This is a genomic window from Tissierella sp. (assembly GCF_032104385.1).
GTDB lineage: Bacteria > Bacillota > Clostridia > Tissierellales > Tissierellaceae > Tissierella.
Window position 1 is genome coordinate 57,672 of the sequence record NZ_DAMCHJ010000005.1, and the last position, 57,671, is coordinate 115,342.

56 protein-coding genes and 1 pseudogene (2 of these 57 cut by a window edge) are annotated in these 57,671 nt (G+C 30.9%); 45 read left to right on the forward strand and 12 right to left on the reverse strand.

All coding sequences use genetic code 11. The annotated features are described in order from the left end of the window. From RT714_RS06940 to RT714_RS06990, 11 genes are all read left to right on the forward strand, one after another. A protein-coding gene (locus RT714_RS06940; RefSeq protein ID WP_313756853.1) for a sigma 54-interacting transcriptional regulator crosses the window boundary here: on the forward strand, nt 1–883 show its 3' end. It extends 920 nt beyond the left edge of the window; the window shows 883 of its 1,803 coding nt (coding positions 921–1,803); its start codon lies off the left edge, out of view; its stop codon occupies nt 881–883. Between the two features lie 417 nt (nt 884–1,300). After that, the gene (locus tag RT714_RS06945; RefSeq protein ID WP_313756854.1) at nt 1,301–2,473 is read left to right on the forward strand and encodes a pyridoxal phosphate-dependent aminotransferase; all 1,173 of its coding nucleotides are present in this window, start codon (nt 1,301–1,303) and stop codon (nt 2,471–2,473) included. A gap of 57 nt (nt 2,474–2,530) precedes the next feature. Beyond that, a complete protein-coding gene (dapA, locus tag RT714_RS06950; RefSeq protein WP_313756855.1) occupies nt 2,531–3,418 on the forward strand; it encodes a 4-hydroxy-tetrahydrodipicolinate synthase in 888 nt (295 codons plus the stop codon). Nucleotides 3,419–3,512: 94 nt separating this feature from the next. Beyond that, a complete protein-coding gene (locus tag RT714_RS06955) occupies nt 3,513–4,769 on the forward strand; it encodes a dicarboxylate/amino acid:cation symporter (RefSeq protein ID WP_313756856.1) in 1,257 nt (418 codons plus the stop codon). Nucleotides 4,770–5,054: 285 nt separating this feature from the next. Then, a complete protein-coding gene (locus tag RT714_RS06960) occupies nt 5,055–5,903 on the forward strand; it encodes an undecaprenyl-diphosphate phosphatase (protein WP_313756857.1) in 849 nt (282 codons plus the stop codon). Nucleotides 5,904–6,039: 136 nt separating this feature from the next. Continuing rightward, the gene (prdR, locus tag RT714_RS06965; RefSeq protein ID WP_313756858.1) at nt 6,040–7,821 is read left to right on the forward strand and encodes a sigma-54 dependent transcriptional regulator PrdR; all 1,782 of its coding nucleotides are present in this window, start codon (nt 6,040–6,042) and stop codon (nt 7,819–7,821) included. Nucleotides 7,822–8,282: 461 nt separating this feature from the next. Then, nucleotides 8,283–9,587: a proline reductase-associated electron transfer protein PrdC gene (gene prdC, locus RT714_RS06970; RefSeq protein ID WP_313756859.1), complete on the forward strand. Its 1,305-nt coding sequence runs from the start codon at nt 8,283–8,285 to the stop codon at nt 9,585–9,587. 22 nt (nt 9,588–9,609) lie between these two features. After that, a complete protein-coding gene (prdA, locus tag RT714_RS06975) occupies nt 9,610–11,673 on the forward strand; it encodes a D-proline reductase (dithiol) proprotein PrdA (RefSeq protein ID WP_313756860.1) in 2,064 nt (687 codons plus the stop codon). 15 nt (nt 11,674–11,688) lie between these two features. Further along, nucleotides 11,689–11,937, forward strand: a complete 249-nt coding sequence (locus RT714_RS06980) for a CBO2463/CBO2479 domain-containing protein (protein ID WP_312666807.1) — start codon at nt 11,689–11,691, stop codon at nt 11,935–11,937. A 2-nt stretch (nt 11,938–11,939) separates the two neighbouring features. Then, the gene (prdB, locus tag RT714_RS06985) at nt 11,940–12,665 is read left to right on the forward strand and encodes a D-proline reductase (dithiol) protein PrdB (protein WP_084725119.1); all 726 of its coding nucleotides are present in this window, start codon (nt 11,940–11,942) and stop codon (nt 12,663–12,665) included. A gap of 12 nt (nt 12,666–12,677) precedes the next feature. Further along, nucleotides 12,678–13,685 (forward strand): proline racemase, encoded by a 1,008-nt coding sequence (locus RT714_RS06990; protein WP_313756861.1) that lies wholly within the window; start codon nt 12,678–12,680, stop codon nt 13,683–13,685. Nucleotides 13,686–14,120: 435 nt separating this feature from the next. Here the strand turns inward: RT714_RS06990 and RT714_RS06995 are convergent, their stop codons facing one another. Continuing rightward, on the reverse strand, nt 14,121–14,789 hold the full coding sequence (locus tag RT714_RS06995; RefSeq protein ID WP_313756862.1) for a hypothetical protein: 669 nt from the start codon (nt 14,787–14,789) through the stop codon (nt 14,121–14,123). Between the two features lie 368 nt (nt 14,790–15,157). Between RT714_RS06995 and RT714_RS07000 the strand changes: the two genes are divergently transcribed. From RT714_RS07000 to RT714_RS07010, 3 genes are all read left to right on the forward strand, one after another. Further along, nucleotides 15,158–15,631: a hypothetical protein gene (locus tag RT714_RS07000; protein ID WP_313756863.1), complete on the forward strand. Its 474-nt coding sequence runs from the start codon at nt 15,158–15,160 to the stop codon at nt 15,629–15,631. A gap of 291 nt (nt 15,632–15,922) precedes the next feature. After that, nucleotides 15,923–16,810 (forward strand): radical SAM protein, encoded by an 888-nt coding sequence (locus RT714_RS07005; RefSeq protein ID WP_313756864.1) that lies wholly within the window; start codon nt 15,923–15,925, stop codon nt 16,808–16,810. A gap of 183 nt (nt 16,811–16,993) precedes the next feature. After that, the gene (locus RT714_RS07010; protein WP_313756865.1) at nt 16,994–17,737 is read left to right on the forward strand and encodes a biosynthetic peptidoglycan transglycosylase; all 744 of its coding nucleotides are present in this window, start codon (nt 16,994–16,996) and stop codon (nt 17,735–17,737) included. Nucleotides 17,738–17,875: 138 nt separating this feature from the next. Here the strand turns inward: RT714_RS07010 and RT714_RS07015 are convergent, their stop codons facing one another. Both RT714_RS07015 and RT714_RS07020 read right to left on the reverse strand, forming a co-directional pair. After that, nucleotides 17,876–18,799 (reverse strand): DUF4179 domain-containing protein, encoded by a 924-nt coding sequence (locus RT714_RS07015; RefSeq protein ID WP_313756866.1) that lies wholly within the window; start codon nt 18,797–18,799, stop codon nt 17,876–17,878. Then, nucleotides 18,789–19,346: a sigma-70 family RNA polymerase sigma factor gene (locus tag RT714_RS07020; protein ID WP_313756867.1), complete on the reverse strand. Its 558-nt coding sequence runs from the start codon at nt 19,344–19,346 to the stop codon at nt 18,789–18,791. Before RT714_RS07020 ends, RT714_RS07015 begins: the two co-directional genes overlap by 11 nt. A 290-nt stretch (nt 19,347–19,636) precedes the next feature. On the opposite strand from RT714_RS07020, the gene RT714_RS07025 reads away from it, so the two are divergent. Both RT714_RS07025 and RT714_RS07030 read left to right on the forward strand, forming a co-directional pair. After that, a complete protein-coding gene (locus RT714_RS07025) occupies nt 19,637–20,923 on the forward strand; it encodes a putative DNA modification/repair radical SAM protein (RefSeq protein WP_313756958.1) in 1,287 nt (428 codons plus the stop codon). Continuing rightward, complete coding sequence (locus RT714_RS07030) at nt 20,923–21,657, forward strand: TIGR03915 family putative DNA repair protein (RefSeq protein ID WP_313756868.1); 735 nt, start codon at nt 20,923–20,925, stop codon at nt 21,655–21,657. Before RT714_RS07025 ends, RT714_RS07030 begins: the two co-directional genes overlap by 1 nt. A gap of 74 nt (nt 21,658–21,731) precedes the next feature. Here RT714_RS07030 and RT714_RS07035 read toward each other — a convergent pair whose 3' ends face one another. After that, complete coding sequence (locus tag RT714_RS07035; RefSeq protein ID WP_313756869.1) at nt 21,732–23,198, reverse strand: M23/M56 family metallopeptidase; 1,467 nt, start codon at nt 23,196–23,198, stop codon at nt 21,732–21,734. Nucleotides 23,199–23,213: 15 nt separating this feature from the next. Beyond that, nucleotides 23,214–23,588 carry a BlaI/MecI/CopY family transcriptional regulator gene (locus RT714_RS07040; protein ID WP_313756870.1) on the reverse strand — a complete coding sequence of 125 codons (375 nt, stop codon included), beginning with the start codon at nt 23,586–23,588 and terminating at the stop codon, nt 23,214–23,216. A gap of 164 nt (nt 23,589–23,752) precedes the next feature. On the opposite strand from RT714_RS07040, the pseudogene RT714_RS07045 reads away from it, so the two are divergent. Next, a pseudogene (locus RT714_RS07045) lies at nt 23,753–23,910 on the forward strand (IS3 family transposase); the annotation flags it as partial. Nucleotides 23,911–23,982: 72 nt separating this feature from the next. Here the strand turns inward: RT714_RS07045 and RT714_RS07050 are convergent. Then, nucleotides 23,983–24,834 (reverse strand): DegV family protein, encoded by an 852-nt coding sequence (locus RT714_RS07050; protein WP_313756871.1) that lies wholly within the window; start codon nt 24,832–24,834, stop codon nt 23,983–23,985. Nucleotides 24,835–25,364: 530 nt separating this feature from the next. Between RT714_RS07050 and rsgA the strand changes: the two genes are divergently transcribed. From rsgA to RT714_RS07080, 6 genes are all read left to right on the forward strand, one after another. Next, entirely contained in the window at nt 25,365–26,411 is a 1,047-nt protein-coding gene (gene rsgA, locus RT714_RS07055) for a ribosome small subunit-dependent GTPase A (protein ID WP_313756872.1), read from the forward strand. Between the two features lie 182 nt (nt 26,412–26,593). Further along, the gene (locus RT714_RS07060) at nt 26,594–27,151 is read left to right on the forward strand and encodes a hypothetical protein (RefSeq protein ID WP_313756873.1); all 558 of its coding nucleotides are present in this window, start codon (nt 26,594–26,596) and stop codon (nt 27,149–27,151) included. Nucleotides 27,152–27,260: 109 nt separating this feature from the next. Next, nucleotides 27,261–28,334: a nitronate monooxygenase family protein gene (locus tag RT714_RS07065; protein ID WP_313756874.1), complete on the forward strand. Its 1,074-nt coding sequence runs from the start codon at nt 27,261–27,263 to the stop codon at nt 28,332–28,334. Nucleotides 28,335–28,452: 118 nt separating this feature from the next. Further along, nucleotides 28,453–29,130 carry a uracil-DNA glycosylase gene (locus tag RT714_RS07070; protein WP_313756875.1) on the forward strand — a complete coding sequence of 226 codons (678 nt, stop codon included), beginning with the start codon at nt 28,453–28,455 and terminating at the stop codon, nt 29,128–29,130. Between the two features lie 89 nt (nt 29,131–29,219). After that, a complete protein-coding gene (locus RT714_RS07075) occupies nt 29,220–29,834 on the forward strand; it encodes an acetate uptake transporter (RefSeq protein WP_313756876.1) in 615 nt (204 codons plus the stop codon). A 168-nt stretch (nt 29,835–30,002) separates the two neighbouring features. Further along, nucleotides 30,003–30,173, forward strand: coding sequence for a zinc-ribbon domain-containing protein (locus RT714_RS07080; protein WP_072973197.1), 171 nt, complete (start codon nt 30,003–30,005; stop codon nt 30,171–30,173). 35 nt (nt 30,174–30,208) lie between these two features. Here the strand turns inward: RT714_RS07080 and RT714_RS07085 are convergent, their stop codons facing one another. Then, entirely contained in the window at nt 30,209–30,508 is a 300-nt protein-coding gene (locus tag RT714_RS07085) for a DUF1294 domain-containing protein (RefSeq protein ID WP_313756877.1), read from the reverse strand. Nucleotide 30,509: 1 nt separating this feature from the next. Beyond that, complete coding sequence (locus tag RT714_RS07090; protein ID WP_313756878.1) at nt 30,510–31,376, reverse strand: DUF4438 domain-containing protein; 867 nt, start codon at nt 31,374–31,376, stop codon at nt 30,510–30,512. 334 nt (nt 31,377–31,710) lie between these two features. On the opposite strand from RT714_RS07090, the gene RT714_RS07095 reads away from it, so the two are divergent. The 7 genes from RT714_RS07095 to RT714_RS07125 are packed head-to-tail and all read left to right on the forward strand — an operon-like array spanning nt 31,711 to nt 39,373. Continuing rightward, the gene (locus RT714_RS07095) at nt 31,711–32,196 is read left to right on the forward strand and encodes an NAD(P)H-dependent oxidoreductase subunit E (RefSeq protein WP_313756879.1); all 486 of its coding nucleotides are present in this window, start codon (nt 31,711–31,713) and stop codon (nt 32,194–32,196) included. 15 nt (nt 32,197–32,211) lie between these two features. After that, complete coding sequence (locus RT714_RS07100; protein ID WP_313756880.1) at nt 32,212–34,101, forward strand: NADH-quinone oxidoreductase subunit NuoF; 1,890 nt, start codon at nt 32,212–32,214, stop codon at nt 34,099–34,101. Between the two features lie 15 nt (nt 34,102–34,116). Beyond that, the gene (locus RT714_RS07105; RefSeq protein ID WP_313756881.1) at nt 34,117–35,064 is read left to right on the forward strand and encodes a 2Fe-2S iron-sulfur cluster-binding protein; all 948 of its coding nucleotides are present in this window, start codon (nt 34,117–34,119) and stop codon (nt 35,062–35,064) included. A gap of 11 nt (nt 35,065–35,075) precedes the next feature. Beyond that, the gene (locus RT714_RS07110) at nt 35,076–35,531 is read left to right on the forward strand and encodes a ferritin family protein (protein WP_313756882.1); all 456 of its coding nucleotides are present in this window, start codon (nt 35,076–35,078) and stop codon (nt 35,529–35,531) included. A 39-nt stretch (nt 35,532–35,570) separates the two neighbouring features. Beyond that, nucleotides 35,571–38,252: a formate dehydrogenase subunit alpha gene (fdhF, locus tag RT714_RS07115; protein WP_313756883.1), complete on the forward strand. Its 2,682-nt coding sequence runs from the start codon at nt 35,571–35,573 to the stop codon at nt 38,250–38,252. 20 nt (nt 38,253–38,272) lie between these two features. After that, complete coding sequence (locus RT714_RS07120) at nt 38,273–38,764, forward strand: MogA/MoaB family molybdenum cofactor biosynthesis protein (protein WP_313756884.1); 492 nt, start codon at nt 38,273–38,275, stop codon at nt 38,762–38,764. A 9-nt stretch (nt 38,765–38,773) separates the two neighbouring features. Further along, a complete protein-coding gene (locus tag RT714_RS07125) occupies nt 38,774–39,373 on the forward strand; it encodes a molybdenum cofactor guanylyltransferase (RefSeq protein ID WP_313756885.1) in 600 nt (199 codons plus the stop codon). Between the two features lie 31 nt (nt 39,374–39,404). Here the strand turns inward: RT714_RS07125 and RT714_RS07130 are convergent, their stop codons facing one another. The 4 genes from RT714_RS07130 to RT714_RS07145 form a co-directional block, all read right to left on the reverse strand. Continuing rightward, nucleotides 39,405–40,454 carry an ATP-binding cassette domain-containing protein gene (locus RT714_RS07130; RefSeq protein WP_313756959.1) on the reverse strand — a complete coding sequence of 350 codons (1,050 nt, stop codon included), beginning with the start codon at nt 40,452–40,454 and terminating at the stop codon, nt 39,405–39,407. 2 nt (nt 40,455–40,456) lie between these two features. Beyond that, the gene (gene modB, locus RT714_RS07135) at nt 40,457–41,131 is read right to left on the reverse strand and encodes a molybdate ABC transporter permease subunit (RefSeq protein ID WP_313756886.1); all 675 of its coding nucleotides are present in this window, start codon (nt 41,129–41,131) and stop codon (nt 40,457–40,459) included. Nucleotides 41,132–41,148: 17 nt separating this feature from the next. Beyond that, nucleotides 41,149–41,991: a molybdate ABC transporter substrate-binding protein gene (gene modA, locus RT714_RS07140; protein WP_313756887.1), complete on the reverse strand. Its 843-nt coding sequence runs from the start codon at nt 41,989–41,991 to the stop codon at nt 41,149–41,151. A gap of 151 nt (nt 41,992–42,142) precedes the next feature. Beyond that, on the reverse strand, nt 42,143–42,496 hold the full coding sequence (locus RT714_RS07145; RefSeq protein ID WP_313756888.1) for a LysR family transcriptional regulator: 354 nt from the start codon (nt 42,494–42,496) through the stop codon (nt 42,143–42,145). A gap of 325 nt (nt 42,497–42,821) precedes the next feature. Between RT714_RS07145 and RT714_RS07150 the strand changes: the two genes are divergently transcribed. The 15 genes from RT714_RS07150 to moaA form a co-directional block, all read left to right on the forward strand. After that, nucleotides 42,822–43,595, forward strand: coding sequence for a hypothetical protein (locus RT714_RS07150; protein ID WP_313756889.1), 774 nt, complete (start codon nt 42,822–42,824; stop codon nt 43,593–43,595). A 60-nt stretch (nt 43,596–43,655) separates the two neighbouring features. Further along, on the forward strand, nt 43,656–45,896 hold the full coding sequence (locus RT714_RS07155) for a molybdopterin-dependent oxidoreductase (RefSeq protein ID WP_399326285.1): 2,241 nt from the start codon (nt 43,656–43,658) through the stop codon (nt 45,894–45,896). Between the two features lie 14 nt (nt 45,897–45,910). Further along, nucleotides 45,911–46,573: a molecular chaperone TorD family protein gene (locus RT714_RS07160; RefSeq protein WP_313756890.1), complete on the forward strand. Its 663-nt coding sequence runs from the start codon at nt 45,911–45,913 to the stop codon at nt 46,571–46,573. Nucleotides 46,574–46,593: 20 nt separating this feature from the next. Next, the gene (locus tag RT714_RS07165; RefSeq protein ID WP_313756891.1) at nt 46,594–47,187 is read left to right on the forward strand and encodes a 4Fe-4S dicluster domain-containing protein; all 594 of its coding nucleotides are present in this window, start codon (nt 46,594–46,596) and stop codon (nt 47,185–47,187) included. Nucleotides 47,188–47,219: 32 nt separating this feature from the next. Beyond that, complete coding sequence (locus RT714_RS07170; protein ID WP_072973246.1) at nt 47,220–47,402, forward strand: twin-arginine translocase TatA/TatE family subunit; 183 nt, start codon at nt 47,220–47,222, stop codon at nt 47,400–47,402. 147 nt (nt 47,403–47,549) lie between these two features. Continuing rightward, entirely contained in the window at nt 47,550–48,701 is a 1,152-nt protein-coding gene (locus RT714_RS07175; RefSeq protein ID WP_313756892.1) for a 4Fe-4S dicluster domain-containing protein, read from the forward strand. Beyond that, nucleotides 48,698–49,708, forward strand: coding sequence for an ABC transporter substrate-binding protein (locus RT714_RS07180; RefSeq protein WP_313756893.1), 1,011 nt, complete (start codon nt 48,698–48,700; stop codon nt 49,706–49,708). Before RT714_RS07175 ends, RT714_RS07180 begins: the two co-directional genes overlap by 4 nt. Nucleotides 49,709–49,714: 6 nt before the next feature. After that, the gene (locus RT714_RS07185) at nt 49,715–51,592 is read left to right on the forward strand and encodes an ATP-binding protein (protein WP_313756894.1); all 1,878 of its coding nucleotides are present in this window, start codon (nt 49,715–49,717) and stop codon (nt 51,590–51,592) included. Further along, a complete protein-coding gene (locus tag RT714_RS07190) occupies nt 51,579–52,907 on the forward strand; it encodes a sigma-54 dependent transcriptional regulator (protein ID WP_313756895.1) in 1,329 nt (442 codons plus the stop codon). The genes RT714_RS07185 and RT714_RS07190 overlap by 14 nt, the downstream gene beginning before the upstream one ends. Nucleotides 52,908–53,042: 135 nt before the next feature. Next, entirely contained in the window at nt 53,043–54,065 is a 1,023-nt protein-coding gene (locus RT714_RS07195) for a molybdopterin-binding protein (RefSeq protein ID WP_313756896.1), read from the forward strand. 10 nt (nt 54,066–54,075) lie between these two features. Then, nucleotides 54,076–55,308 (forward strand): gephyrin-like molybdotransferase Glp, encoded by a 1,233-nt coding sequence (gene glp / locus RT714_RS07200; protein ID WP_313756897.1) that lies wholly within the window; start codon nt 54,076–54,078, stop codon nt 55,306–55,308. Next, nucleotides 55,308–55,799: a molybdopterin-guanine dinucleotide biosynthesis protein B gene (mobB, locus tag RT714_RS07205; RefSeq protein ID WP_313756898.1), complete on the forward strand. Its 492-nt coding sequence runs from the start codon at nt 55,308–55,310 to the stop codon at nt 55,797–55,799. Before glp ends, mobB begins: the two co-directional genes overlap by 1 nt. A 26-nt stretch (nt 55,800–55,825) precedes the next feature. Next, nucleotides 55,826–56,014 carry a twin-arginine translocase TatA/TatE family subunit gene (locus RT714_RS07210; RefSeq protein ID WP_313756899.1) on the forward strand — a complete coding sequence of 63 codons (189 nt, stop codon included), beginning with the start codon at nt 55,826–55,828 and terminating at the stop codon, nt 56,012–56,014. A gap of 31 nt (nt 56,015–56,045) precedes the next feature. Continuing rightward, nucleotides 56,046–56,765: a twin-arginine translocase subunit TatC gene (tatC, locus tag RT714_RS07215; RefSeq protein WP_313756900.1), complete on the forward strand. Its 720-nt coding sequence runs from the start codon at nt 56,046–56,048 to the stop codon at nt 56,763–56,765. Then, a protein-coding gene (moaA, locus tag RT714_RS07220) for a GTP 3',8-cyclase MoaA (RefSeq protein ID WP_313756901.1) crosses the window boundary here: on the forward strand, nt 56,766–57,671 show its 5' portion. Its footprint extends 51 nt past the window's final position; the window shows 906 of its 957 coding nt (coding positions 1–906); it begins with the start codon at nt 56,766–56,768; the stop codon falls past the right edge of the window.

Below are 57,671 nucleotides of genomic sequence, written 5' to 3' on the forward strand. Positions count from 1 at the left end.
ATTGATTTTGGGTGAAAGTGGAACAGGCAAAGAGTTGTTTGCCAGATCTATTCACAATCATAATAAGCCGGCCAATAGTCCATTTATAGCTATTAATTGTGCAGCAATACCTGAGTCTCTTCTTGAGTCAGAGTTGTTTGGGTATGAAGAGGGAGCTTTTACAGGGGCTAAACAGACAGGAAAACCAGGAAAATTTGAATTGGCAAATGGTGGTACTATTTTTCTTGATGAAATAGGAGATATGCCTTTGCATTTACAAGCTAAAATCTTAAGGGTACTGCAAGATAGGACCATAGAGAGGATTGGAGGTATAAATCCTATTCCAATTAATGTAAGGGTTATAGCTGCCACTAACAAGAATTTAGTAAAAATGGTTGAAAATAAGGAATTTCGTGAGGATCTATATTATCGTCTAAATGTTTTTCATATAGAAATTCCGCCTTTAAGAGAAAGACCTAAAGACATTCCCTTATTAATAGATTATTTTCTTCAAATGTACTGTGATAAATTTGGAGTAAGAAAGAAAAAGATAGAATCCGATGCCATGGCTTTACTTATGAATTATGAATGGAAAGGAAATATAAGGGAGCTGCAGAATACTATTGAATATTTATGTTGTATATGTGAGGATGAAAAGATATATATAGATGATGTAAAGACTAAAATTCATTTTAATGATAATAATGATGATATAGTTATTCCTTTGGAAACAAATGAAGAAATAGAAGTTATTCCTATTAATGAACTTGAAAGGAAAGAAATTAAAAAAGCATTAGATAAATATGGTTATACTACAGCAGGAAAACTTCAGGCAGCTAAGGCACTAAATATAGGTAAATCAACATTATATAGGAAGATTAAAGAATATAATATGGATTTTTAAAATGAAAAGCCTTTTGAATTTCTCAATACGAGATAATTCAAAAGGCTTTTTTCTATTTATTTTGTAATAGAGAGAATAAATTCAATTCCCGAAATAGGAAATTTTCCAACTTTGGGAATTGAAAAAGCTTAGAAATTCTCAAAATTGGAATTTTGGAATATATATATCCCTAAAAGCAGCATTTATTAGGGGAATATTGGACAATTTTATTGGCATGAGTTTTGCACTAATATAGTGCTAAAGAAAATAATAGGTAATAAAACCTTGAGTAATCTTAAAATAAAAATAAATATAAGTAGATTTCAATTAACCTTTGAATTTCAACTTTTTTATTTAGCTTTTAAAGGAGGTGTATTTATTAAAATCTTTTGAAATTCAAAGAACTAAAAATTACTTAAAGACAAGGAGATTTTAACTATGAAACAAGCAAATAAAGTAGAGAATATTCCTTTCTCACCTATTAGAAAAATATTTGATCAAGTAAATGTTTTAAAATCACAAGGAAAAGAAGTAATTAGTTTAGGAATTGGAGAGCCAGACTTTGATACCCCTACACATATTGTAGAGGCTATGTATGAAGCTACAAAAAAAGGTGCAACTCACTATACTCCTAATAAAGGAATTGTTGAGTTAAGACAGGCTATTGCTGATAAGCTTCTTGAAGATAATCAATTGAATTATACTCCTGAAGAGATAATATGTACTGTAGGAGTCTCCGAAGCTGTATATGTAGCTTTAAGTGCTTTTTTAAATCCAGGAGATGAGATTTTAATTCCTGATCCATCTTGGCTAAATTATGGGCATGTTACAACTCTTAATGATGCAAAGGCAGTTTATTATCCTATTACATCTGATAATAATTTTCAAATCAATGTAGAGGATTTAGAAAAAAGGGTAAGTAGCAAAACAAAAATCATTATTATACTTGACCCAAGTAATCCAACTGGAAGTGTTCTAAGTAAAGAAACCATAAATGAGGTAGCAGAATTTGCTAAGAAACATGATTTATTAGTAATATCAGATGAAATATATGAAAAAATTATTTATGATGGTAAAAAACATTATAGTATTGCAGCCTTACCAGGTATGAGAGAAAGAACAATAGTGTTAAATGGTTTTGCAAAGGCTTATGCAATGACAGGTTGGAGGTTGGGATACATTGCTGCACCAGCAGAACTAATTGCGCCTATGGCAAAAATACATTCATATATGGTAACAAGTGCGAGTTCAATGGTACAGTGGGGAGGAGTTGCTGCACTTAAGGGTACTCAAAAACCTCTAAATGATATGGTTGAAGAATTTAAAACAAGGAGAGATTATGTACTTAATGAAATAAATGGTATAAAAGGGCTTTCTTGTATTAAGCCAGAAGGAGCTTTTTATCTGTTTGTAGATGTTAAAGATACTGGAATGGATGGAGAAAGCTTTGCAAAATATCTCTTAGAAACAGCTGGAGTTGCAGTTGTTCCAGGAACAGCTTTTGGAAGTAGGGCAACTCATGAAGTCAGAATTTCATATGCGACATCTTTAGATAACTTGAAAAAGGCAATGGCAAATATCAAGGATGCTTGTAATAAACTACCTATTTAATATAGATAAATTTGTTTTAGAAATATAAATTAAAATAATTTGAATGGAGTGGATAAAATGTTTAAAGGAATATATACACCTATAGTTACACCATTTGATGTTGATGAAAAGATTAATTATGATTATATGAAACATAATCTAGAAAAATGGGGACAAACAGATTTAGATGGTATAGTAGTATTAGGCTCAAATGGTGAGTTTGTTTATCTTAGTAAAGAGGAGAAGCTAGAATTAGTAAGTTTTGTTAAGAAGAATTTCAATCCAGAAAAGAAAATTATTGTAGGTACAGCTTGTGAGTCAACAAGGGAAACTATAGAACTTTCAAAAGAGATGGCTGACAGAGGAGCTGATGCAGTACTGCTATTGCCTCCAAATTACTTTAAAGGTAGAATGAAGGAGGATATATTATATAAATATTATACTGATGTAGCAGATGCAATTTCTATACCAGTAATGATTTATAATATGCCAGGTAATACAGGTATAAATATTTCATCAGGATTAGTTGCTAAATTGGCAAAACATCCGAATATAGTAGGAATAAAGGATACCTCTGGTAATATCGTTCAGATTTCTGAGATTGTAAGAGATACAGATGAAGATTTTGCAGTATTTGCAGGAAATGCAGGGTATTTATTGCCTGCTTTAGCAGTAGGTGCAAGGGGAGCTACATTAGCTCTTGCTAATATTATGCCAGAAGAATGCTGTAAATTGGTATCATTGTTTAAAGAGGGGAAATTAGATGAAGCTAGAGAGCTACAGTTAAAATTAATAGAGATTAATTTTGCTGTTACAGGAAGATTTGGTATACCTGCATTAAAATATGCCTTAGATTTACTTGGATATAAAGGTGGTCATCCTAGAAGACCTTTAGTTCCACTTTCAGAAGAAAATCAAGAAATAATAAAAGAACTTTTAATAAAATACGGAGTTTTAAATCAATAAGAAAGATTAATATTAGATAGATAAAAATTGATAACCTCAGTAGGCAGGTGTCTACTGAGGTTAATAAAAACCTAATGTACTAGGAGGAAGAGTTATGAAAAAGAAGAAACTTGGTTTAAGTGCAAAGGTATTTATAGGGTTTGGACTTGGTATTATCCTAGGTATTATATTCAAGGAAAAAGTACTAGTTCTTAAGCCAGTTGGAGATATGTTTTTAAGATTAATAAAAATGATTGTTGTACCATTGATTTTATTCTCCATAACTGCAGGTGTCTGTAGTATTGGTGATATGCAAAAACTTAAGAGAATTGGCTCAAAGACTCTTTTATATTATCTTTGCACAACAGCTTTAGCTGGGGTAATCTCACTGACTATTGCAAATGTAATAAATCCGGGTAAAGGGTTATCAGTAGATGAAATAGTATCTACTGAAACAGTATATGAGGCTGCAGCTACACCATCAATTGGAGATACAATACTTCAAATGATTCCAGATAATATTTTCACAGCATTTACAACGGGAAATTTAATGCAAATTATTGTTTTTTCATTGTTTGTAGGTATTGCTATTATTATCATGGGTGAGAAAGGAGTGAGAGTCCGTAACTTTTTTGAATCTGGAGCTGAAATTATGTATACAATTACTGGAATGGTTATGGAGACATCACCCTATGGTGTAGCTGCTCTAATAGCATGTTCCGTTGGAGCATATGGAATGAAAATATTTGGACCTCTTGCAGTATTTATTGGAACAGTTTATTTAGCTTTAATTTCTGTTGTTCTTATGTATGCTATCATGCTAAAATTAATTGGTAAGGTATCTCTTAGACAGTTTTTTAGAAAGATTCCGGAACTTTGGCTAGTTACTGCAAGTACTACAAGCAGTTCTGGCAGTCTTCCTATTACACTTAATGTAGCTAAGAATAAATTTGGTGTAGCTGAAGAACTGAGTAGCTTCACATTACCACTTGGGGCTACAATGAATATGAATGGCGGTGTCTGTTTCTATGCAGCAAGTGTTATATTTGTTTCACAGATTTACGGAATAGAGTTATCCTTTACACAGCAGGCAATGACTGTGCTAATGGCAACTTTAGTATCTGTAGGAGCACCAGGAATTCCAGGTGGTGCCATAGTAATGTCTACTATGTTACTTTCAACAATGGGTCTGCCTTTGGATGTTGTTGGAATGATAGCAGGAATCTTCCGTCTTATTGATATGGGAACAACAACAATGAATGTAACAGGGGATGTTGTTAGTACAATTTGTATAGCACGTGGTGAGAATATGATAGATTACTCAGTATATAATGACAGTACAGCAAAAACTACTATTGGTGTAAGTAAATAAATATTGTTGAAAAATAGATTTTTTAAAAGAATGGTCTTAATTTTGTTTGATTTACAATAAGAAAAATCCCTTTATTTTATAGAGGGATTTCTTTTATTGCTGAAATAATTTTACAGTATGATTTAGGTATATGGAAAAGAAAAAGTTTAAAGTATATATTTGAAAATGATTACCTTGAAGATTATTTAGTATATGGTGTATAATATCCATATGTTTATAAATATAATGTATAGGGTGTGATAACAGATATAATCTAAAAGTTTTAATAATATAGGGGGACTGATTTTGGAAACAATAATTTTAATAATAAAATCAATAATATTAGGTGTTGTAGAAGGATTGACCGAGTTTTTACCAGTTTCTTCAACAGGGCATTTAGTTATATTTCAAAATTTAATAGGTTTTAAAGGAACAAACTCAAGTTATGTTGAAATGTATACATATGTTATACAATTAGGAGCAATATTAGCAGTGGTTATTCTTTATTGGAATAAGATAAAAGAAACCCTTATAAATTTTTTTCCAGAGAAAGTGGGGTATGAAAAGTCTGGTTTTAAATTTTGGTTTATGATATTTATTGCATGTATTCCTGGAGGAGTTTTTGGAATACTGTTAGATGATTTAGCAGATAAATATTTATTTAATCCTGTAACTATAGCTATAACTCTATTTCTTGGTGGTATATGGATGATATATGCTGAGAAGAAATTTAGAAATAGAAGAATTAAAGGCAAAAGTTTAAATGTCACAGCAAAACAAGCTATTACGATAGGACTATTTCAATGTCTAGCCATAATTCCAGGAATGTCTCGTTCAGCTTCAACTATTATAGGCGGATGGGTAGCAGGGCTTTCCACTGTTCAGGCTACAGAGTTTTCGTTTTTTTTAGCGATTCCTGTTATGGTAGGAATGAGTTTTTTAAAGATATTAAAGATTGGAGGAATAGCTGTTCTTACAATTCCAGAACTTATTTCTTTAATCGTAGGATTTGTAGTATCCTTTATAGTAGCTCTATTTGTAATTAATAAGTTTATCTCATATTTAAAGAAAAGACCTATGAGAATATTTGCAGTCTATAGAATGGTTTTTGCAGTGATCGTATTAATAGCAGGATTTGCAGGAATATTTCACTAAAATATATTTGTTTAATTATGGGGATGGGGTAATTGGTTACTTTATCCCCATAAATTTATGGGGATATTATACAAAGAAATTTAAATTATGATAATATACTAAATATAGTATAAGAAAATATCAAGTAGGTGATAAAGTGACTGAGCATTATATTGCAGACTTCCAAAGTATTGTTGATATTATGAATGAAGAAATTATATTTATTGAAGAGTCAACATCCATTGAGATCACTTTAAGAGAAATGCTTATAAATTCAAAATATGAAGTAGTTATAGTAAAAAGTTATAATGATAAGAATAACTATAATAATACATTGGGAATTATAACAATTTCAGATATCGGTAGATTGGCTAGAGAAAAAGTAAATTTAGATGACAAAATTGGGAACTGGATAAATAGTAATATAGTAACTATTAGTATAGAAGAAAATATAAGAACAGCAAAGATTCTTATGAAAGAAAGTTGTACCGAAAGATTATTAATTTTAAGAGATGAAAATATAGTTGGTATGCTTACACCTTTAGAATTATTTAGACATCAGGATCTAAGAAAAGATGAAATAGAGCTTCAATTGAGGCTTATATTAGGCAATCTTCATGAAGCAGTATGTGTTATAAATACCTCTGGCATAGTTACATTTTGGAATGCCAGTTCTGAAAAACTATATGGTATAAAAACAAAGGAAATAGTAGGTTCTCATATAGAAAAATTTTTTCCCAATGCCTTACTTCTTAGAGCTTTAAAGGAAAGAAGGACTTTTGAAAATTTGAAGCATACACCTAAGGATGAATCTGATGTCATAATATCTGCTATACCCCTTATATATAAAGGAGAACTAATAGGAGCAGTATCTACTGATAGGGATCTTAATGAAATTACAAATTTATATATGGAATTAGATAGAGAAAAGACAAAGGTAGAAATTCTAAAGCAGCAAATGAAGGAAATAACCCAGGATAAATATTTCTTTGGTAAGATTATTGGTAAATCTAAGGCATTAATAGATGCTATGACCATAGCTAAACAAGTAGCTAAAACAGATGCCAGCGTACTTATAACGGGAGAGAGCGGCACTGGGAAGGAAGTATTTTCAAGGGCAATACATCAAGAAAGTGATAGAAAAGGAGACTTTATTCCAGTAAATTGTAGTGCTATACCTTCAAATCTTTTGGAATCTGAATTATTTGGATATGTGGAAGGTGCTTTTACAGGTGCATATAAAAAAGGCAGAGCAGGAAAATTTGAATTAGCCAATGGTGGAACCTTATTTTTAGATGAAATTGGTGATATGCCCTTACTTATGCAGGCAAAGCTCCTTAGAGTATTACAAGACGGTATAGTTTATCGTGTGGGAAGTGGAAAACCTATAAAGGTAGACGCAAGAATAATTGCTGCAACAAATAAAGATTTATACCAGCTTATGGAAGAAGGTAAGTTTAGAGAAGACCTTTATTATAGATTAAATGTGGTGTCCATAAGAATACCTCCCCTTCGAGAGAGAAAAGAGGATATACCTGAACTTATAAATGATTTTATTACAGAGTTTTCAGAAAAAAACAATAAGAATAATATTCATATATCTCCTGAAGCAATGAAGATATTATCTGATTATCATTGGAAAGGGAATATAAGAGAGTTAAAAAACACTATTGAAAGATTAGTGATTCTATCAAAGGACGATATAATTGAGAGTAAGGATATACCTGCAGAGATTATAAGCAGTATGAATATATCCCCTTTTATAGCCTTGGACATAGATAATTCATTTGATTTAAAGAAGGCAGTAGAAAACTTTGAAAAAAATATAATCATAGATGCCTTAGCCGCAGTAAAAGGCAACAAGGTTCAAGCAGCAGAATTGTTGAATATAAAAAGATCCACCTTATATTATAAACTGGATTTATATAATTTAAATTAATATACTAAAGTAGATAAATTAGCAATATGATGTCAATTAACTGACATTTTGATACAAAAAACTGACACTAGATTTTGCTGCTATTCTATGGCAATAAAAAATGATAATATTAGTATTAATATGTATAAAATTTGTCAATCACTAAGTTTATATAAAATTTATCTATAGTATATAATAATTTCACAAGCCTAAATCATGTCAGATATCTGACATGATTTAGGCTTCTTTTTACTTTTAAAGAAAAATATGTATTAAATAAGAAAATAAATTGCAGATTGAATAACCTTTATTTTTATTTACACTATTGTATAGATCAGGCTTAGGGCATTAGGACTTATAATAAATAAATTTTATTCAATAAAAACATTGAGACCATAAGATGATGGCATAATAGTTGCATAATAAATATTAGTGAATGATAAATAGATAATTATCAACATTTATTGTTGGGAGGGGAAGGAATGGCATTATATCGAATTCCACTAAAGCAACATGTAGGTGCTCCTTGTGTGGAAGTTATAAAAATAGGAGATGAAGTATTAAGAGGACAATGTATTGCAGAGCCAAATGGTCTTGGAACTAAAATACATTCTAGTGTAACTGGTAAGGTTATAAATATAACAGACGAGGTCATGGAAATTGAAGGGGAAATTATAAACAAAGAAGATTATGTAAAGATAAAAAAATGTAAATCCATATCAGAAACTGCCTATGAAGCAGGTATAGTAGGATCTGGTGGGGCTGGATTTCCAACTTATATAAAGTTAAAATCAGAAATTCCAGATGGAGTTGTAATTGCCAATTGTGTAGAATGTGAACCTATTTTAAACCATAATATAAAACTTTTAGAAGAAGATCCTGAAATAGTCATAAAAGGATTACGATATGCTATGGAAGCTACAAAGGCTCCAAAGGGATATATAGCAATAAAGGCAAAAAATCAAGCTGCTGTTTCTTCGCTAAAAAATGCAATTGGTGATGCAAAGGATATTGAAGTAAAAGAGCTTAGAGATATGTATCCTATGGGTGAGGAAAGGGCAATTATCCATGAGATATTTGGTACATGGCTTACTCCAGAGCAGTTGCCTATTGAGGCTAAATCTGTAGTTATGAATGGAGAAACCTTAGCAAACCTTACAAGGGCAGTTGAGGATTTAAAACCTGTAATTGATAAAGATATTACAGTAGGTGGAAAGTTAAAAAGTGGTAAAGAGGCAAATGTTTTTTTTCAAGTACCTATAGGAACTCCTATATCTATACTTATTGATAAATGTGGAGGAATTGATGGAGATTATGGTGAGGTAGTAATAGGAGGGCCATATACAGGAAAAGCTGGAGATATTCATAATTCTGTAGTTACAAAAATATCTGGTGGTGCCATAGTAACTATTCCATTGCCAGAATTTAAAGGACCAATTGGACTTCTTGTATGCGCATGTGGTGCAGATGAAGTTAGACTTAGAGATATAGCTGAAAAAATGAAGTCAGAAGTGGCTGCAGTAACAAAATGTAAAAATGCTGTAGAAGTTAGAGGAGTAAATAAATGTTTGACACCAGGAGATTGCCCTGGACAAGTTCAAGGGGTAATGCATCTTAAGAAAAATGGTGCCAAGAGGATTTTAATATCAAATTGTAGTGATTGTACAAATACGGTAATGTGTTGTGCTCCTAATATGGGAGTACCAGTATACCATCATACAGATCATATATTTAGAACAGTTGATCATGAATTAACAAGAAGACTTCCCATGGAGGAGAAAAAATAAATTAAATTAAGGAGGCGTGAGTATGTCAATAAGCATTGAAGAAGCACAAAAATTAAAAAATGAATTTGCTGTAGTGTGCTGTAGAACTGAAGCGGGAACTATAATATCGGCAGATAACTTAGAAGATCCAAATATATTTCCTGATCTTATAGATTCAGGATTACTTTCAATACCAGAAAATGTTGTTAGAATAGGACAAGTTATTGGATCTAAGATTTTAAAGACCATTGACTCATTAACACCTATTACTTCCGATATAGTTGAAGGATTAAAAGAAATGGAATTATCAGGTGAAGATATAAGTAATCATGAATTAACTGAACCAGATAAAAAGGCAGTTTTCAAAAATAATATGAAAACTGGAGATATAATAGGAGTAGCTGATTTAGAAGCTCCAATGAATTTTGAAAAACTTGAAGATTCACTTCTTATTAAACTTGATGAAAGTGTATTAACAAGAGGTGAAGTTATTGGAGCAAAGTTGAAACAAGATGTACCAGCTCTAACACCTGTTACTCCAAATATGTTGGAAGGATTTGATGTAGAAGAAACTTTAGTATCACCAACTATAAATGAAGTGGCTGGTGGAGTGCTAAAAATAAAAATTGCCGAAGGTAAGGGAATAGATATTGAAGTTCCCTTAGGAAAATATTTTCCATCATTACCAGTGGTAGAACAGACTGGGAAAAAAGAAATTGCCGAGGAAATAGTTAAAGAGACTCCTAGTAAAGCAGTTAGAAAACTTGTTAAAAAGCATTTTCAAATAGATGAAGTTAAATTTGGCTCAGAAACTAAAATTGAAGGAAAGACTCTTTATATTAGAGAGAATATTGGTGAAGATGCAATAGAGGTAGATGAGTTAGTTAAGAAAATAAAAGTTGAGATCATTACCCCTGATAAATATAATATGTATTCAGAAACCATAATGGATGTCCAACCTATTGCTGCAAAGGAAGAAGGAAGCAAATTAGGAACTGGAATAACTAGAGTACTTGATGGTGTAATTATGATAGTAACTGGAACCGATGAGAATGGAGTTCAAATTGGTGAATTTGGTTCATCAGAAGGTATTCTTGAAGAAAATATAATGTGGGGAAGACCAGGTGCTCCTGAAAAGGGAGAAATATTTATAAAAACTGAGGTAACAATTAAAGAACATACTAATATGGAAAGACCTGGGCCTCTTGCAGCTCATAAGGCTACGGATTTTATTACACAAGAAATTAGAGAGGCTTTAAAGAAATTAGATGAGTCTTTAGTAGTTTCAGAAGAAGAATTTGTACAACTAAGAAGACCAGGGAAAAAGAAAGTTGTAATAGTTAAGGAAATCATGGGACAAGGAGCTATGCATGACAATCTAATACTTCCAATGGAACCAGTGGGAGTATTGGGAGCAAAGCCAAATGTTGACCTTGGGAATGTACCAATAGTCTGCTCACCATTAGAAATATTAGATGGAGCTATACATGCACTTACTTGTATAGGACCTGCAAGTAAGGAGTGTTCAAGACATTACTGGAGAGAACCTCTTATAATAGAAGCACTCCGAGATGAAGATGTAGATTTATGTGGAGTTATACTGGTTGGTAGCCCTCAAATTAATTCTGAAAAATTCTATGTATCTGAAAGAGTGGGAATGACTGTTGAAGCTATGGATGTAGATGGTGCAGTAGTGACAACTGAAGGATTTGGAAACAACCATATTGACTTTGCCAGTCATATAGAGCAAATAGGTATGAGAGGAATATCAGTAGTAGGTGCATCTTTCTGTGCAGTACAAGGAGCATTAGTAGTTGGAAATCAATATATGACTCACATGGTAGATTTGAATAAAACAGAAGCAGGAATTGAAAATGAAATACTTGGATGTAATACTTTAACACAGGATGATGGTCTTAGAATATTGGCTATGCTAAAAGCTGCAATGGCTGGAGAAGAAGTATTGGCACCGGAGAGAAGTTGGAATCCAGAAATAAAGGAAAATAATTTACAGTTAATAGAAAAAACCCTTAGGAAGGAAATAAAGAGGCAAGATAATGAAACATCACTTCCTATGAGTCAAAAGAGAAAAGAAAAATATAGTTAGAATTTAGGTGTAGATATGAAATATATTGATGAAGTAAGATATTTAGAAGGTATAATAGTTGAAATATCTGATGGTGCTGTAGGTATAGATTTTAAAGGCAGAATGGGATTTTTAAAAATTCCAATGAGAATGTTAATTACGGACTACCCATTGGAAGTAGGGCAAGAAGTTGGTCTTAATATGAGTTATATAGAAGTAATAAGTCCAGTGCCTAATGATAAATATGTCAGCAATTTAGATAAAAAAAGTAATAAGGAGGTATAGTAATGACCATGACAGTAGTAAGAGGGTTACAGTCTGAAATATATGTACCAATTACACCACCGCCAGTATGGACTCCTGTAACTAAAGAATTAAAAGATATGACTGTTGCATTAGTTACAGCAGCTGGTGTTCACGAGAAAAAGGATAAGAGATTTAATCTTGCGGGAGATTTTACATTTAGAGAGGTTAGGGATACAACTCCCTCAAGTGAATTGATGGTATCCCATGGTGGTTATGATAACGGAGATGTTAATAAGGATATCAATTGTATGTTTCCAATAGATAGATTACACGAACTTGCAAAGGATGGTTTTATAAAATCCATAGCACCTGTACATATTGGGTTTATGGGTGGAGGAGGAAATCAGGAGAAGTTTAAAAATGAAACAGGCCCTGAGATTGCAAGAATATTGAAAGAAGAAGGAGTAGATGCTGTACTAATGACTGCAGGCTGAGGTACTTGCCACCGCTCTGCCGTGATTGTGCAGAGAGCAATTGAGGAAGCAGGCATACCAACAATAATAATAGCTGCTCTTCCACCAGTAGTAAGACAAAGTGGTACTCCTAGAGCAGTGGCTCCTTTAGTACCTATGGGTGCCAATGCAGGAGCACCTCATAATATAGAAATGCAGTATAATATTTGTAAAGACGCTTTATTAAAGTTAGTAGAAATTGATACAGCTGGTAAAATAGTTCCACTTCCATATGAATATGTGGCAAAGGTCTAAAGGAGGTAAATAATGAAATTTTCTAAGAGTTTACACGCTATTGATTCCCATACAATGGGAGAACCTAATAGAACTATAATTGGCGGATTACCAGCCATATCTGGAAGGACTATGCCAGAGAAAAAAGAATATTTGGAAAAGCATTTAGATTATATAAGAACAGCTGTAATGCATGAACCAAGAGGACACAATGATATGTTTGGCTCTATAATTACTACACCTACCTTACCAGAAGCAGATTTAGGTATAATATTTATGGACGGCGGGGGATATCTAAACATGTGTGGACACGGAACCATTGGTGCTGCCACTATTGCAGTAGAAACTGGAATGGTAAAAGTTACTGAGCCAATTACAGAAATAGTATTAGAAGCTCCTGCTGGATTAGTTAAAGCTAAAGTAAAGGTTGAAGATGGAAGAGCCAAGGAAGTATCCGTAGTTAATGTTCCCTCATTTTTATACAAAAAGGATGTTCAAGTGGAATTGCCTGATGTTGGAAGAGTTACATTTGATATCTCCTTTGGAGGCAGTTTCTTTGCCATAGTAAAAGATAGTGAATTGAAGGTTAATATTGGACCTGAGAACACTAATATAATAATAGAAAGAGCCATGAAATTAAGGGATATTATAAACAAGGAAATTGAAGTTAAGCATCCAACACAAACACATATAAAGACAGTTGACTTAGTAGAGGTCTATGGCAAGGCTAAGAGTGACGATGCAGATTATCAAAATGTAGTTATTTTTGGCTCCGGTCAAGCTGATAGGTCACCATGTGGCACTGGTACAAGTGCAAAGATGGCAACATTATATGTTAAGGGAGAACTAGGTATTAATGAACCTTTTGTATATGAAAGTATAATCAAAACTAAATTTAAAGGTAGAATTCTAGAGGAAACTACAGTTGGTGAGTTTAAAGCTATAATACCTGAAATAACTGGTTCTGCTTATATAACAGGATTTAATCATTTAGTAATAGACGAAGAAGACCCAGTAGGATATGGTTTTCTTTTGAAATAAAATTATAATGACTATTTAACTTGGTGTGATAGTAGAAAGCTCCATATCAATTTACTAAACAATTGGTCGAAGCAATATAAAGTAATTAAACAAATTTGAAGCCTTAAGAGTTAAAATACGTTATATTGTCAACTGAATTGTTTGCTGTTTCTTGAAGGATGAACTCATGAATTATGGAATTGGTGAATTGCCGATTTATGAGTAGTGATTGCATATTGTAATCTTTTAATATCAGAATTATTATCCATCATAGGATTTTAGATATAAAGATATTATATAAGAAAGATTTAATATATAATATTCTTTCAATCTATGCCATGGACTAATTATCTTTCAATATCAATGAAGCTCTCTACTATCACGCCAAGTTATTTTATATTTTTATAACTGATGGAAAAGTTCTATTTTTAAGAAAGACTATCTTTCAATGTTCTCTTAAAAGTCTTTCTTATATTGATTTATAATATCTTCACAGCTATCGAGGTAACTAAATTTTGGACTAAATTCAACGGATTCAAGATTCATTGCCATATCAATTCCTTCAGATATTCGGTCTGCAAGATAATTGTTTGTTTTAATCTTTTTAGATAAAGGTACTGTATTATATATTACTGTAGTAATTACTTCTGTCTCATAAATATACGGAGTTTGATTTCCTTCCACATTAAAGGCGTATCCTGTTCTTTTTTCCTTTGTTTTTTTATCCTTTCTATTTGTAAGAGGCCGTAGATATGCTTCTGAAAATCTTCTAAGTAATTTCGCATATTCTAGCGCTGAATCTAAGTTCATATTTCTAGTTTCATCAATTTTTATTTTTAAGCTTTTCTTAGCTTCTGAAATACTTTCTGCTAACATGGCTTTTTCAAAAAACAAATCTTCTAATAGCAGAGTTAATTGGGGAATATCTATTTCTGTATCATCTTCAAATTCTACCTCTATAGTTTCATCAAGAGCATCCTTATAAGAAGCAGATTTTTTATGAATTTCTGTTATGGAATATATTTTAGAATCCATACCGTAATTTGATAAATATATTAACTCTTCTATGGTTCTATCGAGAAAATTAGCGTATCTTCCAGCTTCTTTCATAGTCATTTTATTCATAACTATCACTCCTATTCTGGTTTCATATAGTTTAATGGTTAATATAATTAGAATACCATAATTTAGTATAAATACAATTACAAAGAGATTACACCATTATTACAATCATATGACACACTAGGACATGTTGATTGTTAAGATTAGATATGAATTATAGATTGCCAAAGCCATTTCAATACAAGTTAGGTTTGAACTGCTATTGATAAATAGTTGACAAATATTTTTCAGGTTGATACTCTATATTCATACTATACAATATGATAATTATAAAAATAAAGGTCTGCCCTTAAGGCATAGGATTCTTATAAACATTATAAAGCCAATAGTAACATAAAAAAATATATTTATATTATATATGGAGAATTAAAATGGAAAATATTAAAATAAAAGATCCAAAAATAAAAAAGAATATTATAATAATTGCTTTGATTGTATTAATTATATTAACGGTTAAATTATACAAAGATAATAGAAGATTAAAAAATAGAATAGCTTCATCTAATAAATCTACAATGGATTTAACAACTATTTCCTTACCGAAGGGTTGGATTTTGCCAATATTATCTGAGAAACCAATTGATTTGAATGAACTTTATCGATTAGATGGAATACTAAGGATGTCTAATTCACTTTTTATAAATGATTTTGGATTAACTGAATTTATGAAAATCGAGTATTTTGAAAATACAAGAATAGGTGTTCAAAGACTAATTAAATTAATAGAATCCAATGCTGATGATAAAGAAATTGATAAATTAGTAAATGAACTTATTGAAATGCAGAATGATATTCTTGAAAATCCTTTAGATGTCCATAAAGCTAAATCTTTTTATCTGAAATAATAGTTCTTACTTCTATAACAGGATTTAACCATTGGTAATTTATCATCTTCATAATGGGATGTTTTTTATTTTGAATATGACATACTGCTGTCAGGTTATAAGGGCTATACTAAGTCTATAATTAATAATAAAAATAATTTTAGAACTTCTATTTATCCAAGAAAGAACTAAGTATAATAGAGGTACTTTGCATAGTATGGTTTTTTGACCTAGAATGAATAAATTACATGGGCTTAAATTGTATTAAAATATAAATAAACAATATTTATGAGAGGAAAAGGGATTATAGTTATGAAGTATATTCCAGCGAAAACAATAATTTCAGGTTATACTGCTAAAAATAATTGGTTTGGTATTAATTATAATATGAATATATATAAAGGATGTTGTCATGGCTGTATTTATTGCGATAGTCGTAGTGAATGTTATGGGATAGATAATTTTCATGAGGTTAGGGCAAAGGATAATGCATTAGTTTTAATTAGACGTGAACTTAAATCAAAACGCAGGACTGGTGTAATAGGTACAGGAGCAATGAGTGATCCATATAATCCTTTGGAAAAAGAACATTGTCTAACAAGAGGTGCTTTAGAGCTAATTAATGGTAATGGTTTTGGTGTTTCAATTGCAACGAAAAGTAATTTAATTACAAGGGATTTAGATATTTTAAAAGAAATACAAAAACATTCTCCTGTATTAGTTAAGATTAGTATAACAACTTATGATGATGAACTATGTAAGAAGATTGAACCTAATGTAGCAGTGTCATCCAAAAGATTTGAAGCAATTAAAGAACTTTCTAAAGAGGGTATATTTGTAGGTATATTACTTATGCCAGTATTACCATTTTTAGAAGATAATGAAGAAAATATAAAGGGAATAGTGGAATTAGCCTATGAAAGTGGTGCAAAATTCATATATCCTGCATTTGGAGTAACATTGAGACAAAATCAAAGGGATTGGTATTATAAAAAACTTGATGAAAAGTTTAAAGGTATAAAGGAGAAATATATAAATTGCTTTGGCAATAATTATAGTTGTTATTCGCCAAGAGCAAAGGTATTATGGAAATTATTTAAAAAAGAATGTGAAGGGTTTGGCATATTCTATAAAATGGAAGATATTATTGCTGGATATAGAAAGCCATACATTAATAGTCAACTTTCCTTCTTAAAATAAAATATTTACAATAATATAAACTTTATTGGTCTTGAAAAACCATGTGCTAAATATATTTCAGCCTAATTTTAGGCTGATTTTTTCTTATCTTACAAAACTGTATGATAATTGTAAGGTAAAACAATGGTTATTGTTATATACTTTCGGTATAATTAAATTATAAATAAAAAAGGATGAGATAAAATGAAAAATTTTATAAATAATTTATTTTATATTGTAATAGTCTATAATTTAATTACTGTTGGTGGTATAACAGGAAAGGAAGCTTTTTATTCTATAGGTGAAGATAAGAAAAGATTGAATAAAAATAATGCTATAAAAACAATATTAGCAATATTTCTTAGTATAAGCATTTTAGTCATGTCTATGATAACACCTATTGTTTTAAATGGATATGAAATGTATAAGGAAGCAATAAATAAAAAAAGCTTAGATGATACTATCGAAGAAATTAGAGGACAAAGTAACTTTATATCATTAAATAATATATCAGATGAATTTTTAAATTTAGTATTAAAATCTGAAGACCATAGATTTTACAAACATTCAGGTTTTGATTTTATAGCAATAGCAAGAGCTATGTACAACAATATAAAAGCAGGTAAAATTGTGCAAGGAGGGAGTACAATAACTCAGCAGCTTGCTAAAAATTCATATTTTTCTTTTGATAAAAAATACGAGAGAAAAGTTGCAGAAGTATTTGTTGCCAAAGATTTGGAAAGAAAACTTACTAAAGATGAGATATTGGAATTGTATTGTAATGTAATATATTTTGGAGAAGGTTGTTATGGAATAAAAGATGCTGCTAAATATTATTATGGAATAGAAGCAGACAAATTAACATTAGAGCAGGCTAAGGCATTGGTTAAAACTTTAAAAAGTCCAAATAACTATAATCCAAAGAAGATGAAATTAGTTCAATCATAAAAATTTATAAATAAGAATTATTTGTTTCTATTAAATATAATTTAATAAAAAGTTTGTAAATAAAAAAGGACTTTATTATGATTTAAAGTCCTTTTGCTGTTTATGTTTTAAAAGCTTAATATAAATAAATCCTTTTTATTACCTTATATTTTCTGGTATATCACTCAAAGTTCTTTCTTCAGAATATAATTTTATACTATCTTTAAAAGTGCTTTCAAATTCTTTTAATTTTTCCTGCGCTTCTTCCTTTGAATCAAACTGACCTAATTCATATAAATATGTTCCATTACTGTCTCTTAATACCCTAAGTTCTTCTATGTCAAATAGTATTTCTTCAAGAATAGCAAATTCTTCTCCTTTTTCATAAGAGTTAGTTCTTACTGAATATATTTTTTTATCTGAGTTTATTTTTGTATTTTTCGATATTTCTATTTTAAAAGAGGCTGGATTCTTATATTCTTCTACTTCAAAATTAACAGGTTGGTTGAATACTATGTTAAATCTTTGCTGTGAATCATCTAAAGTTATAAGTTGATAAACATCTTTAATATATTTACTCTTTTTTAGCTCTTCAAAGTATTCACTGGCAGAAAGACCTCTAGCACCAGATATGGAAAATGTCATTGTAAAGGGTGCTTCTTTATAGTCTATATTAAAAGATGGTACTATTTCTTGAGTTTCTTCTTCAAATCCCTTAAAGTTTACATTAATAGTGTCGAAATCCTGTCCTTCCCTTAAAGAAATAAAGTTTATATCCACTCCATCGGTTATTTCTCCACCTTGAGAACTTCCATTATTAAATTGAAGTATTCTAACCAGTGTACCTAAAACAGGAACTTCTTCAAGACTATTTGCAAATGATGGAGAAATATTTATGCTTAGAGTAAATATTCCAATTGCTGCGGCTACTGATGCTAAACCATTTATTATTTTTCTTTTGTTATTATTTTTTTTCATATAATTTTTCCCCCTTAATATTGAATTATTAATTGTATCATCTAAAGCATCAGGTATTTTTATATCTGAATAAACGTTTTTTAAATCATCTGTATTATTTTTCAAAATCTTCGTCCTCCCTAAGTTCTATTTTTAAAATTTCAATTGCTTTATAAAGCCGAGTTTTTACTGTACTTAAAGGAAGTTCTAGAATTTCGGCTATTTCTTTTAACTTTAAGTCCTGGGAATATCTGAGTATTATTACAGTTTTATATATAGGTTCTAATTTTTGTAAAGCTTCCTTTAGATCAATATTTTCTAAAGTATTACTTTGTTCGTCATTAAATCTATCTATAGTCTGATTATCTAAATATAAGATTCTTTTAGATTTATTTATGAAATTTATTGCACAATTAATGACTATACGGACAAGCCATGTATTAAAATATTCGGGATGCTTTAACTTACCCATTGATATATAAGCTTTATATACTGAATCACCAACTATATCAAGTGCATCTTCCTCATGATGCACATAACTATATGCAATTCTATATAAATCTTCTTTTTTGCTATTTATAAGGAAACCGAAACTTTCATCATCTCCCTTCATTGCTTTAAGAACTAAATCTTTCAGTGAAATCTCCTCCTTGTAAATAAAATATGAGCTCATTTTTATTATTCACCTATTAGACAATTGTATATGGGAAAAAGTTTTATTAAATTTATTTTTTATATTTATGGATGTAATATATTATGAGAATAGAGAATTAAAGTTAAGGTTAATCCTATCCTACTTATAAAATATTATAGTAATATATTTTATCTCATCTTTGAAGATTATACTTTGTGAAAAGTCTTGAGTCCTAAGATATATAAATTTAAAAACTCAAACATATGTTTGAGTTTTTGCTGTTACTATGGTATAATTTACCTAAAATAATTGGTGATGAGGTGTTAGCGGTGGATGTCTTAGAGAAGTTAAAGATATTGTCTGATGCAGCTAAATATGACGTTTCTTGTTCATCTAGCGGAAGTAATCGAAAGAATAAAAAGGGTGGATTAGGAGATACAAGTCCAGCAGGTATATGTCATAGTTGGTCTGATGATGGAAGATGTATTTCCTTGTTAAAGATTTTAATGACCAACTATTGTATATATGACTGTGTTTATTGTATTAACAGGTCATCTAATGATTTACCTAGGGCTATTTTTACACCAGATGAGATAGTTGATTTAACTATAAATTTTTATAAAAGAAACTATATAGAAGGCTTATTTTTAAGTTCTGCTGTATTTAAATCTCCTAACTATACAATGGAAATGCTTTTCCAAGTAGTTAAAAAGCTTAGAGAAGAAGAAAATTTTAATGGATATATTCATACAAAGGCAATACCTGGGGCAGATGAGGATATTGTTAACAAAATAGGCAGATATGTGGATAGAATGAGTGTAAATATAGAATTACCCACAGAAGAAGGCTTAAAACTCTTAGCACCTCAAAAAAATAAGGAAAATATTTTAAAGCCTATGAACCTAATCAAAACTGGAATTACTCAATCTATAGATGATAGAAAGAAATTTAGATTTAGTCCCAAATTTATTCCAGCAGGTCAGACTACACAGTTAATAGTAGGAGCCACAAAAGATAATGATTTAAAAATCCTTAGACTATCTGAAGGATTATATAATTCCTATGGTCTTAAAAGAGTGTATTATTCAGCTTTTATACCTGTATCAAATAATCCTAAGCTTCCAGTTATTAAATCCCCGCCCCTTCTAAGAGAAAATAGGCTTTACCAAGCAGATTGGTTACTTAGATTTTATGGATTTGAAGCCAAGGAATTATTAGATGAAGATAAACCTGACTTTGATTTGAGCTTAGATCCTAAATGCGACTGGGCACTTCGCAACATTCATTTATTTCCAGTGGAGATAAACAAAGCAGACTATACTATGCTTCTGAGGGTACCTGGTATTGGAGTAAAATCAGCAATAAAGATAATTCAAGGAAGAAAATTTTCATCCATAGACTTTTTTGATTTAAAGAAATTAGGAATTGTACTTAAAAGAGCCCAGTATTTTATTACCTGTAAAGGAAAATACTATGGGATAAAATCTATGGATAGTCAAATAATTCGTAATCAGTTAGTGGAAAGTCCTTCAATAGAAAAGAAATATCATCAATTATCTTTATTTGAACAAGTGTCTCCAGAGGATAAGTATATTCAAATAGGAGGGCAGCTTTAATGATTCATTATATTTATGATGGTAGTTTTGATGGATTGTTAACTGGGGTTTACGAAGCTTATTATAGGAGAGAAAATATTGATGATATAATACCTGAAGATAGTATGGAAGAGAACTTTCTAGTACAAAAAGTATTTATTTCAACAGATGGAGAAAAGGCTAGAAAAGTATATGAAGCCATAGAAAATAAGATTTCAGAAGAAGCTTTAAGGAAAGTTTTCTATGCCTATTTATCTGAGTTACCAAGACATGGGATAATTATATTAAAATATCTTCAACTAGGATTTAAAATTGGAGCAGAGGTGGATTTCAATTTATCCAATGATATTGTTTTAAAAATAAATAGCATTTATGATAAAGTAGGTAAAGAAAAACATAGGATGTTAGGACTTGCTAGGTTTAAACAACTTGAAAATGGGATATTATATTCTTCTATAGAACCAGATTACAATATTGTAGGGCTACTTGCACCTCATTTTGAATCTAGAATGATGAATGAAAATTGGGCAATACATGATGTGAAGAGAGGAATAGCTGTATTTTATAATAAGGAAGAGTGGGTTATTAAAGATATAGAAGTTAATGATTCATTGATAATAAAAGAAGATGAGGAACAGTATCAAGAACTTTGGAAAACATATTTTAAATCTATAGCAATTCAGAATAAAATTAATCCAAGATTACAAAAAAGGTGTATGCCAGTGAGGTATTGGAAGCATTTAGTGGAGAAATGAAATAATTTATTTTCAAAACATTTATTTTATAATAGGGAAAAGATAATTTATTATGTCTTTTCCCTATTATATAATTAGTTGTTTTTAAAATAGTCTAATGGTTCAACGGCTTCTCCATCTTTTCTTACCTCAAAATGTAAATGTGGACCAGTACTAGCTCCAGTCATGCCTATTTTTCCAATAGCTGTACCAGAAGTTATTTCTTCATTTTCTTTAACAAGGAGTTCAGAGCAGTGAGCATATACTGTGGCTAAATCATTACCATGGTCAATAATTATTGTTTTACCATATCCCTCATCAAATTCTGAAAATACTACTTTACCATCTGCTGCTGCAATAATAATTTCTCCTTCTTTTCCAGGAATATCAATACCAGTATGGTTTCTTTCCATTTTTGTAACTGGATGTACTCTTTTACCAAAAGGTGCAGAAATCCTTTTAGAATTAGGTACAGGCCAAATCATTTCTATTAATTGGATATCTTCTTTATTTATAACGGGGGTACTACTTGAATAATCGTCAGCAGATACTTTTATATTTCCATTGCTTAAAAATACGCCAGACATTAACATAAACAGCAATATAGTCACAAGTGATAATTTATATGAACCTTCTTTAAATTTCTTTATCATTATAATCCTCCTTTTTAGATACCTCTTCTTATTTATAAATTCTGTAGTAATGATCCTATATGGTTTAGATCTATTCTTTTCCAATAGATGTATTATACATAAACCATAATTTTCTTTTTCATCTTCTTCAAAAGACGAAAGAGCTAAGGCATCGCAAGCAATTTCACAATCATTTTTCATTTTGCAAAGACCGTACCAAACAATAGGATTAAACCAATAGATTATCTGTAGGATATATATAATCATATAAATCAATATATCCTTTCTTTTATAATGGGCTAGTTCATGTGCAATCACATACTTTAAATCATCAATATGAATTTTTTCTTCTATGTCATCAGGTAATAATATACAGGGGTTAAAAAAGCCATACAAACAAGGAGAATAGACAAAAGGTGATTTATAAGACTGCAAAGATGTTTTTATACTAAGTTTTTTTTCACATTTAAATAATATTTGTTTAATATGTCCTTCTACAGGTGTCTTGCTAATATTAACTAAATGTCCATATTTTATATTAGATAATATGAAATACAGTCCTAATATTAATATGCCTAAAATCCATATACTTGGCAGAAAATACTTAAGTGAGAGATTAGAGGAAAATTTATGTAAATTAATATTTTGATGATTTAATCCATCATTAAACCACTTAAATATCTGGGATTTTGTTATTACATAATTAGGTTTTAATATAATATTATAAGTGTTGATTCTAGAAAATATATTAAAGCATCTTAGATTCACATTGGATAAAGTTAACCTTATAATAAGTAAAAACCAAAGAATATTTTGACCTTTAACTCCTATTTTCTCTCTAAATATATTCTTCACCAATAAAATAACTCCAATTAAAAGACTAGACTTGATTGAAGCTTCTAAAATTGTATAAAAAAGTCTTACAAGCATGATAAATGACTCTCCTTAATTCTTCTTTTTATCTAAGATTTCTTTTAATTCGTTAATGTCCTCATTAGAAAGTTCATATTTTTCAATGAAGCTAGCAAGCATAGCTTTTAACTCGCCCTTGTAGAATTTATTAATGAATTTATTACTTGTTACACTGATACATTCCTCTTTTTTTAAAAGGGGATAATAATAATAAGATTTTCCTATTTTTTCATAACTCAATATATTTTTATCTACAAGCCTTGAAATAAGAGTTTTAATAGTAGTTGGTTTCCAATCTCTTTTTTGTCCAGCCTTTTCAATTATTTCTTTAGAGCTAAGTGGATTTTTCTCCCAAAGGATTTCCATGACATCCCATTCTGAGTTTGATATTTTAGCTGATTTTTCCATTTTTTCACCTCCTATAAAAATATGACTACAAATGTAGTTTGTGCTTATAGTCTACAACTGTAGTCATAAAAAGTCAAGATAATTTATTTATAAATACTTAAATTAAATATTGGATGTCCTATTTTTTAATTGAAGAAAGTTAATTATAATAAATGGTAAAGACTATAATGAAAAATTTCTTTGGTTTGTTAAAACCAGAGTTATTATATTTACAAGAGTTCAAGAATATAAATTATTTTAGGAAGATTATATTGAATGGTATACTAAATATAGAATTAAAAGTAAATTAAAAGGACTAAGTCCTATTCAATATAGAACTTAATCCTTATGAGTTACTTAATTTAATGTATCTAACTTCTTTGGGTCAGATTATTTTTTGAAGGTGTTTACTTCGTTATTTGGTTTCAAAAGCTATACCTAAAGTATTTGGACCACAATGACAGGATATAGTACAACTTGCAATTGTTACATAGATTTCCTTAAAATTCGTATGTTCTAAAATTGTATTTTTGGCAAGACTAATAATCTTATCATCAATTCCAGAATGGACGAGGAAGATACGTTCATTATTAATATTATCATGGCTTGATAGTTTGTCTTTGATATATTTTACTATAACTTTTTCAATTGTTCCCCTGTATTTATTTCCTAAACTCATAGCACCTGATTTGTTATTTACATTGATAACAGGTTTTATTTTCAATAGATTTGAGCCAAGAGATGAAATTTTTGAACATCGTCCGCCAGCATATAAAAAATCCAAGGTATCCAGAATGAAGCTCATATGTATTTTTTCTTTATAACTATTTAAAGTATTGCTAATTTCTTTTGCTGTGAGTCCTTGATTTATCATATCTGCGGCTTTCAATACTAAAAGAGCAGAACCAGTAGAGAGATTTTGTGAATCTATGGGATAGATATTACCTAGTTCCTTTGCTACGATACAACAATTGTTATAACTGCTTGTAAGAACACCGCCAAGATTGATATGTATTATTTCATATCCATCATCTATCAAAGGTTTGAAATAATTATAATATTCCATAGTATTTATGGCAGATGTTTTTGGAAGCAGCTTTTTTTTATAATAGACTTCAAAAATTTCAGGTGGTGTGATATCTATATTGTCCTTATAGGTTTTTCCATCTAAAAGGATAGTATAAGGATAATGTTTGACACCATAATGCTGTATTAGTTCATTATTCAAATCGCAGGTACTATCAGCACTTAATATTATCTTTCTCATCTAAATTATCCTTTCTAAATACATTATTAAGTAATTTTATAGCCAGATAAATATGTTAAATTTAGGTATATATACAAAAATCATATCTAATATAGCTTCTTTTGTCAATTGGTCTTTGGGAGTTTTATAGCTGCTCTAAAATATTAAGAATAAAATGAATATTTCTTGACAACAATATTGGAGGAAATATATAATATAAGATATATTGGTGAAGGAGTTGATGTAATATGATAACAATGATAATGGTGATTACTCAATAAAATCAAATATGGGTCAAGGAATTAATAGTAAACAGTATGTTTTTTTGTCATGCAATAGACCTTGTGCCGTAGAATCAACCTTTCACGTCTACTTAAATCCAATAATAATTAAATAATATTACCGTAGATATCCATGGATGGTTTTGTCTGCGGTATTTTTATGCCCATTTTTAAAAAATTAGAAGGAGTGATGTTTTATGAAAAAGAATATAAATCCCAAATTTATAAGTATAAAGATTAATAGAAAGTTGATTAAATTGGAGGTATTAAATGAATAATTGTATTGAAAATTATGGTTTTACAGATTTCTTTAGAAATCAAATAGAATTAATTAATATAGATAAAGATAATCTTGTGCCAGCAAGAGTAATTGAAGTTCACAAGGAAATGTATACGATAATCTATGATAATATGGAGAAAAGAGCAAGACTCAAAGGTTCAGTATTTTATAATGATAATTATAGTATATATCCTGCTGTAGGAGATTTTGTTTTAGTTAAGCACAATCCTTATGGAGAGGATATAATCTATTATGTATTAGATAGAAAGAGTAAGTTCTCAAGATATGATTCTCATTATGAAAAGGAGCAGATGATAGCATCTAATTTTGACCATGTATTTATAGTTTCATCTTTAAACCATGACTTTAATATAAAACGGATTGAGAGATATCTTTCAATTGCATGGGAAAGTGGGGGCAGTCCAGCAATTGTTTTAACCAAATCGGATCTAGCTGATAATATTGAAGAATATAATTTACAAGTAGAAAATGTAGCTATGGGAGTACCGGTTTTTTTTATTAGTTCCATTACAGGAGAAGGAATAGATGAATTAAAGAAATATCTTAAACCAAGAGAGACTATAGTCTTTCTAGGTTCTTCAGGAGTAGGAAAATCTTCTTTAGTCAATGCCTTATCTGGGGAGAATATTATGAAAGTTAATGATATTAGAGAAGACGATAGTAAGGGAAGACACACTACAACCCATAGACAATTGATTGTGTTAAACAGTGGAACTATGATAATAGATACTCCTGGTATGAGAGAGCTTGCATTGTGGAATATTGAGGATGGGGTAGATACTACATTTTCAGAGATTGAAGAGTTGAGCAGATTATGCAGATTTAAAGACTGCAGCCATAATAAAGAGCCAGGTTGTGCTATTAAAAAAGCATTGTTAAATGGAGAACTTTCCTATGATAGATGGAATAATTATATAAAGCTCCAAAAGGAAGCTAGATTTACTGCTAGGAAGGAAGAGCTAAATCTTAGGAAGAAAGGAAAAGCTCAGAATAAAGCAAAATTATTAAAAAAATAATATAGGGGAAAAATATATAATTGCCAAGGAAATAGTTTCTTTGGCAATTATATATTTTTAAGCAAATTAAATAACATTTAGAATTCGACAAACAAATACTGATATTTATATTATAATGTTTATTAGAGGTTAGATTTTTTTAATACTAATATTAGGTTTCTATAAATTAATGGAGGAATTACATGAAAAATAAATTAGTTTATTTTCTAGTCATACTATCTATAACTTCCTTATATTTTAATTTTAAATTATATAATGAAAAACAAAAGCACACGAACCATATTATAAAAAGGATATATCGAGATTTTAGAATAATAGAAAGAGGATTTGATACCTTAAAGGATTTAGAAAAAGAAGATATAAAAGCTTATTATAATAAATTAACCTACATTTCGTCATTGTTTCTAGATATTAATGCTAACTTAAATTTTTTATCATATGAGAATAAGGAAATGATGTATTCAGAAGGTGTATATTCTTTTAGAACAATATCTGAAAATATATTTACAATACTTGAAGATAATATGATTTCTGATAAAGAATTTGAGTATTTAAATTTATTGAGTACATTTATAAAAACACTTATAGAAGAGCTTAATTTAGCAGTTGAATTTGTAAGAGATGATGACGAAATTGTAAACTACAGTACAGAAAATTTGAAAGTATCTTCTCTAAGTAGATGTATTTTAGATTTTATAGTAGATAATAAAGAAATTTTTCTTTATTCATTAAATAATTAAAAAATAGGGATTAGATATAAAAATCCCCCTATCTTTTTTATATGAAAAAATATATACTAAATATTAAGCTATGCTAAATTAGCTTAATACTTTTATATAGGAGGGGAAAATGGAACTACCTAAACTTAAAATAGGAAATCTAATTGCTAAGTTGCCTATTGTGCAAGGAGGTATGGGAATTGGTATTTCCTTATCAAATCTAGCAGGTAATGTAGCCTTAAATGGAGGAGTAGGTGTATTATCTGGTGTTGAGATTGGGTTTAATGAACCAGATTATTACCAAAATAAGAATGAAGCAAACTCAAGAGCTTTAAGGCACCATATTAGAAAGGCCAAGGAAATAGCCAAGGGGGGGATTGTTGGTATCAATATAATGGCAGTTCTAAATAATTTTGAAGAAGTAGTTATAGAAGCAGTCAGGGAAAAAATAGATATAATCTTTTCAGGTGCAGGGCTTCCCCTTACCTTACCTAGTTTCACTAAGGGAACAGATACTAAGGTTGTACCTATTGTTTCATCTGACAGAGCAGCTACCCTTATATGTAAAACCTGGGATAAACGATATGATATTATTCCAGATGCAATTGTATTAGAGGGGCCAAAGGCAGGAGGACATTTGGGGTTTTCAAATGAAGAATTAAAAGACTCCTCTAAGGATTTAAATACTTTATTGTTAGAAGTATTGGGAGCTATTAAGCCATATGAAGAAAAATATGGAAAAGATATTCCTATTATAGCTGCAGGAGGAATAATGAATGGAAAAGATATTGCTGAATTACTAAAACTAGGTGCAGCAGGGGTGCAGATGGGAAGCAGATTTGTAGCAACGGAAGAATGTGATGCATCTGAAAACTTTAAAAAATCTTATATAAATGCAAATGAAGAAGACATAGTGCTAATCAATAGTCCTGTTGGTCTAATCGGTAGGGCTATAAACAATAAATTTATAGAAGATGCTAAGGCAGGACTAAGGAAACCAATAAAATGCATTACAAATTGTTTAAAGCCATGTAAACCTACAGAGGTACAATATTGTATAGCAAATGCTCTAATCAATGCACAAAAAGGAAATCTTAATTCAGGATTTGCATTTGCAGGTGCCAATGCATATAATATAAATAAGATTATTCCAGTTAAGGATTTCATGGAAGAATTGGTTAAGGATATTCAATTACATTTTTAATAATAAAGCTAAGCCTATTTTGGCTTAGTTTTATTATTAAAAATGGGTAGAATAAATATAGTAAAAAAATAAGATATAATATAACTGGTATATTGTATTAGAAGGAGAGAAATTTGCTATGAAAAAGATATTTAATAATGATTGGCAGGAATTATTAGAAGGAGAGATGGAGAAAGAATATTATCAGAAACTTAGGGAGTTCTTGGTTAAAGAATATAGAACCAGAACAATATATCCTGATATGCATGATATATTTAATGCACTACACTATACTTCTTATAAAGATGTTAAAGTAGTTATATTAGGGCAAGATCCTTATCATGGACCTAATCAAGCATATGGACTAAGCTTTTCAGTAAAACCAGGGGTTAGGATACCTCCTTCATTAGTAAATATTTATAAAGAACTAAAAGATGATTTAGGCTGTTATATACCAAATAATGGTACCTTAACTAAATGGGCTAAAGAAGGAGTGCTTCTATTAAATACTTCTTTAACTGTAAGGGCTGGAGAGGCTAACTCTCATAGCAAAATTGGTTGGGAAATATTTACAGATCACATTATTAGATTATTAAATGGAAGGGATGACCCTATAGTATTTATTCTTTGGGGAAATAATGCAATTAAGAAGAAAGCTTTTATAACTAGTCCCCAACATTATATAATAACATCAGTTCATCCAAGCCCACTATCCGCTACTAGAGGGTTTTTTGGTTCAAAGCCATTTTCCAAGACAAATAAATTTTTAGAATCTATAGGAAAAGAGCCTATAGACTGGCAGATAGAAAATATTTAGTTCTCCTTTAAATTTGATAAAAAAATAACTTGATATTAATCTAAAACATGGTATCATATAAAGGATTATATTATTTAAAGGAGGATTTTATGGAGAAAAATCACACGCAAAATGTAAAAATTGTTAATGCAGATCCATCGGCAATAGGTCTTTTTGGACTAGCAATGGTAACCTTGGTGGCATCATCGCAAAAGCTAGGTATTACACAAGGATTATCATTTGTGATACCATGGGCAATATTTTTGGGAGCCTTTGCTCAGCTATTTGCTTCTATCAATGATTCAAAGAGAAATAACACTTTTGGTACCACTGCATTTGGAGCTTATGGATTCTTTTGGATGGGAGTTGCCACATCTTGGATGATAAATATGGGCGTATTTGGACAGGCTCTAGCATCAAATGTAGATACAAAGCAATTGGGATTTGCATTTTTAGGATATCTAATATTTACAATTTTTATGACTATAGGTGCTATGGAAACACATAAGGTATTATTTTTAATTTTCTTCTTCATAGACCTATTATTTCTCGGATTAACTCTTGATTCCTTTGGTATCATGGGAGAATTTCCACATAAATTAGCGGCGTATTCAGAGCTTATTATTTCATTACTATCATTCTATGGCTCAGGAGCGTCAGTATTAAATGAGCATTTTGGAAAAACTTTTTTACCTGTAGGTAAACCATTTGGAATATTTAAATAATAAATAATAATTCTATTGCATAGTTTTAAAAATAGAATTATACTGTTAATATCAAATAAGATTTAGAATTGAGAAGATTACTAATTGAGTAAACAACATTTCCTCTTTTATGCAATATTTTTGATTGTATTTTAAATCTTATAATAAATGTAAAGGAGGAATGTTGAAATGGCAGATAAGACAATAAAATGTAAAGACTGTGGTACAGATTTTGTTTTTACAGAAAGAGAGCAAGAATTCTACAAGGAAAAAGGCTTTGATAATGAGCCCCAAAGATGTGCAGACTGTAGAAAAAAAAGAAAACAAGAAAAAGGTAACAACAGAGGTTTTAGAAGATAATAAAAATGACAGGGAATTTTCCCTGTCATTATTTATTATCTTATACTATTAAATACAATTAATTCAATAAATTTATTCAACATTAGAAAGCAAGGAACACCAATATAGAATTTCTTTTTACTTAGTTTATGCTTAAATATTACCATGCCCATTAAAGCACCTATGGAACCACCAAAGAAAGATACTCCTAATAAATATGCTTCTGCTATCCTCCATTTTTTCTTTTCGGCTTTACTTTTATCTATTCCGAACAATATAAATGAAGTAAGATTTATTAAAACTAAAAATCCTAAGAAAAACATCTCTCTATTGTTAAAATTTGAAATGAATTTCATATTATTTTACTCCGAGATAGTTTGCTATATTAGCATCTTCTGTTTTTATTCCCTTTATTTTGGATGTTTTACAGCTAATTAGACCTGTAACTCCAGGTCCATGTCCTGCCAGTATACAATCTGAATGCACTATTACACCAATAGTTACTGCACCTTCTAAATACTGGCGTCCATAAGTATTATCGCAATCCCTTAATAGCACTATATCTCCAAATCTAAGTTTATCTATTCCATATTTTTTTACCGCTTCTTTATCTCCAGTAGTTATATCATAATCTCCAGTAAGGCTAGTGGAACTACCTATACCAGAACCCATTAGATGTGCAGGTATTTCAGTTACTACAGGAACTTCTAACTCTCCGTTTTCATTTTCTCTAATTCCCATTTTTTCAAATAAATCAGGGGCAAGATTCATTACTAATACATCATCATGACCTTCCATTTTAAGACCTTGACCATTTGCTTTAATAAGTATTGTATCATTTATAGCCATTTTTTCTAAATCTTCCTGTGGGAAGTATATAAGGACATGCTCAATTCCTCCATGCATACCAGTGACAAATCCCTTTGCACCTTTTGCATCTCCAGATGTTACTCTAGCTTCATTTCCTACACAGGATAGAACCATTAGAGGTCTATTTTCAGCTGCATCTTCATTTCTAATACTTACACCTGGTTCCACATGGTCACCTACAAGGTTCATACAAGAATCTCCAATTTGAAAATTGTAAGTAATGCCTCCTGTTCCATGTAAAATCATAGGTTTGCCATCACTACTTATTCTATAGGGACTTGGTCCCATTATAGGACTATGAATTTTACCCTGTACTGATTGAATCACTAATTTGTCTTTATTGGTTTTTAGCAAAAAAATCACTCCTTTTAGTCATATATAACACATATAATAAATTATACTATATAAATGTAGAAATTAATGACTTTTAAAAAATATTTATAGGATTTAGTATAAATATAAACATTTTTATATACCCAAAGACAAGTTTACATAATCAATAATATTGACAAAATATACTTAATATTATAAAATGATGGTGTTAAAAATCTATAGCAAAAAAATTTAAATAAGATTAATGAATAATTGAAATGAAGATGGATTTTATTAAGAGGTGTAAACCTTTATCATAGACAGCACGTTAGGGTTGCTGTCTATTTTCAAAATAAGATTAAAAAGGAGGTTTATTATGGAATTTAAATTTGATATGGAGAAAAACAAGGAAAAAATTGAAGAATTTAAGGTGTTTATTAAAGAAAATGAAGACAAGCAGGGAGCCTTAATGCCAGTGTTACAAAAAGCTCAGGGGCTATTTGGTTACTTACCTGTAGAAGTTCTAGAGATCATATCTAAGGGATTAGATATTCCTTTATCAGAAATATATGGTGTAGTTACTTTTTATTCTCAATTCTCATTAATTCCTAAAGGAGAATATAGAATAGGGGTATGTTTAGGAACAGCTTGTTATGTAAAGGGTTCCCAGGAGTTACTTAATAAAGTTATGGAAGAATTGGGTATTGAATCAGGTCAAACTACACCAGATATGAAATTCTCCCTAACAGCAACTAGATGTATAGGAGCATGTGGATTGGCACCAGTTTTATCAATAAATGATGATGTATATGGTAGATTAAAACCTGAAGATGTAAAAGGTATTTTAGATAAGTATAGATAATATGGAGGTGTAAACATGACCACAATTAATGAACTAAAAAAAATTAAAGAAGAAGCTTTAAATAGAATAAAACTTCGTCAATCAGAGTTAGGCAAGGAGTTTATTGAAGAAATAGCAGGACTTAAAAAACATCATATATTAGTTTGCGGAGGAACAGGCTGCCATTCAGGTGGTGGAGATAAGATAAAGAATTTAATAGAAGAGAAGATAAATGAAAAGGGATTAGGTGAAGAAATCCAAGTAGTACTTACAGGCTGCTTTGGACTTTGTGAATCAGGGCCAAATATAGTTGTATATCCTGAGGGAGTATTTTACAGCCATGTTACATTAGAGGATGTTGAAGAAATTGTTGAGGAACATATAATAAAGGGTCATATAGTAAAGAGAAGATTGTTTAAAGAATCTTTAGTAGAAGATAAAATCAAACCAGTTGGTGAAGTAAATTTCTATAAAAAACAAACAAGAATTGCCCTTAGAAATTGTGGGGTCATAGCTCCAGAAGATATAGAAGAATACATAGCAATGGATGGCTACTCTGCATTAGCAAAGGTAATAACTGAAATGACACAAGAAGAAGTAATAAAAACTATGAAGGATTCTAATCTTCGTGGTAGAGGTGGTGCAGGATTCCCAGCAGGTAGAAAGTGGGAAGAGGCATATAAATATGATGCAGATCAAAAATATATAATCTGTAATGCTGATGAGGGAGACCCAGGTGCATTTATGGATAGATCAATACTGGAAGGAGATCCTCATTCTGTTTTAGAAGCTATGGCTATAGCAGGTTATGCTGTAGGATCGGATCAAGGATTTATCTATGTTAGAGCAGAATATCCAATAGCAGTTCAAAGATTAGAAGTAGCTATAAAACAAGCTAGGGAGTATGGACTATTAGGTAAAGGGATATTAGGTACAGATTTTGACTTTGATATTGAGCTTAGGCTTGGAGCAGGAGCTTTTGTATGTGGAGAAGGTACAGCTCTTATGGAGTCCATAGAGGGAAGAAGAGGTATGCCAAGAACTAAAATCCATAGAACGGCTCATAAGGGTTTATGGCAAAAACCAACTATTATAAACAATGTTGAAACTCTTGCAAATGTACCAATAATATTCCAAAAAGGAGTAGAATGGTTTAGAAGTATTGGGACTGAAAAATCTCCAGGAACTAAGGTTTTTGCATTAGGTGGAAAGATTGAAAATACGGGATTAGTTGAAATACCAATGGGTATGACCCTTAGGGAAATTGTATATGATATAGGTGGAGGAATACCTAATGGTAAGAAGTTTAAGGCTGTACAAACAGGAGGACCTTCAGGTGGTTGTATACCTGCCGAATATCTAGATACATCAGTGGATTTTGAGTCCCTGGGGAAATTAGGTTCCATCATGGGTTCAGGTGGAATGGTTGTAATGGATGAAAGCAATTGTATGGTAGATATTGCCAGATTTTTCCTTGACTTTACTGTTGAAGAATCTTGTGGAAAATGTGTGCCATGTAGAGAAGGAACAAAGAGAATGCTTGAAATATTAGAGAGAATTACTGAAGGTAAGGGAGAAGAAGGGGATATAGAAAGACTAGAAAGTTTATCTGAAACTATTAGCTCTGCATCATTATGTGGACTTGGTCAAACAGCTGCTAACCCGGTAATTACTACATTGAAATACTTTAGAGATGAATATGAAGCTCATATAAGAGATAAGAAATGTCCAGCTGGTGCATGTCAAGCACTTTTAGAATATTATATTTCAGATAAATGTATTGGTTGTACTAAATGTGCTAGGAACTGTCCAGTTTCTTGTATTGATGGTAAAGTAAAGGAAAGGCATGTAATAGATACTAGTAAATGTATTAAATGTGGAAATTGTATGTCAGTATGTCCTGTAGGAGCGGTAATCAAAAGATAGAAAGGAGGTAAGATTGTGAAAAATGTTAATCTTACAATAGATGGGCAAAGTGTAACAGTACCTGAAGGCTATTCTATAATTCAGGCTGCAAAAGAACTTGGTATAGAGATTCCAGCTCTTTGCTATGACCCAAATCTAGAAGTAGTATCTGCTTGTAGATTGTGTTTAGTTGAAATAGAAGGAAGCAGAAAACTTGAAACCTCCTGTTCTGTTAAAGTTAGAGAAGGGATGGTTGTAAATACTGAAACTGAAAAGGTAGTAAATGCTAGAAAAAATATCTTACAGCTTTTATTAGATAGTCATCCAAATGATTGTTTGACCTGTGAAAAAGCAGGAGAATGTTTATTACAAAAATATGCATATAGATATAATGTTAAGTTTAGAAAACATGATGGTGCAGTAAGACCAAAACTTATGGATACATCAAGCCCATATATATTAAAAGATAATAGTAAATGTATCTTATGTGGAAAATGTGTTAGAACTTGTAACCAAATAGATGATAGAAAAGTTTTATCCTTTGCGGAAAGAGGATATGAAACTAAAATAGTTTTAGATGCAGATCAAACCTTTGAAACATCAAAATGTATATCCTGTAACAGATGTGTAACTGTATGTCCTGTAGGTGCTTTGGTAGATAAAAGACTAATGGGAAAAGTAAGAACTTGGGATGCAGAGATTAAGACTGTAAATTGTAAAGTATGTCAATATGGCTGTGAGTTTGAAGTATTGTCTAAAAACAAAAAGAAAGTTGCTGTAAGGGCTAAGTCACCTGCTAATGGCAGACCACTGTGTTTGAAGGGTAGATTGACGACTGAACTGACTCAGTTAGAAAATCCAGATAAACCTTATAGAAAGATAGGAAATAAATTTGTAGAGTCTAGTTGGTCAAAGACTCTAGGATTATCTGATATAATAGAAAAGATTGAAAAGATTGAAGAAACTAAGAAAGATAAGGACTAGGGAGGGATAAGATGAAAACTGATGATATTAAAGCCATTATAAAATTTGCTGTTGAAAATGAAGTAGAAGCATATGAATTTTATATAGGTGCTACAAATAAAGTTAAGGATGATTATCTTAAGGAAACCTTCCAAGAGTTGGCTGAAGAAGAGTTAAAGCATAAGAAATTTTTAGAGGAATTTTTAGTTAGTAATATAGATGAGATAAAGTTACATCAAACAAATGATTATAAAATAGCTGAAACTATAGATAAACCAAAACTAACTGTAGAAATGAAATTTGCTGATGCTATTGGTCTAGCAATAAAAAATGAGGAAGAGGCTATGGAAATGTATAAAAACCTAGCTGATATCTGTATAGATGAGGAACAGAAAAAACTATTTCTTGGACTTATGGAAATGGAAAAGATGCATAAGGCTAAATTAGAAGAAATCTATGTTAATGTAGCCTATGCAGAAGTTTGGTAGTTAGCTGGTTAACTTTTAATCAAGTATGGAGGTGAAAAAATGGTTACACTTACTATGAATGGAAAAAAAATTATAGTAGAAGATGGAGTTTCAATATTAGAAGCTGCTAGAGAAAATGGTGTGGATATCCCTACCTTATGCTATGATAAGGAGCTTTCACCCTTTGGAGGATGTAGATTATGTGTAGTAGAAGTGGAAGGTTCTAAAAATCTTGTAGCATCATGCTCAGCTAAAGTAAAAGAAGGAATGGTAGTATATACGGAATCTGAGAGAGTAGTTAAAACACGTAGGGAGATTTTAGATTTACTATATTCAAATCACCCGCAGGATTGCTTGACATGTGAAAAATCAGGAGAATGTCAACTTCAAGATTTATGCTATAGATATGGAATAAAAGAAGGTTCCTATAAGGGAGAAGTAAAAAAATATGCAATAGACAGTTTGAATCCCGTTATGGAAAGAGATCAAAGCAAATGTATTTTATGTGGAAAATGTGTAAGAGTATGTAAAGAAATTCAAGTTACATCGGCCATTGATTTTTCAGGAAGAGGTTTTAAATCTAAGATTACAACAGGATTTGATAATCCTATTGATTATAAAAACTGCAGATTATGTGGTCAATGTATAACTGCATGTCCCACAGGAGCACTTATAAACAAACAATTAAAAGGGACAAGACCTTGGGAAGTTGAGAAGGTTCGTACTACATGTCCATTCTGTGGAACTGGATGTAACTTTGATCTAAATGTTAAAGACGGAAAAGTAGTAGGAGTAACTCCGAATCCTGATTCCCCAGTAAATGGAAACTCCCTTTGTGTAAAGGGAAGATATCATATAGATTTTATAAATAGTCCAGATAGACTAACTAAGCCTTTAATAAAGAAAAATGGAGAATTTGTAGAGTCCAGCTGGGAAGAGGCAATGACTTTAGTAGTAAGTAATCTTAAAAAGGCAAAAGAAGAATATGGCCCAGATTCAGTGGCTGGATTGAGTTCTGCACGTTGTGTAAATGAAGATAATTTTGTATTCCAAAAGATGATGAGAGTTGCCATAGGAACTAATAATGTGGATCACTGTGCTAGAACCTGACATGCTCCTACAGTTGCAGGTCTTGCAACAACATTAGGAAGTGGAGCTATGACCAATGCTATATCGGAAATAGAAGGCAATGAGGTATTATTTATAATAGGTTCAAATGCTACAGAGGCTCATCCGATAATTGGAAATAAAATGAAAAAGGCAGTTAAAAATGGTTCGGAACTTATAGTAATAGATCCTCGTCGTACTGAACTTGCAGAAATGGCTACTATATGGCTGCCTTTAAAATCAGGTACAGATGCGGCTTTAGTAAACGGATTAATGAATATTATAGTAAAAGAAAACTGGCATGATAAGGAATTTATAAAGAGTCGTTGTACAGGATTTGATCAAGTATTAGAAGTGATAGAAAAATATCCTCCAGAGGTAGTATCTAGGATAACTGGAATATCTGAGGAAATGTTGTATGAAACTGCTAAATTATATACAAGCACTAAAAAGGCAGGTATATTCTATACATTAGGAATAACTGAACATACTACAGGAACAGCAAATGTTATGAATCTTGCAAATTTGGCTATGCTGACTGGACACCTTGGTGTAGAAAATTCAGGAATAAACCCATTGCGTGGACAAAATAATGTTCAAGGTGCCTGTGATATGGGAGCACTTCCTAATACTTATCCAGGATATCAAAATGTAATGGATGAGAAAAGTAGAAAATTCTTTGAAGAAATTTGGAACGTAGAATTAAGTCCTAATAATGGACTTAGAATACCTGAGATGTTAGATGAGGCTTTTGCAGGAAATGTTAAGGCTATGTATATTATGGGAGAAGACCCAGTTTTAACAGATCCAGATGCAAACCATGTTAAGAAATCTTTATCTAGTTTAGATTTTCTTGTGGTTCAGGATATATTCCTAACTGAAACAGCTAAGTTTGCTGATGTTGTACTTCCAGCTACTTCTTATGCAGAAAAGGATGGTACATTTACAAATACTGAAAGAAGAGTACAAAGAGTTAGGAAGGCTGTAGAGGCACCAGGAGAATGTAGACTGGATTGGGAAATACTTTCTGATGTAGCAAAAGGATTAGGTGCTGCTGGATTTGATTATAAAAATTCAGAAGAAATATTTAATGAAATAAGACAAACAACACCTAGTTATAGAGGTATAACTTATGACAGAATAGATAAAGCAGGTTTACAATGGCCATGTCCAACAGAGGAACATCCAGGAACACCATATCTTCATAAAGGAGTATTTCCAAGAGGAAAAGGATGGATGATTCCAGTTGAATATGAAGAACCAGCAGAACTTGTATGTGAAGATTATCCAATACTTCTTTCAACAGGAAGAATGTTATATCATTATAATATAATGACAAGACATTCTAAGAAACTAGATGATATAAGACCTCATGAACTTGCAGAAATAAACCCTGTAGATGCAGAAAAATTGGGAGTAAAAGAAGAGGAATTTGTAAGAGTTACCTCAAGACGAGGTTCTATATTAACAAGGGTAACTATAACGGACAAGGTAAAACCAGGAATGATGTTTATGACATTCCATTATAAAGAATCACCAGTAAATGAATTAACGAATTCAGCCTTTGACCCCATTACAAAAACAGCTGAATATAAGATTTCTGCTGTAAGAGTAGAAAAAGCTGAGAATATATAATTATACTTGGAGTGATAAATATGTTCAATGTTGGGATAATAACTGCAAGTGATAAAGGCTCTGTAGGAGCAAGAGAAGATAAGTCTGGGGAAATAATATCTGAAATTGTAGAAAATAAAGGTTATATTGTAGCAAAAAAAGTTATAGTTCCAGATGAAGAACAAACCATATATAATGAAATAGTTAGTATGACAGATAATTTAAAGGTAGATCTAATATTAACTACTGGAGGAACGGGATTTAGTCAAAGAGATGTGACTCCTGAAGCTACAGTAAGGGCTTGTGATAGAATGGCAAATGGAATAGCTGAGGCTATAAGATATTATAGTCTTAGTATTACACCAAGGGCTATGTTATCTAGGGGAGTTTCTGGAATAAGAAATAAAACCTTGATAATCAACTTACCAGGCAGTCCAAAGGCAGTTAAAGAATCTTTAGATTATATATTAGATAGTGTTCATCATGGACTGGAAATTTTAATAGGTAAGGCCCATGATTGTGCTAGACAATAGGATGATTTTATGAATAAATTTAATACAGCAGTAGTACTAGCAGGTGGTAAAAGTTCAAGAATGGGTTTTGATAAGCAGTTCTTAGAATTTAATAATCATAGACTTATGGATATATTAATAAAATCATTAAGAAAAGAGTTTGGTGAAATAATTATTGTAACAAATAGGCCAGATGAATATAAAGGATTTGACTCTAAAATAATTACAGATATTATACAGGGAAAAGGACCTTTATCAGGGATACATGCTGGATTAAAAGAATCTTCATCAAAATATATCTTTGTAATTGCTTGTGATATGCCTAATATAAATTTAGATTATATAAAATATATGAAAAGGATTCTTGAGGATACTAATGTGGACATTTGTGTAACACAAAAGGACAATAGAATAGAGCCTTTTAATGGATTTTATTCTAAGGAAATAATAGAAAAAATTGAAAAGCATTTATCATTGCATAAGAGGTCAGTAAATGAATTGATTTTTAATTCAAAGACTTATTTTATTGAAGAAAAAGAAGCAAGAGTTTTTAGTCCAGATTGGGATATGTTTTCTAATCTAAATACAAAAGAAGATTTAGAAGATTTTCTTTCATATCATAGTAAATAAAAATGTTGGGATGATTTCCAACATTTTTATTTTAGTATAGTAATAAAAGTTTTTCTATATTAAAATTTACATAAATTGGTTTATGAATATAGAGATTATTTTTATGTAAATCTCCTTCCAAGACTTTCATGTATATTGGAGATTTAAAAGTTCCATTATTATCTAATACTATGGTAGAAGAGTGTAAATTAGGGATGATATCTGCTATATTTAATTTAAAAGTATTTATAAACTCATCATCAGGATAAAGATTTATATGCTGAGTATGTATACCAATATATTTGATATTATCTTTAACTGTTCTATTGCATATTAATTCCAAGTCCCAATCCAATGCGTAGACCATATTTTCAGAGAGTTTTTTTGCTCTTGAAATATTCCTACAACCTATTAACATTGCAGTATTAATTGTACTAGGATTATCAAACAACTCTTCTTTATAATTAATTTCTTCTATTTTTCCATTATTTAGCACTGCTATTCTATCACATATTCTATAAACTTCATCTTTATTGTGGGAAACATATAAGGTACTGCCATCATGTTTTTTTAATATATCAATAAGTTCCTTTTCCATTTGCCATCTTAAATGCTCATCTAAAGCTGAGAATGGTTCATCTAACATTAAAATTTTAGGCTCATTAACCAACATTCTTGCTAGAGCTACTCTTTGTTGCTGACCTCCAGATAGTTGATGAGGATAATTATTTTCCAATCCTTCTAATGAGAAGGATTTAACTATATCTTTTATAATTTCTGATTTGTTATGATGATTTTTAGGAACGGCAATAGCTATGTTTTTTTCTAAAGTCATATTAGGAAAAAGGGCATAGTTTTGAAACAATAAACCGACTTTTCTATCTTGAGGTAACAAATTTATCTTTTTCTTACTATCAAAAAATATTTTATCATTTAATATAATCTGTCCTTCATCTGGTGTTTCAATTCCAGCAATACATTTTAATGTCATACTTTTGCCACAACCAGAAGCTCCTAAGAGAGCTAAGGTCTCTTTTTTTGTTTCAAATTCTACATCTAGTATAAAATCTCCAAATTTCTTTTTAATATTTGCATAAAGAATGGCTAATTACCCCCTCTCCTTGCTTTACTGAATTGTAAATTTTCAAATTTATTCATTATTACTATGGTTATAAATGATATTGTAACCATAACAGCAACCCATCTATAAGCAAGTCCTCTGTTTCCAGCTTGAACAGCACTGTAAACTGCAACAGCCATGGTTTGAGTTTTTCCAGGAATATTTCCTGCCAGCATAATAGTAGCACCAAATTCACCTAAGGCTCTTGCAAATGCTAAGATAGTCCCTGCAATTATACTAGGTAAACTATTAGGCAACATTATTCTTAAAAATATCTTATGCTCAGATAATCCTAATGTTTTAGCTACATAAATCATATTTTTATCTAATTGCTCAAATGCACCTCTTGCAGTTCTATACATTAATGGAAAAGATACTACAGTAGAAGCTATAATAGTTGCAGTGCTAGAGAATACAATTGAAATATCATATATGGATAATAATTTACCGATAAAGCTATTTTTTCCTAGAAGTATAAGCAAGAAGAAACCTACAACAGTGGGGGGTAAGACTAGTGGAAGGGTTAAAAACCCATCCACTAGTCCTTTAAATTTTTTTAACTTTGTAGTTAAATATGCAATATAGACTCCTAAGATAAAGGTTATAATTGTTGCAATAATTGCTGCTTTTAATGATATTAATAAAGGAGAATAACTCATATATCCTCAGTCCATTTCTATTTCATTGAGAAACCATATTTTTCAAATAATTCTGTAGCTTTATCTGTTGATAAGAAGTCTAAAAATGCCTTAGCTCTATCAGGATTTTTACTATCTTTAACAACAGCAACAGGATAGCTAACTTCTTTGTGACTTCCTTCAGGTGCCTCAGTGACGATATTTATACTATCTGATGTAAAGGCATCTGTTGCATAAACTATACCACAATCAACTTCTCCGCTTTCTACCCAAGTAAGCACTGTTCTAACATCACTACCTAGTACAAACTTTGGATTAACCTTGTCCATTATATTTAGATTGTTAAATATTTCCTCACTATATTGACCTACAGGGACATTTGCAGGGTCACCTATTGCAATTTTCTTAACTTCATCCTTAGTTAAGTCTTCAAATGATTTCAATTCAACTTCTCCATCCTTTGGAGTAATAAGTACTACTTTATTTACTAACAAAGTCTTAATTGTTTCATCTAATATATGTCCACCTTCGTCTAGGGCCTTCATTTGTTTTTGTGCCGCTGACATAAATATATCAACAGGAGCCCCCTCTTCTATTTGAGCTTGCAAAGCTCCAGAACTTCCAAATGTGAAATTAAGAGTAGTTTCTGGTTCTATAGCCTTATATACTTCTGATAATTCATTTAATACATCGGTTAAGCTTGCAGCAGCTGAAATAAGCAACTCCACTTCTTCTTTTGGATCTTCTTGTCCATTTTCCTTACCTACATCTACAGCAGTATTGTTCTCTGGTGTATCAACCTTGTCTTTACTACACCCAATCATTGGTGTAATAGATAAAATACATACAAGTAATAAAACTAAAAATTTTCTTGTTTTCATTTAAAATTCCTCCTTGATTATATTTATAATAACAGGAAAGATTCCTGCATTGAACTATAATTATATTATAAAGCTAATATCTCTATCGAGAGTAACGAAAGGCTTTTAAAATCGTCCAAAAGGACGATTAATTTAAGATATTAAAATATATTTAAGAAGAAAAGTATTTATGAAAAAGCTTTTCTGCTTCTATATTCAATTCATTAACAAAGGATTGATATTTAGATAATAACTCTTCTCCCTCTGCTGTAAGTTCAGATTTACCCCCGCCTTTACCTCCAACTACAGTAATGAACAATGGGAAGCCCAGCTCTTCCTCGGCTCTTTTAATAATTTTCCATCCTTTACTGGGAGAAAGCCCCATAACCTTATAAGCTTCTGATAGTTTGTTTGTTTCTTTTACAAGACTCATAATTTTAGCAACTCCAGGACCAAATGCGGAGTTATTAAAGACTATTTTAATTTTAGCATTGTAATTTAAATCTTCATAGGAGTTAAGGTTCATAAAATCAACTTCCAATCCTTTAATTTATAATTAAACTAATTACAATGTATTATAATACAGATATATTATGATTGCAACTATATAATTCATTGTTAACTACATGACAACTTTTGTGCCAAAATGTCATAATGATTGCCATTATGACATGAAAAATTTCAAAATAACTACTATATAAAATCATAATATAAAAAGATATTATAGACCCCTCATAAATTCAAAACTTTATATTTCATTGCAGATATTTAATATGATATATTTTTGGCATAGATATTGCAATATATATTTAATTAAATATAATATAAATAATTTTGTGAGGTGAAGGAAATTGAAAAGACGTACATTTTTAAAAATGTTAGGGGGCATAGGAGCATTAAGCTTTACTGGATTAACTATAGGATGCAGCAAGAAAGAACCTGTAGACAGTAATGTTCCAGATGAATTCCCGGAACTTTCTCAATTCCCAGGACAAAAGCCAGAAGCTAAAATTGATTTAGAAACAGGCACTGTTGAGGTAGAACCATCAATATTGATGAGACATAGTGCATGTTTGGGTTGCTATAGTTCTTGTGGAAATCGTGTAAAAATTGATAAAAATACTGGAAAGATATTAAGAGTATATGGTAATCCATATAATCCCAATAATGCAGAACCGCATCTTTCATTTGAAGAACCTTTGACAGAATCTTATTTAGCTTTCAGTGGCTATAAAGATAAAGGCAGTATTCATCGTGGGGCATTATGTGCTAGAGGAAATGCTACATTGGAATCTCACAATGATCCTATGAGGATATTAGTTCCATTAAAAAGGACAGGGTCAAGAGGAGAAGGAAAATGGAAACCAATTACTTGGGATGAGGCAGTTGAAGAAACAGTAGAGGGTGGAAAGATATTTAAGGATATAGGTGAAGATATTGTAATTGATGGATTTAAAACTGTAAGAGATTTAGATAGTCCAATAGATCCAAAAGCACCAGAATTTGGGTCAAAGGCAAATCAATTGGTATTCTTCGGAGGACGTGGAGATGGAAGGACTTCTTTTGCTGGTAGATTCACAAATTCTTTTGGGACTGTAAATAACTTTGGACATGGTTATTCTTGAGGTGGCTCAAAAACACCTGCGGCGCAGGTAATAGCAAGTGGACAAAACTTAAGACCAGATATAAATAATGCAGAATATATATTATATGCTGGGGCATTTCCAGGACATAGCGGAAAGCCTATGCAAACTATAGCTAGACAGATAAAGTTTAGGGTGAAAGAAGGAAGTCTTAAGTATTCAGTAGTAGATCCGGTTCTTGCTGGGGGAGCTGTTACACCTTTATATGAAAATAGTGAGTGGGTACCAATAAAACCAACAACAGATAATGCCTTTGGTATGGCGTTGCTTAGATGGATTATAGAAAATGATAAATATAATAAGGAATTCTTAAGTTCACCGAATTTTGAGTCCGCTGTCTCTAAAGGATTTAACGGCTGGACAAATGCTAGCCATTTGGTAATAGACGATCCTAAACATCCAAATTATAAAAAAATGCTTAGAGCTGAAGATTTAGGATTAGAAGTAGAAGAGGAAGAGGAAGACATATTTATAGTGATAGATGATTCTACTAAAGAGTTTGCTCGATATGATAAGGTAAGTACAGCAGATTTATCATATGAAGGAAAAGTAAAAGGAACTAATGGAAAGGAAATACAAGTAAGGACATCCTTTGTCATTTTAAAAGAAAGTGCATTTAAACATGAAATAGATGAATATTCAGAAGCATGTGGAATTCCAAAGGATAAAATAGTGGAAATAGCAAATGAATTTACTTCTCATGGAACTAAGGTTTCAGCAGATGGAATGGGTAGTACGGCTACTGCAAATGGTTCTGATATAACTATGATTCATTATATTTTAATGGCTATGGTAGGCAGTATAAATAAAAAAGGTGGAGCAATTACAAGAAGAAACTCATATAAAACTGTTGCCCCTGGACCAAGATATCAGTTAAATATTATACCAGATGGGCCAAAAGCAACAGGTATGAGAATTAGCCGTACTGGTATTAGATATGAGGATACATCTGAGTACAAAGAAAAAGTTGCTAAGGGAAAGAATCCTTATCCATCTAAAATGCCATGGCATCCAGTAGGTAGTGGTTCTGATAATCAAGGAATATTTTCTATTATAAATAAATATCCATATCAGGCAAAGATAGTTTTAAATTGGATGGCTAACCCTTTATTAGCAGTACCAGCTGCAGCAAGAAAAGAGGTAATAGAATCATTAAAGAGTGTTGAAAATGTTCCTTTATTTATTTCTTGTGATGCATATATGGGAGAAATGACAGCCCTAGCAGATTATATTATACCAGACACAACTCCTTATGAGAGTTGGGGACTAGCTAATGTGGAAGGAAACTTTTCAGGAAAAAGTATAACTGTTAGATGGCCAGTAGTAGAACCAGCAACTCCAAAATTAGAAGATGGAAGACATATATCATTTGAAACATATGTAATAGATGTTGCTAAAAAAATTGGATTACCAGGATTTGGAGATAAGGCAATATTAGATATGAATGATAATTTATTGCCGCTAAATAGTAGAGAAGATTATTTCCTTAGAGGTGTTGCAAATATTGCATATGATGATGAACCTGTAAATGATATTAAACAGGAAGAAATAGAAATGCAAGACTTAGAAAATGCTATCAAGGATTGGACTAATATATTAACAAAAGAAGAATTGCCTAAAGCATTAAATGTAATTGCAAGAGGCGGTCGCTTTGAAGATCATGGCTCAGGATTTGATGGAGATAATCATAAATATGCTTATAAAGGAGCAGTTAATTTATATATTGAGAAACTTGCAACAAGTAAAAATTCATTAACAGGTGAATATTATAGTGGTGTAGCTACTTGGAATCCAGAATCTTTCTCTGATGGCAGCTTAGTAAGAGATGTATTTCCAGAAACAGAATGGCCATTTAAGGCTGCAAATTATAAGCCAAAATTTAGAAGCGTAAGTATGCTTGCTAATAGCTCTAGTTTAAGGGATTTAAATAAATATAATTATGTTGAGTTAAATACTGAGGATGCTAAGGCATTAGGAATAGGTACCATGGACAAGGTTAAGGTAATACCAGCTACAGGCGGTGAATTTATTGGTCATGCATTAGTTAGACCTGGTATAGCAAAAGGTACAATAGGTATAGCATTCGGATATGGGCATTGGGAATATGGTGCAAAGGGATATAGTGTTGAAGGAAATGCTCAAGATGGTAACGAAGCTATGGGTACAGGTGTACATTTAATGAATCTAATAGATCCAAAAGTAAAAGGGATTTTTGGAATTTCTGAATCTTCAACAGGAGGTCCAGGTAGAAATGGTGGAGCTTATAAGGTGGAGAAGGCATAGATAGGAGTGAAATAATGATACAGGAATTTGTTTTTATAGCAAAAAAACGATTGGAGATATATGAATTTCTATCATTTTCATTTTTAAATACTCCTTCACAAGAATTAATAAACTTAATAAGAAATAATTCAGAATACTTTAAGGAACTAACTATAGATAAAATAGATTTTCTTGAGGGGAAAAGTTTAGATTACCTTACTCAAGAATATTATGATAGATTTTTTGTACCTACTTCAAAACTGTTTGTACCTCCTTATGAGGCGGCAATAAGGAATAAAAAGGTGAAAAACAGAAAGGCTTACTATGGGAAGTTAGATAGTCAAGAGACTTTTCATGTAAAGGCATGCTATGAAATGGTAGATTTCAAAGTAGAGGAGCTTAATGGTTTTCAACCCCTTATAGAAAATCATTATCCTGATCATATTGCTTTTGAATTAGCCTTTTTAACATCCTTGGTTAATTTTGAGATTTTGGCATTGGAAAAAGGGCAAATTGAAAAGGCTAATAAGTGGAAAAAATTAGAGAAGGATTTTCTTATGGAGCATCTAGCTAAGTGGATAAGGGATTATGCCATATTGACAAAAGAGAAAGGAGAAGGCTTATATTCCTATCTAACTGGAGTTACTGCTAGATGGATAGATTTGGACTTAGAATATTTAATGGAAGAAAACCAATAAATTTAAAGAGGTGATTTAGGATGAAAAGATATGGAATGGTTATAGATTTGGAACGTTGTGTTGGATGCCATGCTTGCACTGTTAGTTGTAAAATGGAAAATGATGTTCCAGAGGGATGTTTTAATACTTGGGTTGAAGAATGGGATACTGGAGAATATCCTCAAGTATCTAGAGTAAAGCTTCCGAAACTATGCAATCATTGTATAGATGCACCTTGTATTAAAGCGTGTCCTGTAAAAGCAACTTACCATGTTAAAGGTGGTATAGTTGTAGTAGATGAAGAAAAATGTATAGGGTGTGGAGCTTGCGTTTCAGCATGTCCTTATGATGCCAGATATATGAATAATGAAACAAAGAAAGTTGGGAAATGTACATTTTGTATACAGAGGGCAGAAGCAGGGTTATTACCTGCTTGTGTAAGCACTTGTATATCTCATGCAAGATTTTTTGGTGATTTATATGACCCGGAATCTCAGGTTAGTAAAATGATTGAGGAGAATAAGGCGAAGGGTTTGAAAGAGGAATTAAATTTAGATCTTGCTGTTACTTATATTGGATTAGATAAGGCTCTAAAGGATGGAGAACCAGAAGAACGTTATCAAGGTGGTAAATAAAATATTCAATCTGCTATGAAGGAGGGGTAATAATGTTTGGTAAACTAGGTACAGGAGAATTGATACTTATACTAGGTATTGCATTGGTTATATTCGGGCCTGGAAAACTTCCAGAAATAGGAAAAGCATTTGGAAAGGCAATAGGAGAGTTTAAAAACCATGCAAATAAAATATCTGAGGATATGGAAATTAATTTAGAAGATAAAAAGGCATAACTATAAGAACAAGGTACTAATTTTAGTACCTTGTTCTTATAGCCATTAATTAGTTTATTGACAAAGTAAAAAACATACAATAGTATCATAGATAAAGGTAGTTTGTAAATTATTATAGGATTACTTAGCTAATATGGAGAGATGAATATGTTAAAATTTGAAAGCATAATAGATGCTGTCACTTCTAGAATGGGGGCAATATTTGTAAGTCAACAACGCTGCTCAAGGATACGTTCTCCTTTGAGTAAATGTAGTAAATGTATAGATATTTGCCCAACAAATGGAATAGATATTAAAAATACGCAAGTTAATCTTAATGATAACTGTGTTGAATGTGGACTTTGTGCATCAGTATGTCCCAATGGTGCTATATCCATTCAAGAACCAACGGAATTAAATCTATATAACTATATAGTAGAGAGGGGAAAAGCAAATAACAAAGTAGCTTTAACTTGTAGGAAAAATGGTAATATATCAAATGATATTTTTAGGGTGCCTTGTTTAGGAAGTCTGACTTTAGAATTTCTATTAGGTATAGACATTTTACCCTTTGAAGTGAATAGTGTTTTTTCTGAAGAAATATGTAAGAAATGCGATGTGGACAATGGAATTAATTGTTATTTGAGTAATATGGAAAAGGTAAGAAAAATTGAGAGAACTCTAAATCTAGAAGGGAACTCTATAAAATATGTAAAAACTATTCCTAAAATCAAGAAAAACAAGATATTAAATGATAAGGAATTTGATGATGAGAGAAGGGAATTTTTATTTTCAGCTTTTAAATCACTTAAGAAACTGCCTAGTTTTGCAATAAAATACATATTAGGCTCCAATGGGGAAGAAAAAAAGTCTAGAGAAATAGCTCCAAATCCAACCATTTCAAAATATCCAATATTAACTAAGGTTCTCAATGAGGAAAAAAATAAATTAGCATCTAATGTTGAAATGATGGATTATTTAAAGCCCTCATTAAAAGGAGTATGTAATTTTTGCAGGGCTTGTGTCATACTTTGTCCTATGGGGGCATTAAAATATAAAGAGGAAGGGGACAAGCTAGATATATTGTTAATAAATGAAGCTTGTACTGGTTGCGGATTATGTGCTGAGGTTTGCTATTATAAATCATTAGAATTGAAACCTAAAAAGGTAGATGATTTTATATTAATGGAGCCAAAGATACTTGCTAGTGGAACTAAACAAAAATGTAGTATATGTAAGCAAATAATCACAGCTAGTGAAACTACAGAGTTTTGCTTATCTTGTATAAAATCTGGAAAAGGGCATGGGAGGCAAATATGAAAAAATCCATAATAGGAATAATACTATTAATAGTATTATTGGTAATATCTATTCCCCATATAGAAAAGGCATTAGATAAGTATCTTAATAAAGGTACAAATGTGAAATATAGAATTGGAGTTATTACTGCTACAGATATTAGAATGGGAAAAGTTGAAGCAATGATAGATGGATTATATCATTATGGATACAAGGAAGACGAGTTGGAAATTATTATAAAAAATGCTAAGGGTGATAGGAGTAAGCTTGACTCCTTTGCAGAAGAATTAGTCGAAGAAAATGTAGATATTATTATAACTACTGGAACCTTTGAAACATCTGCTGCTAAAAAATATGCAGATAATAAGGAAATACCCATAATATTTATAGGTGTAAGCTGTACTGTAGAACTTGGCTTTATAGAGGATATAATTTCACCAGGATGTAATATAACAGGAGTTGATAGTCATTATGTTAGGCTATCTGGTAAAAGATTGGAGTTTTTAAAGAGAATAGTACCAGATACTAAAAATGTATTGATATTATATAATCCATTAACCACACCTTTTGGTCCAAGTTCAAAGTTCTTGTATGAGGCGGCTGATAAACTTAAAATAGAATTAGAACTGATTTCAGTTACAAATAGGGATGAAATTATTGAAACTATATCTGAAAATCATAATAAGTTTGACGGTATAATGTTAATGTGTAGTTTACTATTTGAATCAACAATTGAAGATATAGTAGCTGCATCACTAGAATATAAGATTCCTGTTATGGGTGTTAATGATACTCAAGTTGAGAAGGGGATACTGGCATTTTATGGCAGTACCAATTATAATGAAGGTTTTCAATCTGCTAGATTGGTAGCGAATATTCTTGAAGGCCAAAATCCAAAAATAATCCCAATAGAGTCTCCGGAAAATTTGGAGCTTCATATAAATGTAGATACAGCTAAAGCATTAGGGATAGAAATTGATTATTCTAAGATGACCTTTGTAGATAAATTTGTAAAAACTGAAAGGTAGAATTATATGGGAGGAAATAGGGAAGGAAAAATAAAAAAACATTTTTTAGTTAGCATAAAATCTAAATTGATTTTTATGATGCTTGGTGTATCTATTATCCCATTAATATTATTGGCTTTGATTAATATTAAGACATTAAAAAATGAAGTAGAAGAGTCTATACATAAAGAACATGAACTAACTGCATCAAAAATATCACAGACAGTAGTTGAAATGGTAAAGACAACACAGGAGTCATTGGAAACTATGGGCATGACAAATTTAGGATTATTTGATGGTGATAATAAATATAATAGAGAAGATATAATATATAGGATGTTAAAAAGATATCATCATTTAGAGGAGATATCTATGATAGCTCCCAATGGTATGGAATTAGTAAAAATATCAAAAAGATATGCCATTTCTCCCAAAGAGTTGAGAAATATTTCTGAAGAGAAAAAATTTCAAATCCTAAAGCAGGGAAACTTGTATATTGGAAAACCAGAAATAGATTTAGATAATCAAATTGTTTTTGAACTGGGAATTCCAGTTGGTGGAAATCAAGAATATTTAACGGGGGCTATTATAGCAAAGATGAGTCTTAGACAAATAATGAAAAAGATAAACTCCACAAAGACAAAAGAAGGAAGTTATATTATTTTAATAGATGATGCAGGCTCTTTAATTGGTCACTCTGACTATAGCCAAGTGACTAGAGGACAAGATGTAACTAAAAGTAGAGGAGTTAAAAATCTACTCAAGATTAAAACAGAAAAAGATAAGGATTCAAAATATGAAAAGTTTGAAACTATGATTTATGAATCTTATTTAGGAGAGAATGTTTTAGGAGTATATGGTTTAATTCCAATAGTTGATTGGGGAGTAGTAGTTGAGCAGCCTTTGGATAGTGCTTATGCTAACATTAGATTGGTCATAGCTAAGATTGGAATTACTTTTGTATTGACCATATTAATGATTGCTTTATTTGGCTCTTTTCTAATATATCTTTTTATGAAGCCAGTGGAGGAACTAGAGAAGGGTGTTGATTCTGTAAAAAGTGGAAATTTTGACTATAAAATATCAAGACGAAATAATGATGAAATTGGGAAAGTAATAGAAGCATTTAATGATATGACAGAAGAAATTAAGAAAAGAAGAGAAAATGAAAGTTTAATAATGATAGCAGAAAAAAGGGCAGCAATAGGTACCTTAGCAGCTGGAGTAGCACATGAAATTAATAATCCTATGAATAATTTGGGATTTTATGCAACTGATTTATTGGAAAGATTGGAAACAGAGGATATAAACTTTTTATATAGTAACAAGATTATACAAAATTATTTAGAAATAATAAAGGAACAAATTAGCAGATGTTCAGCAATTACTCAGAATTTATTAAAATTTTCCAGGGAATCAAAGGTTAATATTAAATTAGTTAATATATCTAAGATAATTGAAGATATTTTAAAATTAATGGAACATAGATTAAAGAAGCAGAATATAGATATTGTATTTAAAATAGATTCAATAGAACCTATAATATTAGCAGATGAATCTCAAATGCAGCAAATGTTGTTAAATATAATAACTAATGCAGTAGATGCTATGGAAGATAAAGGGACATTAACAATAGATATTAAGGAAATAGATGATAATTTACTATTATTATCAATATCTGACACCGGATATGGTATAAAGGAACAAGATAAAGGAAGAATATTTGACCCTTTTTATACAACAAAACCAATTGGCAAGGGAACTGGGTTAGGTTTATCAATTAGCCAAGCTATAGTTGAAAGGATGAGAGGCTCTATTGAAATACATAGTAAAGAAAATATAGGGACTAAAGTATTGATAAAACTTCCAATTTCTAAGGAGGTGGAGGGAAATGGAGAATTTTAAATTATTAATAGTAGATGATGAAGAAACATTTATTGAAGTATTAAGGGACAGATTGACTAGAAAAGGGCTCAATGTCAAAGCTGTTAATTCAGGATTAGATGCAATAAAATTAGTTGAAGAAGAAGAGTTTGATGTAGCTTTATTTGATATAATGATGGATAAAATAAATGGATTAGAATTATTAGATAAGGTAAAGAAAATACAGCCAAATATGGAGATAATTATGTTGACTGGATATGGAACAATAGAATCTGCAATAGAGGCAATGAGAAAAGGTGCTTATGATTATTTGTCTAAGCCTGTAAATCCTATTGAATTAGAGTTAGTTTTAAAGAGAGCTGCGGAGAAAAAAAGACTTCAAGGATATAATGAAAGCCTTGTTGAAAATATTAAACTTATAAATGATAAAAAAGAGATTATTGGGGAATCTCCAGTAATGATGAATTTAAAGTATATAATAGAAAAAGCCTGTGATAGTCATTTGCCAGTTTTAATATTAGGGGAAAGTGGGACAGGGAAAGATTTAGTAGCTAATGCATTACATTATAAAAGTTGCAGAAGAGATAAGCCATTTATTCCAATAAATGCAGGTGCTATCCCTGGAGAACTGTTAGAAAGTGAATTATTTGGTCATGTAAAGGGAGCTTTTACTGGCGCTCATACTAATAAAAAGGGATTAGTAGAAATAGCCAATGGGGGAACTCTATTTCTAGATGAAATTGGAGATATGGATCCTTCCTTACAGGTAAAATTATTACGTTTCTTGGATACAGGAGAATTTAGACCTGTAGGAGGGACTATGACAAAAAAGACTACTGTAAGAGTGGTTACGGCAACAAATAAGAATTTAGAAGAAGCAATTTATAATGGAAGTTTTAGGGAAGATTTATTTTATAGATTAAGTGTAGTTACTATTTCAGTACCTCCTTTGAGAAAACGTGGGAATGATATACTTATTCTTGCTAATTATTTTTTAAATAAAAACTTAAATAATAAAAAGGAGTTAAGAGAAGAAACAAAAAGATTTTTATTAGATTATGATTTTCCAGGGAATGTAAGGGAATTAGCAAATTTCATTGATAGAGGAGTATTATTATCTAAAGGAAATGAGATTTTTCCTAGGGATTTACTTCCAAATTTAAACAATGCTGAAACTCCTCAGCAAAAATACATCTCTCTAGACGATGTGGAAAAAGAGCATATTAGCAATATATTAAAACTAGTTGATTGGGATAAGCCAGAAGCCGCAAAAATGTTAAATATTGGGTTAAGAACACTATATAGAAAAATAGAAAAGTATAAATTAGAACCATAGTAATATTAATGTTAAAATAATATATGGGGAAAAATAAATGAATTCTAAAATAGATACAATTGCAATCTAGTATGATATAATTGAAATATTTAAAATAGTTAAGGATTATATAAATTTATCCATGAGGTGATTGAGATGAAAGTAGTAAAAGTAGAAGAGGCTGTTGGCATGGTATTAGGTCATGATATAACAGAAATAGTACCTGGAGAGTTTAAAGGAGTGGCATTTAAAAAAGGCCATATTATACAGGAGACGGACATCGAAAGACTTCTTAGAATAGGGAAGGAACATATATATATATTTGAAATAGATGAAAATACATTACATGAAGATGATGCAGCTATAGCTATAGGAAACTTAATTTGTGGTGAAGGAATTTATTTTACTGAGCCTAAAGAAGGCAAGATTAATATAATGCCAAAGTATAAGGGATTGTTAAAGATAAATAGAGAAGTATTGGACGAAATAAATGATTTGGGAGATATGATTTTAGCCACTATACATGGAAATAGATTAATAGAGGAAGGTCATTTAATAGGAGGTTTTAGAGTTATTCCTTTAATTATTGAGAAGGAAAAAATAGCTGCAGCAGAAAAAATACTTAAGGAAAAGGGTCCAATATTTGAAGTCAAACCTTTTAAAAAATTAAGAACAGCTTTAATTATTACTGGCTCTGAAGTGTATAAAGGTAGAATCGAGGATAAATTTGGTCCGGTTATAGAAAGAAAGGTTAAAACTTTTGATTCGGAAATCTTCTATAAAACCATAGTACCAGATGAACTAGATATTATTAAAGATGAAATTATTAAATCAAAGAATATGGAAGCAGAGCTTATAATAGTTACTGGAGGAATGTCAGTAGATCCAGACGATAAAACTCCTGGTGCAATTAAAGCAACTGGATCCAATATAGTATCCTATGGTACTCCAGTATTACCTGGTGCCATGCTGCTTGTTGCTTACCTAGATAATATTCCAGTAATGGGGCTTCCAGGATGTGTAATGTTTGCACATACTACAGCCTTTGATTTATTGCTGCCAAGGGTTTGTGCAGGTGAAAAAATTTTTCGTAAGGATATTACAAGTCTTGGTTATGGAGGGCAATGTTTAAGTTGTAAAATTTGTACCTTCCCAGATTGTCATTTTGGGAAAAATTAAGGAGGAAAAAATGTTAACTAATATATCCATAGAAAAGGCAAATGAAATACTTTTAAGTCAGGATATTAAAATAAATACAATAAATATACCTATTTTAGAAAGCTTAGGATATGTTTTAGGAGAGAATATTATATCTGATATGAATATGCCCCCATTTGATAGATCTCCCCTTGATGGATATGCCTTAAAGTCTGAAGACATAAAAGAGGCTACAGAAGAAAGTCCTGTGGACTTAGAAGTGATAGATTATATTCCAGCGGGATATGTGAGTTCCAAGAAAATAGAAAATGGGCAAGCTATAAGAATTATGACAGGAGCTAAAATACCTGAAGGTGCAGATATTATAATTAAATATGAGGATACGGAGTTTACAGAGAAGAATGTTAAAATATTTAACTATCTTAAACCTAATTCAAATATAGTTAAAATGGGAGAAGATATAGAAATAGGAGATATTGTCCTTAAGAAAGGTCATATTATTGGTCCAGCTGATATAGGAATATTGGCAACATTAGGAAGAACTATGGTGGAAGTTTATTCAAAACCCAAAGTAGCTATTTTGGCTACTGGTGATGAACTCATAGATATTGATGAGATACCTAAGGAAGGAAAAATAAGGAATAGTAATTCCTATACTATAGCAGCACAAGTAATGAAATTAGGTGGAGAACCTATAGTCCTTGGAATATGTAATGATAAACTAGAGGATATAAAATGTGAATTAAAATCTAGCTTAGAATGGGCAGATATAATTATAACAACTGGCGGAGTTTCTGTAGGAGATGCAGATTTAGTTAAAGAGGCATTTCAGGAAATAGGAGGAGAGGTTTTATTTTGGAAGGTAAGAGTGAAGCCAGGTACACCTATTGCAGTGGCAAAATATGATAATAAATTAATATTTGGACTATCTGGCAATCCTGCGGCAGCAAGTATAACATTTGAAAAATTTGTGAGACCAACCATACTTAGGCTTATGGGAAAAACAAAATATGATTTGATGAAGATAGAATCTACATTGGAAAGTGAGTTTGCCAAAGTAAGTAATCAGAATAGATATGTTAGGGCAATAACTTATTACAGAGATGGACAGTTTTTCACTAAACTTCCTAGTAAGCATAGTTCAGGAGTTTTATCATCCTTATCAGGCACCAACTCATTATTTTATATAAAGGCTGGTACTGGTCCTTATAAAAATGGAGATAAAATAGAGGTTGAAATATTGGATTGTTCGGAGGTACTGTAATGATACCTGTATTTTCAATTGTTGGAAGTAAGTCCAATACTGGAAAAACTACTATCCTTTGTAAGATAATAGAGGAACTAAAAAATAGAGGATATAAAGTGGCAACAATAAAACATCATACGGGAGATTTTGAAATAGATCAACCAGAGAAAGACACATGGCAACATGGACAAGCAGGAGCTGATACTGTTATTATATCCTCGCCAGTTAAGATGGCAAAGATTGAAAAGGTACAGCAAGAATATAAGTTAGATGAGATAATTAACCGAATTCAGAATGTTGATATTATCATAACTGAAGGATATAAAAAGGAAAACAAGCCTAAATTAGAAGTAATTAGAAAAGAAATTTCAGAAAATCTTATTACCAAAGAGGAAGAATTATTTGGAATAGTTACAGATTTTCCATTAAAGAATGAAATACCACAGTTTGATTTTGAGCAGGTAGAAGATATAGTAAATCTTATAGAAGAAAAATTTTTTAAGAAATAATCTTAAATAAAAGAGGAGGCATTTATATGTTTGGTAAAATAGGTGCTACAGAATTAGTATTAATACTTGGAATTGCTTTAGTGGTTTTTGGACCCGGAAAACTTCCAGAAGTAGGAAAGGCTTTTGGAAAGGCAATAGGAGAGTTTAAGAATCATGCTAATAAAATATCTGAAGATGGGGTTGATTTAGATAGTAATAAGGAGGACAAGGAATAAACGAAAACCATAGACTTTAGGAGGATATTTTATGGAAGATAAACAGCTTACTCTTGTAGAGCATCTGAGTGAGTTAAGAAAAAGAATTATTATAATTTTCATAGCTATAATATTAGGGTCTTTTTTAGGCTATAAATATATTAATATAATTATTCAATATATGGTTAAGCCGGCAAAAAATTTGGAGTTTATTTATTTAAGCCCGCCTGAGCTTTTTATAGCCTATATTAAGATTGCTATAATATTTGGAATAGTAATTTCTTCTCCAATAAGTTTAATGCAAATATGGTTATTTGTAAAACCAGGACTTAAAAAAAATGAACGGAGATATTTATTATTTTCCTTATATATGGGTATAATCTTTTTCTTAATAGGTGTAATATTTGCATATTTAGTAATAATTCCAATAACTATAGATTTTTTTACCCAAGTTTCTGTAAAGCAGATAAGTCCATTATTTTCTTTTGATAGATATTTGAGTTTTATTTCTTCAATGGTCTTTTCATTTGGAGTAGTATTTGAATTACCATTGTTGATAATATTATTAACACAAGTAAATCTTGTTACAGCGAAGACACTAAAAAAATATAGAAAGATAGTAATTTTACTAATATTTATTTTAGCCGCCGTATTGACTCCGCCAGACGTAGTATCACAAATGTTATTGGCTTTACCAATGGTATTTTTATATGAATTTAGTATATGGATTTCAGCAGCAATAGGAAAACGAAAAAACAAAAAAGGTGATTAGATGAAGGATTCTTTTGGAAGAGAAATAAATTATCTTAGGATTTCCCTAACGGATAGATGTAATTTAAGATGTATATATTGTATGCCAGAGAAGGGAGTCTCTAAGTTTTCTCATGAGGAAATATTGACATTAGAAGAGGTATATGAAATAACAAAGGTTTTTGTAGAATTAGGTGTAAATAAAATAAGATTTACTGGAGGAGAACCCCTCATAAGAAAAGGTATAATAGATTTAATATATAAAGTATCAAAGCTTGATGGAGTGAAAGATTTGGCTATGACCACCAATGGCATACTTCTTAAAGAATATGCTAAGGAACTAAAGAAGGCAGGTTTAAACAGAGTAAATATTAGCTTAGATACTTTAGATGAAGAAAAATATAGTCTTATTACTAGGGGCGGAAAACTTGAGAATGTTTTAGAAGGTATAGAAGAAGCGAAGAAAGTAGGTTTAACTCCTATAAAGATAAATACTGTTCTAATAGGTGGCTTTAATGATGATGAAATAGAGTCTTTCATAGGATTAACAGAGAAAGAAGATATAAATATTAGGTTTATCGAACTAATGCCAATAGGAGAAGCGGCAGGATGGGCTAAAGAAAAATTTATTTCTAACGATATTATATTAGAGAAGGTTAAAGAGTTAATACCTATCCCAAGGGAAGATAAATCTTCACCAGCAGTATATTATAAACTGCCCAATGGAAAAGGTAAAGTAGGTATAATAAATCCAATATCCTGTAAATTCTGTGCTAATTGTAATAGGGTAAGATTAACATCTAAAGGGCAGCTTAAATTATGTCTTCATTCTAATAGAGAGATAGATATAAAAGAAGCATTAAAAAGTGGACAGGATATGAGGAAATTAATAATTGACTCTATAAACCAAAAAGAAGAATCTCATCAT

What these genes read in the sequence shown, in the direction of transcription:
- RT714_RS07145 (WP_313756888.1), bottom strand. Translation starts at nt 42,496, where the DNA reads ATGAACCTTAACTCCTATGAAGATTTAAATTACAATGCTAAAATTAAA.
- RT714_RS07195 (WP_313756896.1), top strand. Translation starts at nt 53,043, where the DNA reads ATGAAAGTAGTAAAAGTAGAAGAGGCTGTTGGCATGGTATTAGGTCAT.
- RT714_RS07000 (WP_313756863.1), top strand. Translation starts at nt 15,158, where the DNA reads ATGGAAAATATTAAAATAAAAGATCCAAAAATAAAAAAGAATATTATA.
- RT714_RS07110 (WP_313756882.1), top strand. Translation starts at nt 35,076, where the DNA reads ATGAAAACTGATGATATTAAAGCCATTATAAAATTTGCTGTTGAAAAT.
- RT714_RS06955 (WP_313756856.1), top strand. Translation starts at nt 3,513, where the DNA reads ATGAAAAAGAAGAAACTTGGTTTAAGTGCAAAGGTATTTATAGGGTTT.
- tatC (WP_313756900.1), top strand. Translation starts at nt 56,046, where the DNA reads ATGGAAGATAAACAGCTTACTCTTGTAGAGCATCTGAGTGAGTTAAGA.
- RT714_RS07080 (WP_072973197.1), top strand. Translation starts at nt 30,003, where the DNA reads ATGGCAGATAAGACAATAAAATGTAAAGACTGTGGTACAGATTTTGTT.
- RT714_RS07190 (WP_313756895.1), top strand. Translation starts at nt 51,579, where the DNA reads ATGGAGAATTTTAAATTATTAATAGTAGATGATGAAGAAACATTTATT.
- RT714_RS07070 (WP_313756875.1), top strand. Translation starts at nt 28,453, where the DNA reads ATGAAAAAGATATTTAATAATGATTGGCAGGAATTATTAGAAGGAGAG.
- RT714_RS07180 (WP_313756893.1), top strand. Translation starts at nt 48,698, where the DNA reads ATGAAAAAATCCATAATAGGAATAATACTATTAATAGTATTATTGGTA.
- RT714_RS07075 (WP_313756876.1), top strand. Translation starts at nt 29,220, where the DNA reads ATGGAGAAAAATCACACGCAAAATGTAAAAATTGTTAATGCAGATCCA.
- rsgA (WP_313756872.1), top strand. Translation starts at nt 25,365, where the DNA reads ATGAATAATTGTATTGAAAATTATGGTTTTACAGATTTCTTTAGAAAT.
- RT714_RS06980 (WP_312666807.1), top strand. Translation starts at nt 11,689, where the DNA reads ATGAAATATATTGATGAAGTAAGATATTTAGAAGGTATAATAGTTGAA.
- RT714_RS07170 (WP_072973246.1), top strand. Translation starts at nt 47,220, where the DNA reads ATGTTTGGTAAACTAGGTACAGGAGAATTGATACTTATACTAGGTATT.
- RT714_RS07010 (WP_313756865.1), top strand. Translation starts at nt 16,994, where the DNA reads ATGAAAAATTTTATAAATAATTTATTTTATATTGTAATAGTCTATAAT.
- RT714_RS07040 (WP_313756870.1), bottom strand. Translation starts at nt 23,588, where the DNA reads ATGGAAAAATCAGCTAAAATATCAAACTCAGAATGGGATGTCATGGAA.
- RT714_RS07065 (WP_313756874.1), top strand. Translation starts at nt 27,261, where the DNA reads ATGGAACTACCTAAACTTAAAATAGGAAATCTAATTGCTAAGTTGCCT.
- RT714_RS07030 (WP_313756868.1), top strand. Translation starts at nt 20,923, where the DNA reads ATGATTCATTATATTTATGATGGTAGTTTTGATGGATTGTTAACTGGG.
- RT714_RS07060 (WP_313756873.1), top strand. Translation starts at nt 26,594, where the DNA reads ATGAAAAATAAATTAGTTTATTTTCTAGTCATACTATCTATAACTTCC.
- RT714_RS07185 (WP_313756894.1), top strand. Translation starts at nt 49,715, where the DNA reads ATGGGAGGAAATAGGGAAGGAAAAATAAAAAAACATTTTTTAGTTAGC.
- RT714_RS07125 (WP_313756885.1), top strand. Translation starts at nt 38,774, where the DNA reads ATGAATAAATTTAATACAGCAGTAGTACTAGCAGGTGGTAAAAGTTCA.
- RT714_RS07160 (WP_313756890.1), top strand. Translation starts at nt 45,911, where the DNA reads ATGATACAGGAATTTGTTTTTATAGCAAAAAAACGATTGGAGATATAT.
- prdA (WP_313756860.1), top strand. Translation starts at nt 9,610, where the DNA reads ATGTCAATAAGCATTGAAGAAGCACAAAAATTAAAAAATGAATTTGCT.
- RT714_RS07175 (WP_313756892.1), top strand. Translation starts at nt 47,550, where the DNA reads ATGTTAAAATTTGAAAGCATAATAGATGCTGTCACTTCTAGAATGGGG.
- RT714_RS07100 (WP_313756880.1), top strand. Translation starts at nt 32,212, where the DNA reads ATGACCACAATTAATGAACTAAAAAAAATTAAAGAAGAAGCTTTAAAT.
- mobB (WP_313756898.1), top strand. Translation starts at nt 55,308, where the DNA reads ATGATACCTGTATTTTCAATTGTTGGAAGTAAGTCCAATACTGGAAAA.
- modB (WP_313756886.1), bottom strand. Translation starts at nt 41,131, where the DNA reads ATGAGTTATTCTCCTTTATTAATATCATTAAAAGCAGCAATTATTGCA.
- RT714_RS07120 (WP_313756884.1), top strand. Translation starts at nt 38,273, where the DNA reads ATGTTCAATGTTGGGATAATAACTGCAAGTGATAAAGGCTCTGTAGGA.
- glp (WP_313756897.1), top strand. Translation starts at nt 54,076, where the DNA reads ATGTTAACTAATATATCCATAGAAAAGGCAAATGAAATACTTTTAAGT.
- RT714_RS07165 (WP_313756891.1), top strand. Translation starts at nt 46,594, where the DNA reads ATGAAAAGATATGGAATGGTTATAGATTTGGAACGTTGTGTTGGATGC.
- RT714_RS06990 (WP_313756861.1), top strand. Translation starts at nt 12,678, where the DNA reads ATGAAATTTTCTAAGAGTTTACACGCTATTGATTCCCATACAATGGGA.
- prdC (WP_313756859.1), top strand. Translation starts at nt 8,283, where the DNA reads ATGGCATTATATCGAATTCCACTAAAGCAACATGTAGGTGCTCCTTGT.
- RT714_RS07035 (WP_313756869.1), bottom strand. Translation starts at nt 23,198, where the DNA reads ATGCTTGTAAGACTTTTTTATACAATTTTAGAAGCTTCAATCAAGTCT.
- RT714_RS07210 (WP_313756899.1), top strand. Translation starts at nt 55,826, where the DNA reads ATGTTTGGTAAAATAGGTGCTACAGAATTAGTATTAATACTTGGAATT.
- RT714_RS07050 (WP_313756871.1), bottom strand. Translation starts at nt 24,834, where the DNA reads ATGAGAAAGATAATATTAAGTGCTGATAGTACCTGCGATTTGAATAAT.
- modA (WP_313756887.1), bottom strand. Translation starts at nt 41,991, where the DNA reads ATGAAAACAAGAAAATTTTTAGTTTTATTACTTGTATGTATTTTATCT.
- RT714_RS07095 (WP_313756879.1), top strand. Translation starts at nt 31,711, where the DNA reads ATGGAATTTAAATTTGATATGGAGAAAAACAAGGAAAAAATTGAAGAA.
- dapA (WP_313756855.1), top strand. Translation starts at nt 2,531, where the DNA reads ATGTTTAAAGGAATATATACACCTATAGTTACACCATTTGATGTTGAT.
- RT714_RS07085 (WP_313756877.1), bottom strand. Translation starts at nt 30,508, where the DNA reads ATGAAATTCATTTCAAATTTTAACAATAGAGAGATGTTTTTCTTAGGA.
- RT714_RS07020 (WP_313756867.1), bottom strand. Translation starts at nt 19,346, where the DNA reads ATGAGCTCATATTTTATTTACAAGGAGGAGATTTCACTGAAAGATTTA.
- RT714_RS06945 (WP_313756854.1), top strand. Translation starts at nt 1,301, where the DNA reads ATGAAACAAGCAAATAAAGTAGAGAATATTCCTTTCTCACCTATTAGA.
- RT714_RS06995 (WP_313756862.1), bottom strand. Translation starts at nt 14,789, where the DNA reads ATGAATAAAATGACTATGAAAGAAGCTGGAAGATACGCTAATTTTCTC.
- RT714_RS07005 (WP_313756864.1), top strand. Translation starts at nt 15,923, where the DNA reads ATGAAGTATATTCCAGCGAAAACAATAATTTCAGGTTATACTGCTAAA.